Consider the following 55,666-nt stretch of genomic DNA (forward strand, 5'->3'; position numbering starts at 1 on the left):
CCATGGAACTCGGTAGTCGAGCCTTGGCTAGGGAAGAAGCTCGCAGCATCGGCGCGCGGCAGTCAGGTCTCCCTGAAATTGGACCGTCAGTTGGGAACAGCGGTATTGATCAAGGTTGATTGGCGGTTACGACCCCATTGAGCATCGTGCTTTCGCATCGAAACATTGGGTGTTATCCACCACACGAACCGGCGCCACTATGGCAAATTCAACTGGTCACCGCACCAGCTTTCGCCGAGAGTTCGCGTGAAGCATCAAGCAACAACGCCACGATCTGCCGCACGCGCACGTCATCCAAGCGCGCGCTCGGGCCATAGACTGCAAGGGACCCAATCACCTTGCCTGCGGCGGTACTAAACGGCACTGCCATGGCCACCGCGCCCTTGATAAGCTCGTCTCGACTGATGGCGTAGCCAGCCTCTCGGATACGAACCAGTCCTTCAAGGTATGCCGGCTGCTGATCGGGCGGCACTTTACCGTCGAGGTAGCTGGCCGCGTCCTTTACAAAGGCTAGGATCGCTCGCCCGCTCGCACCCAGGATCACACTCTCACTGTGTCCCACTCCACGCTTGAAGCTTAGCGGCTGCGGACTGGGAATTTCCGCCACGCAGACCCGCTCCCGGCCATGGTGAACCAGCAGCGCAACGGTCTCGCCAGTCTGCTCCCACAGGCGGCGCATCATGGGCTGCGACAACTCCGCCAAGTCTAAGCCTGAGGTCCAGACGTGGGCTAGGTGTGCCACCGAGGGTCCGAGTTGGAAGCGCTGCGGCTCGCCCGCAGCCACTATGAAGCCACGCAACTCCAGGGTCTTCAGCAGACGATAAAGGGTGGGCCGGCTCAAGTCGACACGCCGCAAAAGTTCGCTTGCGCTCAGTTGCCGGTCGCCCGCCCGAAAGGCCAGCAGGATGTCAAGCGCGCGATCCACCGAGCGCACCCCCTCCCCCGATTTCTCTGCTGGAGCCCAACTGACGGTGCTTTCGTTACTCATGATCGTCCCGACTACTTTGTGCTGGTAGGTGGTGATTGTACGAAATACGTCCATCAGGCGGACATCTTGTCCGTTTTCTTTGACATGAATCAAACGATCCAGATAATGGACAGGCGTCTCATCTGACGTACACCAATAGGAGACCCCAAATGAACAAGGAAATGTCTGAAACGCTTACCCGCGTCGGTCCCGGCACGCGCATGGGCAACCTGCTGCGCCGCTACTGGGTGCCAGCGCTGATGTCGAACGAGATCGCCGAGTCGGATAGCCCGCAGGTACGCGTGCAACTGCTGGGCGAAAAGCTGCTCGCGTTCCGCAACTCCGACGGCAAGGCCTGCTTGATCAGCGAGTTCTGCTCCCACCGCGGTGTGTCGCTGTACTTCGGCCGCAACGAGGAAAACGGCATTCGCTGCGCCTATCACGGCGTCAAGTTCGATGGCATGGGCCAGTGCGTGGACGTGCCGTCATCGCCCCAGGCTTGCGCCCGGATGCACATCAAGGGCTACCCCTGCATTGAGCGCGGCGGCATCGTTTGGACCTACATGGGTCCGGCCGACCAACAGCCTGCAGCGCCTGAACTTGAGTGGTGCACGTTGCCACCCGAGCATGTGTTTGTGTCCAAACGGCTGCAGTATTCGAACTATCTCCAAGCTATGGAAGGCGGCATCGACACCGCGCACGTGTCATATGTGCACAGCTTCGAGGTGGACGGCGACCCCATGCACCAGGGCGTCAAGGCGCTGGACTACATCAAGGCCGACGGCAATGTGAGCTTCGAGATCGAAAAGCAGCCCTTCGGACTGAGCCTGTTCGGCCGTCGGCTGGGCGAGCCCGACTCCTACTACTGGCGCATCACGCAGTGGTTGTTCCCCTGGTTCACACTGATCGCGCCATTTGGCAACCACGCGCTGGGAGGCCATGTTTGGGTGCCGATCGACGACCACAACTGCTGGGCCTGGAGCATCAACTGGCAGCCTGATCGACCGCTCACGGCCGAGGAGCGCACCGCGATGGAGGCCGGCAAAGGCATCCACGTCGAATACGAGGCACCGGGCAGCTATATCCCGAAATTCAGCCGCGACAACGACTACGGCATGGATCGCCAGGCCCAAAAGGACAAACGTTCCTATAGCGGCATCTTCGGCTTCGCGGCCCAGGACTACTCGTTACAGGAAAGCATGGGCCCCATCCAGGACCATGAAGCGGAAATGCTGTTGCCAACCGACAAGGCCATCGTGATGGCGCGGCGCATGCTGCACGAAGCCGCATTGGGCTTAGAGCAAGGCGACACACCGCCAGCGCTGAACGCCAGCGAGCAACACGTGCGTCCTGCCGGCGTGCTCCTGCCCCGAAACCAGGACCCCGTCGAATGGGCTCGCCAGAACCTAGCCGATGCCACTAGCAAGCCGGTCTTCAGCCTTTGAAGACATCTATTGCCATCCCTACGACAACAAGGAGACAACCCATGACATTCATCCGCAGGATGCTCGCCGCAACACTGATCGCCACTGCGACGACCTCTTCCGCCTGGGCTCAGGGCACGCCAAACTGGCGTCCCAGCAAGCCTGTACGCATCGTCGTACCCATCGTCGGTAGCACCAACGACGTGTTGGCCCGTCTGATCGCCCCGGAGTTGCAGAAGGCTTTCGGTCAACCCTTCGTGGTGGAGAACAAACCCGGCGCGGGCGGCAACATCGGTGCCCTAGAAGTCTCGCGCGCTGCGCCAGATGGCCATACGCTGCTGGTGGGCTACAACGGACCACTGGCGATCAACGTGACGCTGTTTGACAAGATGCCTTACGACCCGACCAAGGACTTGGCACCTATCACGCTGGCAGTCAAATCGCCTCAGTACCTGGTGGCAAATCCTGCGGCAGGCTTCACCAACGTGAAAGACTTCATCGCCAAGGTCAAGGCTGAACCTGCCCGGTTTTCCTACGGCTCCGTGGCCATGGGCAGTGCTTCGCACCTGACCATGGAGATGATGAAGTCTGCGGCCGGCTTCCACATGACGCACATTCCCTATCGCGGCGCTGGTCCTGCTGTCACCGATCTGATCGCAGGCAACGTACAGGCGGGCTTTTTCGTACCCGGCAACGTGCAGGGGTTCGTGAAGGAAGGCCGTCTCAAGCTGCTGGCCTCCACTGGCCAAAAGCGATTCCCGAGCACGCCGGATGTTCCAACGCTCGCCGAGTCGGGACTCAAGGACTTCGAGGCCACTTCATGGATCGGCTTCCTCGCGCCGCCGGCCACGCCACCGGGAATCATCAATCGTTACAACGAAGAGATAGTTCGCATCCTGAAGTCACCCGAAACACAGAAGCGGTTGCATGAGATGGAGTTCGAGATCGTCGCCAGCAGCCCCAAGGAGTTCAGTGACTGGATTGGCACTGAGATTGGGCGCTGGGGCAAAATCATCAAGAGCACGGGCGCCAAAGCGGAGTGAGCTGAGATGAACACTTCCCGACTGGCGGGGCGCACCGCACTGATCACCGGCGCTGGCGCTGGCATCGGTGCGGCCGCCGCCGCGATTTTCAGCCGCGAAGGTGCGGCTGTACTGATGGTGGATGCGAACACGCAAGCGCTGGAGAGCACGCGCGCATTGATCGAAAAAACGCAGCCCGACGCACGACTAGCGTGCGTGGCGGCCGATGTGGCAGACGAGGCCGCAGCCCTCGCGGCGGTAGCTCAGTGCATCGCGCTCTGGGGCGGGCTGGACATCCTGGTCAACAACGCCGCTATGCGCAATTACAGCGCAGCCGCAGATGCCACTCCCGCCGAATGGCAGGCCATGGTCAATGTCAACTTGGTGGGTATGTCCAACTACTGCCGCGCTGCGTTGCCAGCGCTGCGGCACTCCGGCATCGGCAGCATCGTCAACGTCTCCTCGTGCTATGCAGTCACTGGCCGCAAGGGCATGGCGCTGTACGACGCGACCAAGGCAGCGCAGTTGGCCTATACGCGCACGCTGGCCTTCGAAGAGGCACCGTGCGGAGTCCGCGCCAATGCCATCTGCCCCGGTTCGACGTTGACTGACTTCCACCTTGGCCGAGCGAGCAGTGCCGGCAAGAGTGCCGATCAGCTCAGGACCGAGCGCAAAGACACCTCACTGGTCGGCCGCTGGGCCGACCCCGCCGAGATCGCTTGGCCCATCCTCTGGCTCGCGTCCGGCGAGGCCTCGTTCATCACCGGCACCACGCTGATGGTGGATGGCGGCCTGCACATCATGTAAGTCATGGCCACAACTACTCTGCAGGCGCTCGTCTTCCAGATGCGCCACGAAGCCTCGGGCATTATCAGTGTCGAACTACGACCCACCACGCCAGCATCTGCATTTCCCGTTGCCGCCGCCGGCGCGCATGTGGACCTGCACCTAGGCAACGGTCTGATTCGCAGCTATTCCTTAATCAACCCGGGGGACACACATCGCTACGTTGTGGCGGTGCTCAACGACAGACGCAGCCGGGGCGGGTCACGCTTCGTGCACGAACAGCTTCGCGTTGGGCAGGTGATCACCCTCGGCGGGCCGCGCAACCACTTCCGACTGGACGAGGACGCGCGACACAGCGTGCTACTGGCCGGTGGCATTGGCATTACACCGATCTACGCCATGCTGCAACGCCTCGCGACGCTAGGGCGCGAGGCGCACCTCGTCTATTGCGCGCGAAGCCGTTCCGAGGCGGCCTTTCTGGCCGAAATCGAGGCAATTGCCAGTGCAAGTGACACCCGGCTTTCGCTGCGATGCCATTTCGACGGCGAGCAAGGCGGACCGCCAGACCTTGAACGCTTGCTCGCCGGCCATCCACCGGACGCACACTTTTATTGCTGCGGCCCCGGGCCCATGCTCGATGCCTACGAACGCGCTTGCGAGCGTTTGGGACAGCACAACGTCCACCTAGAGCGCTTTGCTGCTACCACGACGGCCCCCCCAGCGACACCTGCAAGTGGCTACACGGTAGAACTGCGCAGGAGTGGCCGCACGGTCCAGGTGCCACCCGGCATACCTCTGCTCGACGCGCTCATCGAGGCCGGACTCAACCCCGACCACAGTTGCCGCGAAGGCGTGTGCGGAGCGTGCGAAACCAGGGTTATCTCTGGTGATGTCGATCACCGCGACCAACTGTTGTCCAAACAGGAACGCGCGGCCAACAAGTCCATGATGATCTGTGTCTCATCTTGCCGCTCGGGCTGCCTGGTACTTGACGCCTGAAGTCCAGCACCTCGTTCACAGCAATTTCTCAGTCTTCAGCTGGTGACGCAATGTCGCTCGCGTGAGGCTCAACCACGCCTTTCCATCAGGTGACTTTGCAAGCCACTCCACGGAGGTCTTTACTGGAAATTCAACTCGACAAGTCACTCCCAAAACAATATTATTAGCAATCTAACTATAATTGGAGACGTACTGTGGCGTTCGCCAGCCAGAAAGATTTTGTGTCCGGACTCATGTTCATGGCCGTGGGCGGCTCGTTCGCCTGGGGTGCTGTGGACTATGAAATCGGCAATGCCGCCCGCATGGGCCCCGGCTACTTTCCCTTCATGCTCGGCCTGATCCTGGTCTTGCTCGGGGTTCTGGTCACCTTCAACGCGTTCAAATCCGGCCCGCCCGGTGGCGACAAGATCGGCGCGCTCGCTTGGCGTCCGCTGGTGTTCATCCTCGGAGCCAACCTGCTGTTCGGTGCACTGCTGGTGGGCATTCCCGCCTTCGGCCTGCCGGCCTTCGGCCTGATCGTGGCGATCTTCGGCCTGGTCATCATGGCCGGCTACGCCCGCGAAGGCGCGAAGTTCAAGGAGTCGCTGATCCTGGCCGCCATCCTGGCCGCGGGCAGCTACCTCGCTTTCGTGAAACTGCTGAACCTGCAGTTTCCGGTCCTGCCCTGGTTCCTCGCGAACTGAACACGAGGAGACAAGCACATGGATCTGATCAACAACCTCGCGCTCGGCTTCGGCGTTGCCTTCACCCTGCAGAACCTCGTCTACGCCTTCATCGGCTGCTTGCTGGGCACGCTGATCGGGGTGCTGCCCGGCATCGGCCCGCTGGCCACCATCGCCATGCTGCTGCCGGCCACCTACGGCCTGCCGCCCGTGGCTGCGCTCATCATGCTGGCCGGCATTTACTACGGGGCCCAGTACGGCGGCTCCACCACCGCCATCCTCGTCAACCTGCCGGGAGAATCCTCGTCGGTCGTGACGGTGATCGACGGCTACCAGATGGCACGCAAGGGCAGGGCAGGCCCCGCCCTGGCTGCCGCTGGTCTGGGTTCGTTCTTCGCGGGTTGCGTCGGCACGCTGATCCTCGCGGGCTTCGCGGCGCCGCTGACCGAACTCGCACTGGAGTTTGGTCCAGCCGAATACTTCTCGTTGATGATTGTCGGCCTGATCGGTGCCGTGGTGTTGGCTTCCGGCTCACTGCTCAAGGCCCTGGCCATGATCGTTCTGGGCCTGCTGCTCGGCCTGGTCGGCACCGACGTGAACTCCGGCGTCGCGCGCTACAGCTTCGACATCCCGGAACTGACCGACGGCATCAGCTTCCTGGCCATCGCCATGGGGGTGTTCGGCTACGGTGAAATCATCCAGAACCTGTCGCACCCGGACGAGAAGCGCGAAGTGTTCACCGGCAAGGTCAACGGCATCATGCCCACCGCTGAAGACTTCAAGAACATGATTCCCGCCGTGCTGCGCGGCACCGCGCTGGGTTCGGCGCTTGGCATCCTGCCCGGCGGCGGTGCGCTGCTGTCAGCCTTCACGGCCTACACCATCGAGAAAAAGACCAAACTCAAGCCGGGCGAAGTGCCCTTCGGTCAGGGCAACATCCGTGGCGTGGCAGCCCCCGAGTCGGCCAACAACGCTGGTTCGCAAACATCCTTCATCCCGCTGCTGACGCTGGGCATCCCGCCCAACGCCGTGATGGCGCTGATGGTCGGTGCCATGACCATCCACAACATCCAGCCCGGTCCGCAGGTCATGACCAGCAACCCCGAGCTGTTCTGGGGCCTGATCGCCTCGATGTGGATCGGCAATGCGATGCTGATCATGCTGAACCTGCCGCTGATCGGCATCTGGATCAAGCTGCTGACCGTGCCCTACAAGTGGCTGTTCCCGGCCATCGTGCTGTTCTGTGCGATCGGCGTGTACTCGACCAACAACAACAGCTTCGACATCTGGATGGTGGCGCTGTTCGGCCTGATCGGTTATGGCTTCATCAAGCTCGGTTGTGAACCTGCGCCGCTGCTGCTGGGCCTGATCCTGGGTCCGATGATGGAAGAGTACCTGCGCCGTGCACTGTTGATCTCGCGTGGCGACTGGTCGGTGTTCGTCACCCGTCCGCTGTCCGCCAGCCTGCTGGTCGTCGCGGCGATCCTGTTGGCGGTGGTGCTGATGCCCTCGGTCAAGAAAAAGCGCGAAGAGGCTTTTGTTGAGGACTGAAAGTGCCGTAGTACTAGAGGCAATATTTGCGTTTCCCGCAATGACTACATGAGGCTATCAATATGACCGAAATCATAAAATCGAACAACGATTCACCCCTTGACAATTTTTCCAACTGTCATGAAGGAATTATTTCACATCTTAATGAATTTGGACAAATCACTGACCTTGTTAAAGCTGCAACAAGTGCTCGCAAGATTGCCGACGATACCGTCACATTTTTCAGAGTCGCTGTATTTGATCATCACGCAGAAGAAGAAAGAGATCTATTTCCTGCAGTCCTTGCCAATGCAAAGCCTGGCGAGGAGCAGTCCGTCGTGCAGATGATGATCGACGGACTTATAGCAGAGCACCGCGAGATCGAATCCCAGTGGAGTCGTATAGAACCGAAGCTTGTGAAACTTGCCAAAGGGCACCTCATCGAAATCGATGACACGGCTGTTCAACGGCTCGTGACTCAATACACGGCACATGCTAGACTGGAAGAGCGCGAATTCTTACCTCTAGCAGAAAAGATCCTTGGTCGGAAAGATCCCGAATTGGCGACGCTTGGACTCGCTCTACACACACGCCACGTCATTCGTGCAGCTCGTCGCGGCTTACGGGGCTCCTGAATGCAGAATGACGAGACCCAAAAACCACGAGGATGGAAAATGCAACAAGCATGTGAAGTCCCCTTGAAAACCTGAACCACCCGGAGGTAGAGAATTCCCTCAGTCCCCCAACCTCTACTTCTGATTGACTCGGGGATTCAAGGGGACTTCAAGCTCCACTCTAGTTGTCCGTGGCTATTGCCGTAAGCTCTGCTGCGCCGGTTTCATTACCTTTTCGTATAACTATTTTCGAAGCCGCCGAGCTCGAACAAACCAGTAGCTCGGATAATTCAGCGAAGCGATTTCGATGCCTATTGCAGCCTGTTTCGCCCATTCCGGGCGCATGTACCCCACGGCTTATGCATGATGCGCGTCCCACCAGCCGCCTATGCTGCCCATGCGCATCGGGTTGTAGGTTGCAAAGCACAGCAATGCCTGGTCCGTGAGCTTGGCCTGACCAATGACTTTGGTCTTTGCTTCAGCTTTATTTGCGCCTGTGCATGGTGGCGGGCGTGTCGCCGAACTGGCAAAACGGGTTGGGTACTTTGCTCACTCGCGCACTCGCCGGCTCAGTCCAGCGCCCTGTCGGCGCTCGGTTCTGAATAAGTCAGGGGCGACCATGTAAGGTTCCCTAGAGGAGGAATACGCCCTTGCCTCCTACGCCTCGGTCGAACAACCGAAATGCCTCTTCGGCTTGGTCAGGCGACCACCGATGCGTATAGACCTGACCGACGTCAATCCCTTTGGAAGCAACAAAACAGGCACACTCTGATTGCCCCGTGATCGAGAAGGTCCAGGAGCCAATGACGGTCATCTGCTTGCGCAGCAGCTCCGGGCTGACGTTGATCTTCACCTCGCCGCCCTCGCCAACGAAACAGGCAGTACCCCAGGTCTTTGTGGCGCGAATGGCAGCGCTACGCGCAGAGGCAGCTCCCGAAGTCTCAAGGCAGCAGTCCACACCAACTCCGGCAATGAGCTCCAGGATGGCCTCCACGGGATCTATATCAGTAGGCGAAAACATAATGTCTGCACCCAGACGCTTGGCCTGCTCCAGCCGCTGGTGATTCACGTCAGCCTCCGTCTGCAGACGCATCAAAGTTTATCTAGGCGCACCGAGACGTCGGCCAAGACAGACGGCGGCGGGCAGGTGCCTTGCTTCAGCCAGCGCTTGGCGACCTTGATGTCCCGGGGCGCATTCACGGCGATGACGCTGCGCAGGCCGTCCTCGGCCACCTGGAACACAGAAAACGCCCCCTGGTCTACCGAACCGCGCACGATGCCCGCGAGGTCGTTGGAGGGAATGCCCAGCACCTGCAGGTTGAGGTCGTACTGGTCGGACCAGAACCAGGGGATCTCGTCGTAGACCACCTCCCCGCCGGCGATCGCCTTACCCACGGCGATGGCTTGGTTCTGGGCGTTGGCCCACGACTCGAAGCGCAGACGCCCCCCCGCCCAGGAATTGGGCTGGTTGGCCACGTCGCCGACCGCGTAGATGTCGGGGTCGGAGCTCCGGCCGCTCGGGTCCACGACGATGCCGTCACGGACCTCCAGTCCGCAAGCCTCGGCCAGGCCGGTATCGAGCACCAGCCCGATCCCGACCACCACCGCATCGAACTCCTGCGCCACGCCGGACAGTTGCACGGCCAGCGCGCGCTCGCGGCCCGCACCAATCGAGGTCACGGTCGTCGAGAGCCGCACGTCTACGCCCTCCTTGCGGTGTTTCGCGAGGAGGAAATCCGACAGCTGCGGCGGCACCGACCGCGCGCACAGGCGCGGCCCTGCCTCGAGCACGGTGACATCTACTTGCTGCTTCCTCGCCGTCGCCGCGATCTCCAGCCCGATCCAGCCGCCCCCGATGACCAGCAGCCGATGGCCGGGCACCAGCTTGCTGGCAATGGCCCGGGAATCTTCGATCGTGCGCAAGACATGGACGCCGGGCAGGTCCACGCCGGGGCACGACAGCATCCGCGGGCGCCCGCCCGTGGCCAGCACGAGCTTGCCGTAGGCAGCCACCGAGCCATCCGCGCACCGGACCTGGCGGCCGGCGCGGTCGATGCCCGTCACCTCGACACCGGGCCGGAAGTCCACGCGCAGCGCTTCGCATTGCTGCGGGGTCAGCAGCACCGGTGGGTGCGCTTCCGCCCCACTAAGCACCCCTTTGGACAAAGGGGGCCGCTCGTACGGCGCGTGTGGCTCCCGGCCCAGGAGCGTGATGCGCCCTTCATGCCCCTCCTGCCGCAGCGACCGCGCGACCCAAGCGCCGGCCTGGCCGGCTCCCACGATGACGACATCCATCACTGTGTTCTCCGTGCCCATGCTCAGTGGACGGGGCGCAGGAAGATAACCCCCTGCTCGACCTTGACCGGATAGCAATGCAGCGGCTCGGTGCAGGGCGCGTCCACCGCACGGCCGCTGCGGATGTCGAACGTCCCCTCGTGCAAAGGGCACTCGATGAGGCAGGAATCGACCACCATGCCCAGCGAAAGGTCAGCGTCTCCGTGCGTGCAGGTTCCATCCGTGGCGAAGATCTCCCCGCCAAGGTTGTAAAGGCACACCTGCTTGCCGTCGATCTCGACCGAATGTGTGTCGTCTTCGTCGATATCGGCGACGTTGCCGACCTTGATCCATTCGTGTTCCATGGTCGCTCCAGACTTTCCTGTGCTCATGCCGCCTCGGACGTCATCACGTCGATGTAGTGGTTCTCCATGTGGTAGAGCGCCTCCTCCAGCGGCGACATAGGCCCGGGTTTGAAGAACTTCGAACCCGCGGTGTTCTGCATGCCCTCCACCATCACCGCGTCCTCGGCGATGATCTGGCGCACGAAGCCCACATACTTCTCCATCTCCTCGTCGTAGTTCGGAATCGAGAAGGCGCCCTCGGGGAACAGCAGGTAGCAGATGACCCGGGTCTCGGTGGGCGAGATGGGCCAGATGTGCCACATGCGCACGCTGTCGGCCCGCATCGACAGGTTCAGGTTGGGGTAGATGCCCGCCTTGCATGCAATGCCGCTGGGCTTGTCCTGCGCCCAGGGCAGCGTCGGGAACACCTGTTCGCCGGACTTCGAGTGCGGTCGCGCTTCGTACTGGGTATGCCAGCCGCCGTTCTCCAGGAGGTTGAAGCGGACCTGTTCGCCCTTGACGAAACCGCCAAAGGTCCCCTTGTGGATGACGCCGACGTGATAGATGTCGATCAGGTTTTCGACCAGGAATTTCCAGTTGCACTTGACGTCGATCTCGACCTTCTGCGCCAACTGGCACCGGTCGGTCTGGAACCACCAGAGCGGCTCTTCGAAAGGCTTGATGTAGTCGTCGAACGACATCGGCTCGTCGCTGAAGTTGACGAAAATCCAGCCGCGCCAGATCTTGACATGCAACTGCCGCAGGCTGCAGTTCTTCAGGTCGACCTCCGAGGCCTTCATGCCGGGCGCGACCGTCAGTTTGCCGCTCACGTCGTACAGCCAGGCGTGGTAGGGGCAGCTGAACTCCTTGGCATTGCCGCGGCCGACGGCCACCTCGACGCCTCGGTGCAGGCACTGGTTCATGTAGGCGACGACCTGATCGGGCGCCGGACGGGATACCACGATCGATTCCTTCATCACCTGGAAGGTGTAGTAGTCGCCGACATTGGGTATCTCTTCGACACGCCCCACGGAGAGCCAGTACTTCATGAAGATTTGCTGCTTCTCCATGTCGTAGATCTCGGGTGAGCTGTACACCTCGCCCGGCAGGTGCCGGGCGCTGAGCAGCTTCTTGCGGGTTTCCTTGAACTTGGGGCGCAGGTCCAGGAGTTGTTGCTCGGCGACTTCCATCGTGGTCATCCTTTCAAGATTGCATTGAAGATTGCGCTGAATGCGTGCCATGATGTTAGGCAATACATTGATCGATGTATAGATCGATGTGAGAATCGACATATCTTCCCGGGAGAACCCTATGTCAGCGCAAAAACTCCACGATGGCGCACGCCCCCAGCGTCAGATCAACGACGTCGGCTACGTCGACAGCGCCGAAGCGATGTCGATCCTCGGCGTGCGCCGGGAAACGCTCTACACCTACGTCAGCCGCGGGCTGATCAAGACGATGCAGCGCGCCGGCGTGAAAGCCAAGCTCTATCGCAAGGCCGATGTCGAGAAACTCAGGAGCCGGTCCGTTGCGCGCTCGGGCGGGCCGAAGGTGTCACACGCCCTGCGCTACGGGGAGCCGATCGCGCAAACGTGGATCAGCGAGATCACCCCTCATGGACCGCGCTACCGGGGCGTGCTCGCGCGCGACCTGGTGCGCGATGGAAGGTCGTTCGAGTTCGCCAGCGAGCTCATCTGGACGGGCCTGCCACGCACGCGTGATGTACCCTGGCCCATTCCGCAGGAAACCCGGCAGCCCGAATCCCTCGTCAGGCTCGCGCTGCATTCGGCCGAACACATCACGCCGCTCAGGCTCCTGTCGATGCTGACCACCTCGCTGTCGGCATTCGAACAGGCAGAAGAGGACATGCAGACCGCCGGCCCGGCAACGTGCCGGCGCCTGCTGCAGACATTGGTCGGCACCGCCGGCGTTTTCGGGCCCGGATCGCGGTATTCGGCGCCTCATGAAGGCGAGTTCCTGGCGCAGTGCATCGCACGGGGTCTCGGTCTGAAGAAAATGCCAGATGCCGTACAGGCCATTGATGCAGCGCTCGTCATGTCCGCCGAGCACGAACTCTCGGCGCCGACATTCGCGGCTCGGATCTGCGCCTCGACGGGGGCGGACCTGCACGCCTGCGTCGCCACGGCCATACTGACCCAGTCCGGAGCGATGCAGGTCGGTGGCGCCGTGGAGGTGGAGGCCCTCATCGACGCCCTGCCATCAAGACTGGAGCCCGAAGATGCCCTGAAGCGGGCAGCGGCCTCGGGGTTCATGAGCAACGAACTGCCTTGCTTCAACCACCCCTTGTACGAGGGAGAGGATCCCCGCTCGGTGGTGCTGCTGGACATCGTGGACCGTCTGACCGCACAGAGCCCGGACACCCCGAAGATGCGCGCACTGGTGGCTGGTGCGCGCCAGGCCGGTCAGCATCCGAACGTGTTTGCATCGCTCGTGATACTTTGCAAGGCGATGGGACTGCCCAACGGAAGCGGCGCCTTGCTGCATACCCTGGCGCGCACCACAGGCTGGATGGCCCATGCCCTGGAGCAGCGACTGACCGGCGCCATGCTGCGGCCTCGGGCCCGGTACATGGGCCAGCGCGCCCCGGGCTGAAGCGGCACGCCGACGCGCTGCGTCTACTCGAACACCTGTTTCGCCAGCATGGCTCGCAGCCACTGGTTCGCGGGGTTCTTGTGCGCGCGCCTGTGCCAGAACTGGCGCACGTCCGCCACGGGGATCTTCAACGGCACCGGCAACACCTGCACACCCGGTGCATTGCGGGCCGCGTTGCGCGGAACGGTCACGACCAGATTGGACCGCGCCACAACTTCTGCCGCGACGTGGTAATGGGTCACGCTCAGGATGACCTTGCGCTTGGCGCGCATCTTCGCGAGCGCGCGCTCCACCCGTTCGTCCGCGTTGCCCGTGGCGACCGAGACGTGCTGCGCCTCCAGAAACTGTTTCAGCGTGAAGTCGCCGCCAATGAAGGGGTGCTTCTTTCTCGCCAGGCAACAGTAGGGATCGCCAAACAGGCGCTGCTGGTAGAACCCCGCCTTCAGGAATGCCAGGTTGCCAATGGCCAGGTCCGCCTCCCCGCTCTGGAGCAACTGCGCATACAGCTCATTGGGGCGCCGCAGCGTTTCGATGCGCACGTTGGGCGCATCCCTTAGCACGGCCGGTATCAGCCGAGGCAAGACGATGCCCTCGCCCGCATCGGACATGAGGATCCTGAACGTCCGCTCGGACTCGCGCGGGTCGAAGCCGTGCGGATGCTCCAGCGACGCCTGGAGGATGGACAGCGCCTGACGGACCGGTCCGATCAGTTCTTCGGCGAGCGCCGTCGGCTCCATGCCCCCCGTGGTCCGGATGAACAGCGTATCGGAACAGGCCTTGCGCAGTCGCATCAGCGCATTGCTCATGGCCGGCTGTGAAAGGCCGATCGCATAGGCGGCCTTCGACACATTGCGCTCGGCGTAGATGGCGGCGAAGACCCGAAGCAGGTTCAGGTCGAAGGTTTTGATATTCATGATTTGAATTCTAGTTCTCTCCAATATCGATTGGACAGAGATTCCACACCAAGTGATCATCTCCGGACTGAACAAGGTCAAACACAGAAAGGTAGAGAACTCATGGAGACAGTGATCAAGACGCCCGTGCTGATCGTGGGTGGAGGCCCGGTGGGCCTTTCCATGGCCATCGAGCTGGGCTGGCGGGGGATCGAATCGATCCTCGTGGATGAGGGCGACGGGACGATCGAGCACCCGCGCACCGGCCTCATCGCGATGCGCACGATGGAGTTGTTCCGACGCTGGGGCTTGGCTCAACGTGTGCGCGACTGCGGCTTCCCGGACGACTATGAACTATCTATGGTCTTCTGCACGTCGCTTAACGGACTCCTGCTCGACCAGGAAAAGTACCCGAGCATGCGGGACGCGCCGACGCCGCCCGAGACACCCGAGAAAAAGCAGCGCTGCCCCCAGTTGTGGTTGCAGCCCATCCTCACCGACGCGGGACGCGCGGAATCGAAGGCCAAGCTGCTGTTCAAGCATCGCTTCGAGTCGCTGCAGCAGGATGACCAGGGCGTCACCGCGGTCGTCACCAACGTGGACACCGGTGAGCAAGTCACCATCCGTGCGGACTATCTGCTGGGTTGCGACGGTGCCACCAGCAGCGTCCGCGAACAGGTCGGCATCAAGATGGAAGGCAAGCTGCTCAGCTACTCCGTCAATGTCCTGATCCACGCCCCTGACCTGGTGGACCAACACAAGATGGGGCCCGCCGAGCGCTATCTCTTCGTCGGCCCCGAGGGGACGTGGGGCAACCTGACGGTCGTCGACGGAAACGAAATCTGGCGCCTGACGGTGCTGGGTTCGGAAGAGAAGATGGATCTCAAAAATTTCGATCCCGCTTTCTGGGTCCGGCGCGCGATCGGCCGCGACGACGTGGCGTTCAAGGTGGACTCCACCATCCCATGGCGGCGCAGCGAGATGCTCGCCGATCACTACTACCGGGGGCGCGTGGTGCTCGTCGGCGACTCCGCGCATACGATGTCGCCCACAGGCGGCATGGGCATGAACACCGGCGCGCAGGAGGTGCTGGACCTTGGTTGGAAGCTCGAAGGGCTCATCAAGGGCTGGGGCGGCCCTGCCCTGCTGCGCAGCTACGAAGAAGAGCGCCGGCCGGTCGCGCGACGCAACATCGGCTTCTCCACGCAGAACTTCAGGGCATGGCAGGACACGCCCAGTCCGGCTGCGGTTTGCGATCTGACGCCCGAGGGGGAGAAGGTGCGCCAGGACCTGGGCCGTCGCCTGCGCGAATCGACCCGCGTCGAATGGGAGTCCCTGGGCCTCCAACTCGGCCACCGCTACGAGGATTCCCCCATCTGCGTACCGGACGGCACGCCGCCGACACCGGACGAGTACTCGACGTACATCCCGACGACGCGGCCTGGCTCGCGCGCGCCGCACGTCTGGCTCGGCGATGGCCGCTCGACGCTCGATCTCTTCGGGCACGCCTTCGTGCTCGTGTGCACCGACCAGCGCCTGCAAGGCGATGCGGACACTCTCGCCCAGGCCTTCGCGGCCAGGAAGGTGCCCTTCCAGATTGAATGCATTGACGAGCCCAGTGTGGCTGCGGCCTATGAAATGCCCCTGGTTCTGGTCCGGCCAGATGGCCACGTCGCATGGCGAGGCAACCAAGTGACCTCTCCAGGTCAACTGGTAGACACCGTTCGCGGCGCTGGATAGTTCGACGCCCCCTTTCCCGTCAAAAAGTACACATGGAGACATCAGCATGAACATTCTCAGATCGCTTTCCCGTGGCACCCAGGTCGCCACGCTCGCCCTCCTGGGCTTGAACTTCACTCTGCCTGCTCACGCCGACGGGTATCCCAACAAGACCGTCACGATCGTGGTGCCCTTCACCGCGGGCGGGAGCAACGACGTTCTGGCTCGAACGGTGGGCCAGAAGCTCAGCGAGTACTGGAAGCAACCCGTCATCGTCGAAAACCGACCAGGCGCCGGCGGCAACCTCGGCACGAAACTGGCCGCGAAGGCGGCGCCTGACGGCTACACGCTGCTCGTCGTCGCCAACAACTTCGTCACCAATCCACACCTCTATCCGGATGGGCGCGCGGGCTATGACCCCGTCAAGGAATTTGTCCCGGTCACCCAATTGGGTCGTGTGCCCTTCGTCCTGGTGGTCAATCCCGGCGTAGCCGCCAAGTCCCCCCAGGAACTCGTCGCCTTGGCCAAAGCCCAGCCCGGCAAACTGTCCTATGGCTCCGCAGGCGTCGGCACACCGCATCACTTGACGGGCGAACTGTTCAAGAGCACGGCAGGCATCGACATGGTTCACGTACCGTACAAAGGCGCACTGCCGGTGGTGACGGATCTGATCGGAGGGCAAATTCAAGCGCTCTTCGGCGTTGCCAACTCGGTACTTCCCCACATCAAATCCGGGTCGCTGCGCGCGCTGGCCGTTACCGGGGATCGCCCGGCGCCCTACCTGCCAGACGTACCTACCATGGCGAGCTCAGGGTTCAAAGACTTCAAGAGCGAAGTCTGGATTGGCCTGGTCGCACCGGCAGGCACCCCGAGTGACGTGGTAGCGAAGATCGAGGAAGCGGCTCGCCGCGCCTTGCGCGATCCAGGGGTCAAAGCCTCGCTGGACGCCCAGGGCCTCGAACCCACCCCGTCCACGCCCGCTGCGTTGAAAGCACTGATGAACGAAGACATGGCGAAGTGGTCAAAGATCATCAAAGAGACTGGAACGCGCGCGGAATAACGCCCACCTGGGCCGGTTGCTGCTCGTCAGATACCGGCCCTTTTGCATTCACAAGGGATCAACATGCTTGACTCGTCACTGGCATACCAAACGGGTATGTGCAACGAATTCGCGACCGAGGCCCTCCCCGGCGCCCTGCCGAAAGGTCGCAACTCGCCGCAGAAGGCTCCATACGGTCTTTACGCCGAGCAGCTCTCAGGCACGGCGTTCACGGCGCCACGCCATGCCAACCGCCGCGCCTGGCTGTACCGCATCCGGCCGTCGACGCTGCACCAGCCTTTCGCCCCCATCAGCTCCGGCAGATGGATCAACCGCTCCGAGGCAGAGCCGGCAACGCCCAATCAACTGCGCTGGGACCCGCTGCCCTTGCCCACGCAGCCGACGGATTTCATCGATGGCATGACCACCATGGCCGTGAATTCGGCCTGTGCCGTCCACGTATACGCCGCCAACCGGTCGATGGAAACGCGGTTCTTCTCCGATGCCGACGCAGAGTTGCTCATCGTGCCCCAGCAGGGACGCCTCGAACTGGCGACGGAAATGGGGTGCCTGCAAATCGAACCGCAGGAGATCGCTGTGATCCCCCGGGGCGTGCGGTTCCAGGTCCGGATCATGGACCCCCAGGCTCGCGGCTACGTTTGCGAGAACTTTGGCGCCGCGTTGAAACTGCCTGACCTGGGGGTCATCGGCTCCAACGGCTTGGCCAACCCGAGAGACTTCTCCACCCCCGTTGCCGCCTACGAGGACCGGGAGGGCGACTTCGAGCTGGTCACCCGCTTCCAGGACAGCCTGTGGAGCGCGCGCATCGGGCACAGCCCGCTGGACGTGGTCGCCTGGCACGGCAACCATGCCCCTTACAAATACGATCTGCGACGCTTCAACACCATCGGATCGATCAGCTACGACCACCCGGACCCGTCCATCTTCCTCGTACTGCAGTCCATCAGCGACACACCCGGCGTTGACACCATCGACTTCGTGATCTTCCCGCCACGCGTCCTCGTGGCCCAGGACACCTTCAGGCCGCCCTGGTACCACCGCAACATCGCCAGTGAGTTCATGGGGCTGATCCACGGCGCCTACGATGCAAAGGCCGACGGCTTCGTGCCAGGCGGAGCATCCTTGCACAACTGCATGAGCGCGCACGGTCCGGACGCTGAAACCTTTGCCAAAGCCAGCACCGCGGACACCACGCGCCCCGACTACCTGACCGAGACCATGGCGTTCATGTTCGAGTCAAACCAGGCGTTCAGGCCGGCCAACTTCGCTATGGAAACAGCCCAGCTGCAGCACGACTATTTCCACTGCTGGCAAGGTTTGAAGAAGCACTTCAACCCGGCACAGGCATGACAGCGGTGAATGAAACCCACGCACTGGGCCTTCGCAGTTGGGTGGCCTCCGCCAACGCCGAGCACACGGACTTCCCCATCCAGAACCTGCCATTCGGGGTCTTTCGTCGGCGCGGTTCCGGCGAGCGTTTCCGCGGTGGTGTGGCGATCGGCGACCAGATCCTTGACTTAGCCGCAACGGTAGCCAGCGGCGTCCTCGACGGCGCGGCCAGAGAGGCCGCCATCGCGGCATCCCGTGAGCAGCTCAACGAGTTCATGGCCATGGGGCCGTCTGCCTGGTCGGCGCTGCGCCTGGCCTTGTCGCGCATCTTGCGCGATGGCGCCGCCGAGCGCGGACGTGTGGAAGGATGTCTGGTCGGGCAACACGCAGTGGAGCATGCACTGCCCGCTGCCATTGGCGACTACACCGATTTCTACATCGGCATCCACCACGCCACCGCCGTGGGACGGCTCTTTCGGCCTGACGCACCATTGCTACCCAACTACAAATGGGTCCCGATCGGATACCACGGCCGCAGTTCCTCCGTGGTCGTCAGCGGAGAACCCATTTACCGCCCGCTCGGACAACGCAAAGGGCTCGCCGAAGTACCCGACTTCGGACCAAGCGAGCGGGTGGACTACGAACTGGAACTCGGTTTCCTGGTCGGGACGGGGAATCCTCGCGGCGAAGGCATCCCCATCGAAAACGCCGAAAGCCATCTGTTCGGGGTGGCGCTCTTCAACGACTGGTCGGCGCGCGACATCCAGCCTTGGGAGTACCAGCCGCTGGGGCCGTTCCTGTCGAAGAACTTCGGCAGCACCCTAGCCCCCTGGGTTGTGACACTGGAAGCACTCGCACCGTTTCGTTCCCCATACCGACGCCCTGCGGGCGATGTTGATCCCCTGCCCTACCTGGACGCCGCAGAAAACAGCGCCAACGGCTTGATCGACATCCAGCTGGAAGTCTTGCTACAGACAAAAAAAATGGCTTACTCCGGTTTGGGGCCCGAACGCCTGTCGCGCTCCAGCTTTGTGGAGGCTGCGTACTGGACCCCGGCCCAACTCGTCGCCCACCACACCATCGGAGGCTGCAATCTGGCCCCGGGCGACCTTCTCGGTTCCGGCACACTGTCCGGCCCAGCGATCACCCAGGCAGGGTCGCTCATCGAGCGCACCTTTGGCGGGCGTGACCCGATCTCACTGCCATCTGACGAGAAGCGAACCTACTTGGAAGACGGGGACACTGTCGTCTTTCGCGCCTGGTGCGAACGCAACGAAGCACGGCGCATCGGGTTTGGGGAATGTGCCGGCACCGTTCTCGCGCCCAAGAGGATTTGATCGCGCCCGGGCCAAGACATCTGACTCAATCGATTCAGAGGGAAGGAGGCTCTGTCACGATAAGGCCTTGCTGGGACAATAGGCTAGGGAAGGTCTGCACAACACCCGCCGCAGCGTGAGTTGATGCACTCGATTTCGGCTGGCGCCGGTTTCCGGCTTGCGAGGTCGGTTTGAGAGGCTATTTGGCCTCGTTTCCGGCCCTCTGGCCACCTGCAGACGCACTCATCCCCGCATTTCCTGCAGCAACGTGCGTCGCACCATCCACAGGTTGGACAGTGCAAACAGCGTGTGCAGCTGCGCCGTGTTCTTGAGCAGCCCGCGGTAGCGAACCTTCACATGCCCGAACTGTCGTTTGACCACCCGAAACGGGTGTTCGACCTTGGCCCGGATGCGGGCCTTGGCCTGCTCCAGCTTGTCCAGGATCGCACCCATCGGCGTGCTCTTGTCCAGCACTTTGCGCTTGCCCGGTCGCATCGCAACGTGCCAGTTGACCCCGATGTCCTGCGCTTCATCGCGCTTGCCGACACCCTGGTAGCCCGCGTCGGCAAAGACGTCTGTTTCTTCTCCATGCACCAGCGCATGCGCCTGCGTCACGTCATTGACGTTGGCCGCCGTACCCACCACCGTGTGCACCAGGCCCGAGTCCGCATCGACCCCAATGTGCGCCTTCATGCCGAAGTGCCACTGGTTGCCCTTCTTGGTCTGGTGCATCTCGGGGTCTCGTTCGCCGCTGCTGTTCTTGGTCGAACTCGGCGCTGCGATCAGCGTGGCATCGACCACTGTCCCGCTCTTCAAGAGCAGGCCTTTGGCCGCCAGCGTGGCGTTGACGGTGGCCAGGATCTGAAGGCTCAGGTTGTGGGCTTCGAGCTGGTGGCGGAACCGAAGGATGGTGCTCTCGTCGGGCAGGTTGTCTTCGCCGACATCCAGGCCTGCAAACTCGCGAAACATCGGCGTGTCGTACAGGGCTTCCTCCATCGCCGGGTCCGAGAGGTTGAACCACTGCTGCAGAAAGTGAATGCGCAGCATGGTCTGGACGGCAAACGGCGGGCGTCCGCCCTTGGTGCCGACTGCCGGGGCGTGCGGAGAGATCAGAGAAACCAGCTCGGCCCAGGGCACCACCAGGTTCATCTCGTCGAGGAACTCGCGCTTGCGCGTCCGCTTGGTCTTGCGCTCGAATCCGCTCTCGCCCAAGCTCATTTGCTTCATACCGTCACTGTCTCACATCGAGCCAGGAGTACCGGAGTTGTGCAGACCTTCCCTAACTCACCCGACCATTTCAGAAAAAGGCAGCCTACGGGTAAAGAGATCGAAGATGAAATCAAGACCTATGATCACTTGCCTGCAAACCCACTTGCAGCGCAAAATTCCGCTCAACCTCTGTGACGCCATCGACCAACCTATGAACCTGAGAGAAAAGCCTGCTTCCATGATTGGTCAGAAAAACCCCCCTCGCGCTACGCGTCATAAGCTCAGCCCCGATTCGAAGCTCCAATCTCTTAAGACGTCTGCTCAAAGCCGGTTGTGCAATCTCAAGGTACTCGGCCGCCTTGGAAAGGCTGCCAAGTTTTGCTGCCACAACAAAAACCCGAAGATCATCGAACACCAAAACAGTTTTCATTCCAGCCATATCGATGGAAGCTCTTACGAAGAAGACTCGACTACAATTAAATTAATTACCAAATGGTCTTTTTCAGCACTCAAAATCCGTCAATCACGAAAAGCCGCCAAACATGCCAATAGAAAATCAAAAATGGAACCACAATAAAATCACTCGACAGGCCTCTCTTGAAATCTCATTGAAAAATCAACGGCCTTAACATCCTTAATCAATGCTCCAACAGAAATCCGGTCCACGCCTGTTTCAGCATAATCACGCAAATTTTCATACGTGACCCCTCCTGAAACTTCAAGGCTGCAACGACCTCCGGCCACCTTCACCGCCGCCCTGATATCAGGCAGGGACATGTTGTCCAACAACACCATCGTCACTCCTGCGGCCAGAGCCTCCTCCAATTGACGGATGGTCTCCACCTCGACCTGGATGAATGCGATAGGGGACTTTGTTTCCTGTGCGGCCTTGAAGGCAGCGGTCAGGCTTCCTGCTGCTGCAATATGGTTTTCCTTGATCAAGATCGCATCAAAGAGGCCCATCCTGTGGTTTTTTCCTCCGCCACAGCGCACGGCGTACTTTTCCGCGGCACGCAGACCAGGAATGGTTTTCCTCGTATCCAGAACGCACGCTGCAGTTCCCTCGACCGCCTTGACATAGGCCGCTGTCTTCGTCGCCACAGCGCTGAGTGTTTGCATCCAGTTGAGGCATGTGCGCTCAGCCGTCAGCAACTCGCGCGCCTTACCTTCGATTTCGACAATTTTCTGGCCAGCCTCACAGCGATCACCGTCGCTCAGGAACCACGTCGCCCGTGAATCTGGCGCAATCTGTCTCAAGACCTCGGTAACCCAAGGGCGCCCGCAGATCACAGCGGACTCTCGGCAAATGATGGTGGCTTGGGCGTGGCGATCTGCGGGCACCAAAGCGGCCGTCAGGTCACCCGTACCCACGTCTTCCCTCAATGCGCGCTCGACATCTTCGCGAACTTGTTCTTCAAAGGTATTCATCAGAAAATAAATCCAGTTAACTCAAACAGAATCGATGGGAAGCTCGGTGCTTTTGATGTTGCGCCGCAAGATGACGGGTTTTCCACCCAAGGTTCGCTTGCACATCCAATGCGCCAAGGCGGAGTCCAGGTAATCTGCGTGCCCTGGAAACCATGCAGCAAGCTCATTCCCCAATTGCCGACAAACGGCCACATTGCCGATGGCCAACTGCTGCTTGACCTCATGAATGGACTTCAGGACGGCTGCATGTTCGTTAATATGGCACTCACTGGCAGGAAAATCGCTTTCAAGCATCCAGCGATCTTCCTGTTCAAAGTGCGCCTGGCAGTGTTGAAGCAAAACCCCCAACACTCTCTCCAAGTCAGAATCTGCGGCTTGCTGCAAAGCGGCCACAAATTCAACAAACTCTTGGTGTACTTGGTCCATCGGATTGAATCCGAGAAGATAGCCATCACTCCAACTGATTGATGCATCCATTGAGCTCTCCTGTCGCCTGGTTTCTTCTTCAGCCTTACGTGGTACTGCCGCACACATTGCGGCTTATTTCATCAGGAGCAGCAAAGACAGCGCCACCAACAAACTCAGCAATAGATGCCGAAATACTTTGTCGCTCAGTCGATGACGGATCGTCCTACCGATTTGCAAACCGACAAACATGGGGATCAACGCAAGACAAGACAGTCCGACCTCCGAAAAACCGAACCGCCCATACAACAGCATGGCGCCATACATTGGTACTGCACCAATCAGGTAGATGATGCTGATGGAACCAACAAACTCTTCCCGACGAAGCCTGAGAGCCAGGAGATAAGTGATCAGTATCGGACCGGTGAGGGAGGAAACGCCGGCCATCGCGCCGGCAATCACACCTACCAACGGCCCCATCCAGCGCTCCTTCTGACGATCAATGTTGAATGATGTCCCGAGCAGCATCATTCCCACCGCCGCCATCACGACCAGCGCCAACAACATGTTGAAACCCTGCACAGAGAGGTTCCTGGTGAAGTGGATCGCAGCAATCGTCGCGACAAACTGACCAACCAGCAACCCACCGAAGCGCTGAAATCCCTCACGCAGTTTCTGTCCCTCTATGGACTGCCATAGGTTGGAGAGCAGAACTGGCATGACGAGCAGCCCCATCGCTTTGGGCGCTGGCAGAAGTAGCGACAGCAAGGGAACCACGACGAGCGGCAAACCCACCCCAAGGGTTCCCTTGACCACGCCCCCGAGCACCACGGCGCCAAAGCAAGCGATCCAAAGTGCCATAGAAGGCATGGCATCTTGAAACATCACTCGGCTTTGAGTTCCGCGTGTTTGCCCGCCTTTGCCATGGCTTGGTTCTCCAGCTCAATGACTTTGCGGTAGGCGTCGCCATTGGCACCGACGGACTCGATACCGGCGGTCTGGAACTTCTCGACGACGTCCGGCAATTTCACGATCTGAGCGATTTCATCGGAGATCCTCTTGGAAATCTCTGACGGCGTGCCGGTGCGGGCAAGCACCCCTACGCTGACCGAAAAGTCAAAGCCTGGGATCGTTTCATTGATCGATGGCACATCGGGCACGGACGCCGAGCGCTTGGCCGCGTTGCTGGCCAGCAAAACAACTTGACCGCTTTTCACAAAGCCCTGCATGGACGGCAACGCGGCAAACAAGACGTCCACCTGTCCACCGACCAATGCCGGCACAGACTGACTCGAACCGCGGAAGGGGACGTGAACCAGAGACAAACCGAGATCCGCCTTCATAGCTTCCATCGTGAGGTGGTGCGTGCTTCCGATCCCCGACGACCCATAGGTGAAGGCACCAGGCTCCTTTTTAACGCGCGCGACGAACTCCTGGAAAGTCTTGACGCCGGTCTTGGGGTGCGCCACCAGGAACAAGGGCGAGCGTGCAATCAGCGATACGGCCTGAAGGTCCTGTCCGACCGCGTACTTGGCGGCCTTGTTGATCTGCGGTGTGATCGAAAGCATGGAGCCATCGGAAACGATGAAGCTGTAACCATCGGCAGGCAACGCGTTCAGGGTCTGAACCGAGACGATACCGTTGCCCCCCGGCTTGTTCTCGACCACGAAGCCCTGCTTCATGCGCTCGGAAAGCTTTTGGGCAATGACACGCGCCACCGTGTCTGGCAGGCCGCCCGGTGCATAAGGCACGATGAACTTGACTGGACGGTTGGGGTAATCGCCAGCCTGTGCCAGCACGGCACCAGATGCAAGGAGCGCGCTCATGGCAAGTGCTGCAAGGATTCGTCGTTTCATGGTTTGTCTCCGTAAGTGAGGTTGATGAGATGAAGAAAGCAGAACAGCATCTGTGCACCCCTTTTTAGGGGAGATGCGCGACTGCTTGTTTTTTCTTAGAAATCTAAGATAATTGATTTTTCCCACTTGCTTGATCTTTGTCAAGAGTAGGTACCCATCAACTTCGCTGCGTAGAAACACTTACACCATGACTGCAAACGAGACAATGCACCCCCTCCTCATCACTCGAAAGGAGGTCATCGCCAAGGACGTCTTTCTCTTCGAGTTGAAGTCTCTGGACGCGTCACCGCTGCCCAGCTTCACGGCCGGGGCTCACATCGCGGTCCAGGTGCCCAATGGCTCTATGCGCCACTACTCGCTGTGCAGCGACCCTGGCCGAACAGACCTCTATCAACTCGCGGTCAAACGCGAAGATGACGGCAGGGGGGGATCCAAGAGCTTGATCGACGGGGCGAACGTCGGCGACACGCTTTTGACCGGCACCCCTAGCAATCTGTTCGAGCTCAGCGAAAAGGCCAAGAGCTTCATCCTCGTGGCCGGTGGCATCGGCATCACACCCATGCGAGCGATGATTCACACCCTCGAAGCCGAAGGCATAAGGAGCTTCAAGCTCTACTACCTTGCACGCACGCCAGAATCGGCCGCCTTCCTGGACGAACTGAGTGCCCCCGAAATGAAGGGGAAGGTCGCCATCCACCACACTTACGGCGACCCGTCGAAAACCTTCGATCTCTGGTCTGTCTTCGAGAAACCCGTCGCTGGCACGCATGTCTATTGCTGCGGCTCCAAGCGACTGATGGATGAAGTCAAGGATATGACGGGTCACTGGGCCAGCAGTGCCGTGCACTTCGAGAGCTTCGGAGCTGATACGAAACCGCACCCCGACGACAAACCCTTCGAAGTCGAATTGGCCAGAACGGGCATGAAGGTCGTCGTGCCAGCCAACCGAAGCATCCTGGATACCCTGCGCGAGCATTCCATTCGAGTGCCCAGTTCTTGTGAGAGCGGAACGTGCGGCTCTTGCAAGGTGCGGCTGCTCAAAGGCGAAGCTGACCATCGGGACCTGGCCCTGCTCCCTGAGGAGCAGGAGGACCACATCATGGTGTGCGTCTCCAGAGCGAAGTCGAACACCTTGGTGCTTGACCTGTGAGCCCCTCAGTGAATCCCCACAAGCAGCCCATCAGGCTCGGTGTCCTGGGTCTTGGCCGTGCCTTCACCCTGATGATCCCGACGCTCAGCAAGGATCCGCGCGTCGCGCTGGCCGCCTGCTTCGATCCGAATGCTGGCGCCACCGCAGCCTTTGCCAAAGCGTTCGGCGGAGTGGCGCACACATCGGCCGAAGCGCTTTGCGCCGATCCGAACGTTGAATGGATCTACGTCGCCACACCGCATCAGTTGCATGAGGAGCATGTGCGACTCGCGGCGAGCCAAGGCAAGCACGTGCTGGTCGAGAAGCCCATGGCTTTGTCGCTTGCAGCATGCGCCCGCATGCAGGCGGCTTGCGAACAGGCGGGCACGCAAATGATTGTTGGCCACAGCCACAGCTTCAACGCGCCCGTATCGCATGCCAAGGCACTCATCGAGTCAGGTCAATGGGGCCGTGTCTGCATGATTCACGCCATGAACTTCACGGATTTTCTCTACCGTCCCAGGCGTCCGGAAGAATTGGATACAGCGAAGGGCGGTGGCGTCGTCTTCAGTCAGGCCGCGCACCAAGTCGATATTGTCCGGCTGCTGGCGGGCGGTGACGTCAGTTCCGTTTATGCAAGAACCGGATCATGGGACCCGACACGGCCCACCGAAGGTGCGTACACCGCGATACTGAACTTCCGCTCAGGCGCGTTTGCCAACGTGACCTACAACGGCTACGGCTTCTTTGACAGTGACCCGTGGATGGCGGGCATCGGGGAAATGGGCTGGCCCAAAGACGTCAACACCCATCGGCTAACCCGGGAAAAGCACCTGGCGACGAAGGACGAGGCGGCCGAGGCCCGCCGGAAGGCGAATCGGAATTTTGGTGGTCAGGACTATGTGCCGGACGTTCGGCCATCGCCCGCCGCCTTTCAACACTTCGGCCCGGTCATCGTCAGCTGCGAGCATGCCGATCTGCGTTTGACTCCTTACGGCGTGGAGATTCACGACACGCATGGCGTGTGCCTGGAGGCCCCGCAGCGCGGACCGGTGCCTCGCTTTGAGGTTGTGGACGAGTTGTGGTCGGTGGCCCGAGATGGGACCCCTCCAGTCCACTCAGGGGCGTGGTCCGCAGCAACGATGGAGGTCTGTCTGGCGATTCTCGAATCGGGCAAGAAAAGAGAAGCTATCATTCTGGAGCATCAAGTCCCAGTCCCGCCGCTTCGGCTTTGACGCCTCCAATGAGCGAAAAATCCATAGACACCCGGAAACTACTTAGCCACTGGCGAGAATCCGTCCCCAATGATCGCCTTGCCCATTTGGTGCGAGACGTCGCACGTGCGCAGATGCGAGCGCTCCAGCATCGATTGACCCCGTTTGGCGTCTCATTCGGTCACTGGTCGTTTCTGAGGATTCTGTGGAGCCGTGACGGGCTCACCCAGAAGGAGTTGAGCGACCTGGCGGGTGTGATGGAACCCACGACGTTCACGGCCGTCAAGGCCATGGAGAAGATGGGCTTCATTGAGCGAAGGCATTTGCCTGGCAACAGGAAGAACATGCATGTGTACCTGACAGAATCAGGCCGCTCATTGGAAAAGGTACTTGTCCCCTTGGCCGAGGAAGTCAACCATATCAGCGCGAAGGGGCTACCGGATCGCACGATTTCAGTTGTTAGAAATGCACTCGTCCAGATGATCGAGAATCTTGCCCAAGAAGAAGCCCGCGTCGATGCGAGCATCAACGCGGGCTGTTAGTAGGCGCCTTCCAAACCGATCTCCGGCAGGGTTTGCCGGAGGAAAGCAACCTCAAATACTGTAGCTTTCGTAGGTCGACGGGTCGAAGAGCTCGTCTAACCCCACCCTCCTGCATGACAGCCCCTGCGCATGATGGTGATGCAGGAACGCCTCGAGAGTCTTTCGATTCGGCCCTACGCCATAGGACCAGAAGTCCTGTCCCAGCGTTTCACGCGCTGCCTTGAGCTGTTCCTCCACAAACGGCAGGGTCACCTTGGTGGCCGAGGTGTCCGCCAGCAGCTCCAGGGCTTTCGCCTTGGATTCGCTGAATGCCTTGAACACAGCGCCCGGCAGCCAGCGGTTCTGTTCTGCCAACTCCTTGCGGATACCCACCACGTGCATGATCGGAAAGATGCCCGTCCGCTTGTAGTAGTCCTTGGCCACCGCCGTCGGGTCGTCGAAAAGCCAGGCCACATCCGGGTTGGTCAGCGCAGCACCACTGGGTGGCCTTGGCGCAATGAATGCGTCAATTTCGCCCGTGTTCAGCATGTCCGAGATGGTCCGCATCTCCGGGGCCGCTTCAACCTTCACACCTGCAGGCAACTCCAGCTTGATCTTCTCCGGGCGCCCGGGCGTGTCAATCCCGCCCCTGACCCAGGTCACATCCTCCGGTCGTATCCCGTAGTCATCCTGCAGGATCGAGCGCGCCCACACGATCGCCGTCAGCTGGTACTCCGGCACCCCGATTCGGCAACCCTTGAGGTCCTCCGGCTTGCTGATGCGATCTTTTCGCACATAGATGGAAGTGTGGCGAAAAGCACGCGAAAGGAAAACGGGAACCGCGATGTAAGGGCTTTCACCCTGGGCGTGTTTAACCAGGTAGCTGGAGAAGGAAAGCTCCGTGATGTCGAAGTCCCGGCTTCGCATGGCGCGAAAGAACATCTCCTCAGGGTTCAACAGCATGTATACCGGGTCGCATCCATCAATTTGGACGCGCCCGTCGTACAAGGCCCGATTGCGGTCGTAGTCGCCCATGGCGACTGATAGTCGTAGCTTGGTCATCAAGTCAGCTCAGGCAGTGACAACATAAGAACGGTCCATCTCTGGATTGTCCTGACCCTCAAGCCAGACATAGCTCGTCTCGAAAGCGCGCCAGTCCACGGTCTTTGGAATGACACCCTGGAACGAGCACACTTCATTCGGTATACGGTTCACACCACCACCGATGACTTCGCCGGTTTTCTGGAAGGCCTGAACTGCCTCGACCATCTGCTTGCGGAACTCGACGATGGCCATGTCGCTGGCGCCCAGGCGGTCGTGACTTCTGTCCGCGATCTTGCCCATGGTGATCCACATGGCCATGTCCTGATTCGGAATGCCGGAAATACCGGTGAAGTTGCCACTCTTCATCGCTTGGCGGTCCTGCCAGTACCTGTTCTCGTAGTTGCGCAGCGGGCGATATTGCTCATCCAGATCGACGCCAACCGTCTGGCCCAAGAACTTGCGCCAAGTGGCTGTTTCCGGGGTCTGCGAGGGATGCCCCCAGCCGATGAAGTAGAAGCACGTGTTGGTGTCGTCTACCGGCACGTTCACGTTCGCCACGTTGTAAAGGTTGTTCGGTGGAATCAGCACCGTCCAGGGCGCAACGAAAACCGTCGTGCGAACGTAGTCGTGCGTCTGGGCATTGAAGATGGGGCGCCGCACGGCGGCGTAACGGAAGCCGAACTTCGCGCGCTGCACTTGCATCCTCGGTGCCTTGTCGGTGGACGGACGCAGCCAGTTCTTGTCGGTGGCTTTCGCACCGTCGACGCGTGCAGGAACCATGTCCGAACTGTGCAGGCTCGAGCTGTGCGCGGAATCAATAGCACCTTCAAGAATCTGCGCCCAGTTCACGGGGATGATCACCTTGGCGACGCTCACCCGTGTTTCCGCAGTGGGCGCCCACCGGGGTGGCTCAAACTCCGGCATGGTTTCAGCCGCACCCATGTAGGCCCAGACAAAGCCACCCCATTCCTTGGTGGGGTATGCCTTGTGTTTGACTTTTTCCAGCATGCCACTGGCTTCCGGCTCGGAGGACATCTCGGTGACATTGCCCGCCACGTCCATCTTCCAGCCGTGATAGAGGCAGCGCAACCCACCCTCCTCGTTCCGGCCGAACACAAGGGATGCTCTACGGTGCGGGCAGTACTCGTCCATAACGCCCACTTGCCCTTCGGTGTTTCTGAACACCACGAGGTCTTCACCGAGGATGCGTGCTTTGACAGGGGTTCCGTCAGGCTCCGACACCTCTTCAATCAGACAGATCGGAACCCAGTGTCGACGCATCAGTTGCCCCATCGGGGCACCGTTTTCAACGCGGCACAGCAGATCGTTTTCTTCATGCGTAATCATGGAACTCTCCTGTAAGGATGGGTAAGTGCAAGAAGGCACTGCGCCGCAGTATACTTCGATATCTAAGTATTTTTTTAAGGGTTATCCCTTGCCACCTCCTCTGCACTGTCTCTTCGTCTCGCAAACCACCTAGGGTGAAGGCCCTCTACAGCATGAGAAAGCTTCCATACAAATTTAGTTCTCTCGCATTTGCGTTCTACATGGCAACCATCATCGCCTTCATGATGTGTCTGCTCCTGACGGCAATCAACACCGGAATCGACGCTCGGTTCATTCAACGGGTACTGGGAACCTATGTGATAGCAATGCCAGTGGCCTTCGCATGCGTCATCTTGGTACGTCCGCTTGTCCTCTATCTCGTATCAAAGACCGTGGCCACGAAAACAGGTGACATCTGATAGGACTCGGACATCATCTGAACACTGCAAAATTCAGACGCAGTCACCATCAGAAGGTACAGCCGGCAACAGCGATGACTGCGCGTTCAGTGCTGTTGTAGTCCGCTCAGCTTGGCCAAAGGACTCCAAGATCGCGGTCTTCCGCGAGGCTACTGCGTACTCAAACCTGAGGTGTTTGGTGTAGTGCTTTGATTGGCCACATCACTGTCGGTGCAACTGAAATTTGAGAAAAAATGAAAACAATCAGGGAAAACCATGGAATTGAGGCACCTTCGGTGCTTTTTGGCGGTCGCTCAGGAACTGCACTTCGCTAGAGCCGCTGAGAAGCTTCACATTGAGCAGTCGCCACTTTCGAGGGCGATAAAGGAACTGGAAGGAGAACTGGGGGTCCGCCTCTTCGACCGCAACACGCGCAGCACGCGTCTGACCCGTGCGGGTCAGGTCTTCATGGATCACGTGCCACGTGTGTTCGCCGCTCTGACCAAGGCGCGCGACAGTGTTCGGGCCGTGTCGGCCGGGTTTCAGGGGCAGTTGCGGATCGCGTTGTCCGAAGGTATCTCGCAGGCCCGGCTCACGGCATTGCTATCGTGTTGCCGTGTGGAAGAACCAGATACGGAAATCCGGCTTTACGAGGTTCCACTGTCACAGCAGATCAGAGGCCTCGAAGCCGATTTGTACGACGCTGGGTTCTCCCACTCATCGGAAGTTGGTGAAACGCTGCTAGCCGTATCAGCGTGGAACGACCCGATGGTCGTTGCCGTGCCATCGCGCCACCCGTTGTTGGCCCACAAAAAGCTGCCACTGGATGAAGTGCTGCGCTATCCCTTGGTGCTTTCCGACCCCGAGATGTGCGAGGGATGCAGCCGCCAGGTGGCGCGCGTACTGCGCTCAACGGATCGCGAACCTATCGTGGCCGAACAGGTGGCCAGCCAAGATCTGATGGTGACATTGGTTGCAGCGGGCTACGGTCTGGGCTTCTCAACAGAGGCACACGTTTCGACCTGCGGCCATCCCGAGATCGTCACAAGGCCGCTGGCTGGCCTCACGCCGGTGCTGACCACCTACCTGATCCGCCGCATCGGTGACCCGTCGGAAACCTTGCAACGATTCATGAAAAGAGCCCTTGTCGCTGCGCCAAGTCGAGCAACTGACGAAGCGTTGGACACATCACCAGGGAGTAGCACATGAGAAAGCTTCAAAACTTGGCTGCGGCGTTGGCGGTCACCTCCGCAGCCTTGCTGCTGTCGTCCTGCGGCAAACCACAGTCAGCTGAAACTGTGGAATCGCTGATGGCCGATCCTGGACGGTTGAAACACTTGCGAGAGCAGTGCAAGACCGACCGCGCCAAGCTGGGCGACGAACTTTGTGACCGCATGGCCGAGGCCACAAAGCGGCGATTTTTCGGGGACGGCAAGGTACCGTACAACCCACCCAAAGAATCACCCAAATTCTGAACGTGCGCTCGTCGCCACACTAGGTGACGCCTGTTTTCTACATGGGAGCTGTACTACTTAAAGCGCTGCAAGGTGCCATGACACGCGCTAGCACGCTATCACTTGCATTCTTGCAGGCCGAGCTGCGAGCCTGCCGATTTCGGACTTTGACCCACCGATAGCCAGCCTTGATCCTCATGCGTGCGACACACCTTCGTGCCGCACGCACGGCCCCCGCGTGACGGGCCACTGGATCGGAGGTCAAGGTGCAGGCTCAGGGCGCAAGCCACCAGGGGATTCTCTACGGGCAGATCGCGGTGGTGCTCGGCGTCGTCGTGGTTGGCGTGTGGGGCGCGACCCAGTGGACAGCCGCTGCGCTGGGTCACCAGGCACGCCTTGGGGCGCCATGGTTCGAAGCCCTCGGCTCGCCGGTGTACCACCCCTGGCGCCTGTTCGAGTGGTGGTTCGTCTTCGATGCCTACGCACCGGATGTCTTCGACATGGGTGGTGCGATTGCGGGTGGTAGTGGCATCGCCTCGGTGGGCGTGGCGGTGGGAATGTCAGTATGGCGTTCTCGGCAGTCGCGGCTGGTCACCACCTACGGCACGGCACGCTGGGCCACGGCTGACGATGTTCGCCAAGCGGGCCTGAATCGGCCATCCGGCGTCTTCCTCGGCCGGCATGGTGAGCGGTACCTGCGCCACGACGGCCCAGAGCACGTACTTGCGTTTGCGCCCACCCGCTCGGGCAAGGGCGTGGGTCTGGTTGTACCCACGCTGCTTTCGTGGCCCGGTTCAGCCGTCATCCATGACATCAAGGGCGAAAACTGGCAGCTGACGGCCGGCTGGCGCGCATGCTTCTCGCACTGCCTGCTGTTCAACCCCACCGATGCGCGCTCAGCCGCCTACAACCCGTTGCTGGAGGTGCGGCGCGGCGTGCACGAGGTGCGCGACGTGCAGAACATCGCCGACATCCTGGTGGACCCGGAGGGCGCGCTGGAACGGCGCAATCATTGGGAGAAGACATCGCACGCACTGCTGGTGGGGGCCATCCTTCACGTGCTCTATGCAGGCGAAGACAAGACGCTGCGCGGCGTCGCCAATTTTCTGTCCGATCCGGCCTGCCCCTTCGAGGTGACGCTGCACCGGATGATGAGCACCCCGCATCTGGCGCGCGAGCACGGCGGCGGCCCGCACCCCGTCGTTGCATCCGCCGCTCGTGAGGTGCTCAACAAGAGCGAGAACGAGCGCTCGGGCGTGCTGTCCACGGCCATGAGCTTTCTGGGCCTGTACCGCGACCCGACGGTGGCCGAGGTGACCTCTCGTTGCGACTGGCGCATCGCCGACCTGATCTCGACCGAGCACCCGGTGTCGCTGTACCTGGTGGTGCCGCCATCGGACATCAGCCGCACAAAGCCGCTGATCCGACTGATCCTGAATCAGGTAGGGCGGCGCCTGACCGAGTCGCTCGATGGCTCGGACGGCATCGCACGGCGGCACAAGCTGCTGCTGATGCTCGACGAGTTCCCGGCGCTGGGCCGGCTGGACTTCTTCGAGACCGCACTGGCTTTCATGGCGGGCTACGGCATCCGCAGCTTTCTGATTGCGCAAAGCCTGAACCAGATCGACAAGGCCTACGGCCAGAACCACTCGATCCTGGACAACTGTCACGTGCGCGTGACCTTCGCCACCAACGACGAACGCACGGCCAAGCGCATCAGCGAGACGCTGGGCACCGCCACCGAGTTGCGCGCGCAGCGCAACTATGCCGGCCACCGGCTGGCGCCGTGGCTGGGGCACCTGATGGTCTCGCGCCAGGAGACAGCGCGCCCGCTGCTGACCCCTGGCGAGGTGATGCAGTTGCCGCCCGACGAAGCGGTGGTGATGGTCTCCAGCACACCACCAGTCAAAGCCCGCAAGCTGCGGTACTACGCCGACGAGAACTTCAAACGCCGCGTCTTGCCGCCGCCCGTCCTGATTGCTGGCCCCTACCCCGATGCGCCACCGGTGCGGGCGGACGACTGGAGCGAGCTGCCCGCGCCGTTGGCAACCACTGCATCCAACCCAACCTTCATGGCCGGCATGGATGCCGACGAAGGTGGTCCCCGCCTACAGCCGGAACTGACGGAGATTGCGACGCACAGCCCAACGCTCGACACGCTGACCACTGACCTGGCGCTGCTCGATGACGACGACGCCCCCCTGCCCCTTCCCCGCCAGCACGACCCGGCCATGCAGCGCGCAGCACGTTTGGCCGCACTCGACCCCGACGACGGAATCACGCTATGAGCCAGTACCGCCTGAACCTGTTCATTCCGCCCGAGCACGCGCGACGCCTCGAAGAAGTGGCGGCCAAGAAGGGCGTGTCCAAGTCGTCCATCGTTGCGGCGGCACTGGCCTCGTGGCTGTCGCCAGATTCGGGCGACCAACGCGAGGCGGCCATCGCCAAGCGATTGGATCGGCTATCGCGCCAGTTCGAGCGGCTGGAGCGCGACCAGAACATCGAGATCGAGACGCTGGCGCTGTTCATCCGCTATTACCTGACCGTGAGCACGCCGGTGCCCGAGGGACACCAGGAGGCGGCCCGCGCGCAAGGCAAGGCCCGCTTCGAGCAATTCGTCGAACAACTGGGCCGCCACCTGCTGCGCGGCCGCAGCCTGGTGCGCAATGTGATCGAGGAGATTCACCCGCAGGAACAGGGCCTGAACCGGCAGCTGGATGAAGCGGCAGGCATGGTGGTGGACCCGGAGGATTCCGAGCACCACGACGAAGGGCCGACGGCATGACGGCCCCACCACCCAGCCCAGAAAGGACCACGCTCGACCGCCGTGTCCGCATGCTGCGCACGGCCATGGGGCCGATGATCGCGGCTGCTCTGGAAGATCCGGACATAGTCGAGGTGCTGCTCAACCCCGATGGCTCGCTGTGGCTGGACCGGCTCTCCACAGGACGGGCACCGACGGGCGTCACGCTGTCGGCCGCTGATGGGGAACGCATCATCCGTCTGGTCGCGGCCCATGTCGGTGCCGAGGTACACAGGGGCCAGCCACTGCTGACGGCCGAGCTGCCCGAGACGGGCGAGCGCTTCGAAGGGGTTCTGCCCCCGGCTGCGCCGGGCCCTGCCTTCGCTCTGCGCAAGCGCGCCGTGGGCGTGATCCCGCTCGAACGTTACGTGGCCGACGGGATGATGACGGCGGAGCAGGCCGGGTTCCTGCGCCAGGCCGTGCACGAGCGGCAGAACATCCTGATCGCCGGCGGCACCAGCACCGGCAAGACCACGCTGGCCAACGCTCTGCTGGCCGAGATCGCCACGACGGGCGACCGCGTGTTGGTGCTCGAAGACACCATCGAGCTGCAGTGTGCGGCGCGTGACCACGTGCCGCTGCGCACGCGTGCAGGCGCCGTGTCCATGGCCGAGCTGGTGCGCGCCACGATGCGGCTGCGCCCCGACCGCGTGGTGGTGGGCGAGGTGCGTGGCGGCGAAGCGCTGGACCTGGTCAAGGTCTGGGGCACCGGCCACCCCGGTGGCATTGCCACCATCCATGCCGGGTCGGCGCTCGGTGCGCTGCTACGGCTGGAGCAGCTGATCCTGGAGGTGGCGGTGAACCCGCCGCGTGCGCTGATCGCCGAAGCGGTCAACGTGGTGATCTACATCGCCGGTCGTGGCCGCAAGCGCCACATCGAAACGATTGCCCGCGTCACCGGACACGACAGCACGGGCTACCACCTCGGGGCGCTCGATGCGCCCTTCCCGGAGCTGCCAGCGCCATCGCCACGTGCGCCGTTTCCCTCCTCGCCTCCCGTGGCGGATTCCCCTTCCTCAACCCTGCCTGGAGAACTTCCATGAGCCCTTCGCTTTCCCTGCGCGCCCTTGCCGTACTGCTGTCCCTACCCATCTCGCGGTGCGTCCCACCCGCAGGTGCAGCCATCCTGCAGCGCATCCATCGGCTGATCCAGCCCGTCCGCCACGGACTGCTCACCGCCGCCGTCATTTTGAGCCTGGCGGGCACTGCCAAGGCGGCCGGCTCCAGCATGCCCTGGGAGGGGCCATTGCAGTCCATCCTGGACTCGATCCAGGGCCCGGTGGCGCGCATCGTGGCGGTGATCATCATCATTGCCACCGGCCTGGCACTGGCCTTTGGCGACACCTCCGGGGGCTTTCGCAAGCTGATTCAGATCGTCTTCGGTCTGTCGATCGCCTTTGCGGCTTCGTCCTTCTTCCTGAGCTTCTTCAGCTTCTCAGGCGGAGCACTGGTATGAGCGGCGCTGCCGAGCACACCAGCCTCGCCAGCGGCTTCGAGATCCCGCTGCACCGGTCGCTCACCGAGCCCATCCTGATGGGCGGCGCACCGCGCACAGTGGCCATTGCCAATGGCACGTTGGCCGCCGCCGTGGGCCTGGGCCTTCAGTTGTGGATTCCGGGCACCGTGCTGTGGATCGTGGGCCACTCGCTGGCGGTCTGGGGCGCACGCCTTGATCCGCAATTCATGGCGGTGTTTGCCCGGCACATCAAGCACAAGCCGCTACTGGACGTGTGAGGAAGACACCATGCTCAACCTCACCGAGTACCGGCAACGCCCTGCCCTGCTGGCCGACTGGCTGCCATGGGCCGGACTGGTGGCACCCGGCGTGGTGCTGAACAAGGACGGCTCGTTCCAGCGCACCGCGCGCTTTCGGGGGCCGGACCTGGACAGCGCCACGCAAGGCGAACTGGTGGCCACCACCGCGCGCCTGAACAACGCATTGCGCCGCTTGGGCTCGGGCTGGGCGCTGTACGTGGACGCCGAGCGCCGGCCGGCCGCCGACTACCCGCGCTCGGATTTCCCTGAAGCCTTGTCATGGCTGGTGGACGAAGAACGGCGCGCAGCCTTCGAGGAATCGGCCAGCCACTTCGAGAGCCGCTACCACTTCACGCTGCAGTACCTGCCGCCCGAGGAGTCGCGCGCGCGAGCCGCCAGCCTGCTCTACGAAAACCGGGCCAGCACGGGTGTGGACTGGCGCGAACGGCTGGGTGCCTTCATCGCCGAAACCGACCGGGTGTTCGACCTGCTCGATGGCGTGATGCCCGAGATCGCCTGGCTGCAGGACGCCGACACGCTGAGCTACCTGCACGCCACCGTGTCGCCACGCGCCTACCCGGTGGCCGTGCCCGAGGTGCCGTTCCACCTCGACGCGCTGCTGGCCGATGCCCCGCTGCTGGGCGGCCTGGCGCCGATGCTGGGGGATGCGCATCTGCGCGTGACCACGGTGCGGGGGTTTCCCACGTCCACCTGGCCCGGCGTGCTGGACGACCTGAACCGCCTCGGCTTTGCCTACCGCTGGTCCACGCGCTTTCTGTGCATGGACAAGGCTGATGCGGAGAAGGAACTGAGCCGCTTGCGCCGCCAGTGGTTTGCCAAGCGCAAGAACGTGATCGCCCTGCTGCGCGAGACGCTGTTCCAGCAGGAGTCGCCCCTGGTGGACACCGACGCGGGCAATAAGGCTGCCGATGCCGACGCGGCCCTGCAAGAGCTGGGCAGCGACCAGGTGGCTTTTGGCTACGTGACCGCCACGCTCACCGTGCTCGATAGCGACGCAACCGCCGCCGATGAAAAGCTGCGCATGGCCGAGCGCGTGATCCAGGGCCGTGGCTTCGTCACCATCCCCGAGACGCTGAACGCCGTGGAAGCCTGGCTGTCGTCGATTCCCGGCAATGCCTATGCCAACGTGCGCCAGCCCATCGTCTCGACGCTGAACCTGGCGCACCTGATGCCAGTCTCGGCCGTATGGGCGGGGCCAGAAGGCAACCGGCACCTGGACGGCCCGCCACTGGTCGTGACCCGCACCGAGGGCTCGACGCCCTTCCGGCTGGTGACCCACGTGGGCGACGTTGGCCACACCCTGGTGGTGGGGCCAACGGGCATGGGCAAGTCGGTGCTGTTGGCCTTGCTGGCCCTGCAGTTCCGGCGCTACCCCGGCTCGCGCATCTTCGCGTTTGACATGGGCCGCTCGATGCGCGCCACGGTACTGGGCCTGGGCGGAGAGCACTATGACCTGGGCCACGACGGCGACATCGCCTTCCAGCCGCTGGCGGGTATCGACCAGGAGGGCTACCGCAGTTGGGCCGCCGAGTGGGTCGAAGGCCGGCTGGCGCACGAAGGCGTGGCCGTGGGACCGGACGAGAAGGCAGCGATCTGGTCCGCGCTGGGCAGCCTGGCCGGCGCACCGCGCGAGCAGCGCACGCTCACCGGTCTGTCGGTACTGCTGCAGTCCAACGCACTGCGCCAGGCGCTCGCGCCGTATGTGCTGGGCGGCGCCCACGGCAAGCTGCTGGACTCCGACCACGACCGACTGGGCGCAGCCGACGTGCAGTGCTTCGAAATGGAGGAGCTGATGGGCAGCCGCGCGGCGGTGATGGCCGTGCTGGGCTACCTGTTCGCACGCTTCGAGGCCCGTTTCGACGGTGCGCCCACCCTGCTGATGCTGGACGAGTCCTGGCTGTTCCTGGACGACCCGGTGTTCGCGGCCCGTATCCGCCAGTGGCTCAAGACGCTGCGCAAGAAGAACGTATCGGTGCTGTTCGCCACACAGAGCCTGGCCGACATCCAGGGTTCGAGTATTGCGCCAGCCATCGTGGAGAGCTGCGCGAGCCGCATCTTCCTGCCCAACCCGCAGGCCACCGAGCCGCAGGTGCGCTCAATCTACGAGGCCTTCGGCCTGAACCGGCGGCAGATCGAGATCGTGGCCACCGCTGTGCCCAAGCGCGACTACTACTACCAATCCCGACTGGGCAATCGCCTGTTCGATCTGGACCTGCGCGCCGTGGCCCTGGCCTTTGCCGGAGCCTCCTCGCCGCAAGACCAGCGGCTGATCGACGAGGTGGTCGCCACCTGCCCGCCCGAGGGCTTCGCCCCGGCCTGGCTGCGCCACCGTGGCCTGGACTGGGCCGTCGATCTCTTCCACCAACACACCCATCACAACCCCGGGCATGCCCGACCTTCAGGAGAAACGCCATGAGCCTTCGTGCACCTCTTCGCTCTTTCAAACCCCGACTCATCGCGCTGGCCACCGCTACCGCGCTGACCTTGGGCGCCACCCAACCCGCGCACGCGCTGTTCGGCGTGGGTGACATCGTGCTGGATCCGGTCAACCTGGTGCAAAACACCATGACGGCCGCGCGCACGCTGGAGCAGATCAACAACCAGATCCGCCAGCTGCAGAACGAGGCGCAGATGCTGATCAACCAGGCGCGCAACCTGGCGAGTCTGCCGTTCAACGTGGTCAACCGCCTGCGTTCGACGCTGGACACGACCCGGCAGCTGATCGCTCAAGCCCAGGGCCTGGCCTACCAGGTGTCGCACCTCAACACCGAATTCGCCCGCCTCTACCCTGAGCAGTACGCCGCCACCGTGAGCGGCAATCAGATGTTCCAGGACGCGCACCAGCGCTGGAAGAACACGCTCAATGGCCTGCAGACCGCCATGCAGATGCAGGCCCAGGTGTCGCAGAACCTGAGCCTGGACGAAGGCGTGCTGGCCGACCTGGTGAGCCAGAGCCAGTCGGCCACCGGCGCGCTGCAGGCCATGCAGGCGACCAACCAGCTGCTGGCCCTGCAGGCCAAGCAGTCCATCCAGTCGCAGCAGCTGATGTTGACGCAGGACCGCGCCGCCTCGCTGGAGCTGGCCCGGCAGGCCGCGGCCATCGAGCGTGGCCGCGAGGTGACGCGCCGCTTCATCGGCAGCGGCACGGGCTACACGCCGCAGGGCGTGAGCTTCTACGGCCACTGAAGCACCGGAGGCCCTGCCATGGACGACGTCGCCGTCATCGACCGCTTCCTGAACACCTTCTCCACCTACATCGACTCGGGTTTCGGGTTGCTGAACGGCGAGGTCGCCTTCCTCACGGCCACGCTGGTGGCCATCGACATGACCCTGGCCGGCCTGTTCTGGGCCATGGGCCACGCCACCGGCCAGGGAGAGGATGTGCTGGCCCGGCTGCTTCGCAAGGTGCTCTACGTGGGTGCCTTCGCCTACATCATCGGCAACTTCAACAGTCTGTCGGGCATTGTGTTCCGCTCTTTCGCCGGGCTGGGCCTGCAAGCCAGTGGATCGGGCATGAGCCTGGCCACCTTCCTTCAGCCCGGTCACCTGGCCAAGGCCGGTATCGACGCAGCAGCCCCCATCCTGCAGCAGATCAGCGACCTCTCCGGGTTTCCGGAGGTGTTCATCAACATCGCGCCCATCGTGGTGCTGTTCCTGGCCTGGCTCACGGTCATCGTGAGCTTCTTCGTGCTGGCCGTGCAGCTCTTCGTGACGCTGCTGGAGTTCAAGCTCACCACGCTGGCGGCCTTCGTGCTGGTGCCCTTTGCCTTGTGGAACAAGACCACCTTCCTGGCCGAGAAGGTGCTGGGCAACGTGGTGTCCTCGGGCATCAAGGTGCTGGTGCTCGCAGTGATCGTGGGCATCGGAACGGGTCTGTTCTCGCAGTTCCAGACCGCACCGACCGAGCCCTCCATCGACCACGCGCTGGTGGTCATGCTGGCCTCGCTGTCCCTGCTCGGGCTCGGCATCTTCGGACCCGGCATCGCGACCGGCCTGGTGTCCGGCGCGCCGCAACTGGGCGCGGGTGCGGCGGCCGGCACGGCGCTGGGTGCCACGGGTCTGGCTGTTGCAGGAGGCGCTGTCGTGGCAGGTGCTGGTGCGGCCGTGGCCGCCGGTGCACGCATGGCACCGGGCACGGCGCGCGCTGCGATTGGCGGTGGTGCATCGGCGTCGCGATCGGCCAGCGGCCTTGCGGCAGGTGCGAGGTCGGCCTACGAGGCAGGCGCTGCCGCATCCTCGGGCGGGCCGCTGCGCGCCGCTGGCGCAGGCGTGGCCAATGTGGCTCGCACGGGTGCCAGCGCTGTGGGTCATAAACTGGCTGATGGCGCCCAGTCCGTGAAGGACAAGGTGTCGGGTTTTGTGTCGGAAGCCGCTGCGCCTGCTGCTGCATCGGGCGCCGAATCGGTCATGTCGAGCTCAACCACATCGGTACCCGCCAACGAGCCGGCCTGGGCGCATCGCATGCGCCGGCGCCAACAGATCGGCCATGCCGCCACGACGGCCGCACACACCCTGCGCGGTGGCGATGGCGGTGGCTCGGGCAGTGGTCCAAGCCTTCGTGATTCGGATTCCTGAGGAGAACCCCGCATGCGATTCAAACGACCGCAGGTGCGCTACGCCGACACGCCGCAGCCTGCCACCCCCTTCCAATCGGCCGCACAGGCCTGGGACGAGCGCATCGGCTCGGCCCGCGTGCAGGCCCGCAACTGGCGACTCATGGCGTTTGGCTGCCTGTCACTGGCGCTGCTGATGGCCGGCGGCTTGGTCTGGCGCTCTGCGCAGTCCATCGTGACACCCTACGTCGTGGAGGTGGACCAGGCCGGCCAGGTGCGAACCGTGGGCGAAGCCGCCTCACCCTACCGCCCCGGCGATGCGCAGATCGCGCACCACCTGGCCCGCTTCGTGACGCTGGTGCGTTCGTTGTCCATCGACCCGATCGTCGTGCGGCAGAACTGGCTGGACGCCTACGACTACACGACCGACCGTGGGGCCGCCGTGCTCAACGAGTACGCCCGCACCAATGACCCGTTCGTGCGGGTGGGCAAGGAATCGGTGACGGTGCAGATCACCAGCGTGGTCCGCGCCAGCGACGCCTCGTTCAACGTGCGCTGGACCGAGCAGCGCTACGTCAACGGCGCACCGACCGGCACAGAGCGGTGGACGGCCGTGGTCTCGACCGTGCTGCAGACGCCGCGCACCGAGCAGCGCCTGCGCAAGAACCCCCTGGGCATCTACGTCAACGGCCTGTCCTGGAGCCGCGAGCTGGATGCGAACGAAGGAACCAAGCCATGAAAACCCATAACCTCACCCTTGGCCATGTTGTCGTCTTGTTTGCCCTTGAGGCCACCCTGGCTGGCTGCGCATCGCAGGGCGTGCCACCGCCGACGATCCCGCTCGACGAACCAGTGATGGCCCAGCCACTGCCCGAGCCACCCCAGCCCGTGGAGGTGGTCGCCGTGCCGCAGGTACTGCCCATGCCTGCCCAGATGAAGCCGCTGCCGGAGGCTCAGGACAAGCCGTCAACACCAGAGCCCACCGACGAGCGACTTCGCGTGTCGCGCGCCAACGCAGAAGCCCGAGTGGCGCCCACGCGGGAAGGGTACGTCAACGCAATCCAGGTCTGGCCCTACACCGACGGTGCGCTGTACCAGGTCTATGCCGCGCCGGGTCGCGTGACGGTGATCTCGCTGCAGGCGGGCGAAGAGCTGGTGACTGTGGCTGCGGGCGACACAGTGCGCTGGGTCGTGGGCGACACGTCCAGCGGCTCAGGAGACGCGCTGCGCGTGAACGTGCTGGTCAAGCCGGTTCGTACGGGTCTGAAGACCAACCTGGTCGTCACCACCAATCGGCGCACTTACCTGATCGAGCTGACCTCTACCGAAAAGGCTTGGATGGCATCGGTGTCCTGGGACTACCCCAAGGACCGCATGCTAGCTTTGCAGCGGCAGGCCCAGGCCGCCCAGTCCGGAGCGCCGGTGGACGCCGGTCTGTCCCTGGAGCGCATCCGCTTCCGCTACGCGATCAGCGGCAGCACGCCACCTTGGAAGCCTCTGCGCGCCTTTGACGATGGCGAGAAGGTCTACATCCAGTTCCCGGTCGGCATCGCACAGGGCGAGTTGCCACCGCTGTTCGTCATCGGTACGCAGGGCGACGGACAGTTGGTGAACTACCGCTTCCGCTCGCCCTACTACATCGTCGATCGCCTGTTCGGCGCGGCCGAGTTGCGGCTGGGCGCAGACAAGGGCGACGTGGTCCGCATTGAGCGCACGGACGGTGTGCCGCCCATCGCTCGAAAGGACTGAGCATGACCACGAACGATTCCGCCCCTTCAGGCGCCAGCGACCGCCCCACAGCAGCCAAGGTGTCGCCGGAGTCGGTTGCCTTGCGGGCGCAGCCGCAACCGGTGACCCGCCTGAATCGCCGCAGCCTCGCGCTGATGGCGGGTCTGCTGGGCTTGGGGGTGCTGGGAGCGACGGTGTGGTCGCTGCAACCGAACGCGCGCCGCGAAGCGAACGATCCCGCCGAACTGTTCAACGTGGATCGGGTATCGCGTTCGGAAGGACTTGGGAAGTTGCCCGCCGACTATTCGAAACTGCCACCACCGCTACCCGCGGCCGTGCCCGAACTCGGACCGCCCTTGCCTGGCGATCTGGGGCCAGCCATCGTCAAGTCGCAGCAGCCAGTGGTGCCGAGCTATTCGCCATCGGGACGTGATCCGGCTGCGTCGGAGCGCGATGCCCAGCGCAAGGAGGCCGAGCAGGCCGCTGCGGCGTCGGTGTTCTTTCGCAGTGGTGGGCAGCGCGGTGCCGCTGCTTCGTCTCCCGCTGCAGCGCCTGCCGCTACCAGCACTACACCGAGCAACCTGGCCGGCTTCGACCCGATGGCGGCTGGCCCGATTTCCACATCAGCGCAGGCCGGCAGTGCCGACGCTACGACTGCACAAAACCGACAAGACCAGAAAGAGGCTTTCCAGAAGTCCGGCTCTACGGAAACACGCAATTCCGGATCTCTGCAATTGCCCGCTTCGCCGTACCAGGTCATGGCTGGCACCGTGATCTCCGGGGCCTTGGTTACCGGCATCCAGTCCGACCTGCCAGGCGATGTGATCGCCACGGTCACCGAGCCGGTCTACGACACCGCCACTGGCAGGTACCTGCTGATTCCCCAGGGCTCGCGCATCCTCGGCCGCTACAACAATCAGGTCAGCTTTGGCCAGAGCCGTGTGCAAGTGGCGTGGAACCGGGTCATCCTGCCCGACACATCGTCGTTGACGCTGGACAACCTGGTGGGCTCCGACCCTGCTGGTCGAGCCGGCCTCGAAGATGGCGTGGACTGGCACTGGGATCGGGTGTTCGCGGGAGCTGCGCTGACTTCGCTGCTGGGCATCGGCGCAGAGCTGGCCGCACCCGAGAACCGGCAAGACGGCAACCGCATCGTGATCGCCGGCCGCGACAGCCTGCAGGACAGCGTGAACCAGATCGGCCAGGAGGTGACCCGCCGCAACCTGAACATCCAGCCGACGTTGACCGCTCGACCGGGCTTGCCCATGCGCGTCATCGTCAACCGCGACCTGGTCCTGCGGCCCTACCAGCCGCTGTTTTTCGTCCGAGGGGTGCCGCGATGAGCACGAACCGTCAACTTCGCCTGGGGCCACTGCCCAAGACTGAGAGCGTCAAGCTGACCTTCTCATGCTCTGCCACCTTGAAGGCGGAGCTGGATCGCTACGCCGCGCTGCACGCGCAGACCTACGGCGAGGCTACCGATGCCCTGGCGCTGATCCCGCACATGCTGGAGGCCTTCATGGCGCGGGATCGGGGCTTCAAGAAGGGCTTGGCTGAATACCGTCGCCATGCGGCTCCACCAGCCCCGCCAGTACCAACGGCGACCTCTACCTAGGTCCAGCCGACCAACTCCTCCCGTGGAGTATTGATGGACCGTGCAACGACCACCCTCCTATGACACCTTGGTGCTACGCCCTGCTACGCCGTGGCGAGTTTTCTTCTACGACTTCACTTTTGACAATGGCATCAGGCGCTCGATGACCGCGCGCAGGAGCCATGCCATGAAAAACGAAAGGTCGGAACCGTCGTACAGACCCATCACGAGCTACCCGCCAGGTGCACTGGTGCGCAGTTCGGACATCTGCCGCGATCCCAGACGCGGCTATGCCGGCATCCTGCCGATCGACCGAAGCACCTGGCACCGGTGGGTGAAGTCGGGCAAAGCGCCGGCAGGCCGCTCACTCGCCGGAACCTCCACGCGGGTCTGGGAGATCGAGGCGGTCCGCAGCCTGGGAACATCTACGTCGTAATTTTGTCGATCCGGTCCGCCAGCCACTGCAAGGCTCTGCGACGCTCTTCAGCGTATTCAGCGTGGGTGTAGGCCGCCACGACGGAACTGCGCTCCTGGTGGGCAAGCAGCCTTTCCACCACATCACGGGAGAACCCGTTTTCCCGCAACAAAGTGGCTGCTGTCCCCCGCATTCCATGCGGTGAAAACTCAGGCACCCCAAAATCCAAACGCTTGATGAAATGGTTGAGCGTGGCGTCCGAGATTGGCTTGCCTTGCCCTCCCAGGAATCGCATCGGGAACACATATTCGCCATGCCCTGACATCTTCTTCAACTCCTGCAGCAGGTTGACTGTCTGCTCCGACAAGTAGACCCGGTGCGGGCTACGCATCTTCATGCGCGCGGCGGGAATGTCCCATATGCGTGCCCCCAGGTCGAACTCGCCCCACTTTGCCAGCCGCAATTCGGACTTGCGCACCATGGTCAGCATGAGCAACTTGACCCCATAGACGGTCACGGCACTGGCCGTATGCTGCATTCCGACCTTCTTCCAAAAAGCGGCCAGTTCCTTCTCCGACAAGTGCCGATGGTGGGTTTTGGGCGGCACCTTGATGACGCCCCGAATCGCCACGGCCGGGTTGCTGTCTACCAGCAGCTTTCGGATCGCGTGGTTGAAGATCTGCTGAATCAGTGCCCTGCAGCGATCAGCTGTTGTCGGCACATGCTTGAGCGTCTCCACGATGGTCAGCACGTGCACCGGCTTCACCTCTGCCAAGGCCGTTTCCCCAATCGTGGGATTGATGTGAGCATCCAGCAGACGGATCGTCTGGCTTCTGTAGCTCTCGGACCGATAGAACAGGGTATCGGCGATCCACTGCTTGGCGAACGAGGCAAACGTGATGCGTGCACGGTCCTCCGCTTCCCGCTGAGCCGTTGTCTCCCGGGTGTACCGGATCGGGTCTACCCCCTTGGCCACCAACGCGCGCAACTCTGCATGCTTGTCGCGCGCATCGGCAATGCCGATCTCGGGATATGGGCCGATCGTCAACTTCGGCCGGCTACCGCCGAGCCGGTAGCTGTAACGCCAAACCTTCGATCCCGTGGCCAGTACCTCGACATAAAGACCCCCACCATCCGTCAGGACGTAGGGTTTGGCCTTGGGTTTGGCCGCGTTGATGACCGTCGCACGAAGGGCGTAGTTGACACTGCGAGCTGCCATGGATGGCTCCATGAAACCGGCGAGAGGTCGCTGGCATGGCTCCATATTCTGCACCATGGAGCAATTCATGGAGCCGTGGAGCCGCAATGCAGACCAACCCCACGCAACGCCGGGCAACAAAAAAGCCCCGATCCTAGGGGAAACGAGGCCTTCTTGCGACCAGGAACACCTGGTGGAAACGAGATTACATGTTATCGATCATCACCTGACCGAAACCCGAGCAGCTGACCTGGGTGGCGCCTTCCATCAACCGGGCAAAGTCGTAGGTCACCTTCTTGGACAGGATGGACTTTTCCATGCTGGAGATGATCAAGTCGGCCGCTTCCTTCCAACCCATGTGGCGCAGCATCATCTCGGCCGACAGGATTTCGGAACCGGGGTTCACGTAGTCCTTGCCGGCGTACTTGGGCGCGGTGCCGTGGGTGGCCTCGAAGCAGGCCACGGTGTCGGACAGGTTGGCGCCAGGCGCGATGCCGATGCCGCCGACCTGCGCCGCCAGCGCGTCCGAGATGTAGTCGCCATTCAGGTTGAGCGTGGCCACCACCGAGTACTCGGCCGGGCGCAGCAGGATCTGCTGCAGGAAGGCGTCGGCGATCACGTCCTTGATCACGATGTCCTTGCCGGTCTTCGGGTTCTTGAACTTGCACCACGGGCCGCCGTCGATCAGCTCGGCACCGAACTCGCTTTGCGCCAGGCCATAGCCCCAGTCGCGGAAGCCGCCTTCGGTGTACTTCATGATGTTGCCCTTGTGCACGATGGTCACGCTGGGCTTGTCGTTGTCGATGGCGTACTGGATGGCCTTGCGCATCAGCCGCTCGGTGCCTTCGCTCGACACCGGCTTGATGCCGATGCCCGAGGTGTTGGGGAAGCGGATCTTGGTCACGCCCATCTCGTCGATCAGGAACTTGATGAGCTTCCTGGCCTTGTCGGACTGGGCTTCGTATTCAATGCCGGCGTAGATGTCTTCCGAGTTCTCGCGGAAGATGACCATGTTGGTCTTCTCGGGCTCTTTCACCGGGGAAGGCACGCCCTTGAAATACTGCACCGGGCGCAGGCACACGTAGAGGTCGAGTTCCTGGCGCAACGCCACGTTCAGCGAACGGATGCCGCCGCCCACGGGCGTGGTCAGCGGACCCTTGATCGACACCACGTACTCCCGCAAGACCTTCAGGGTTTCTTCGGGCAGCCACACGTCCGGGCCATAGACCTGGGTCGACTTTTCACCCGCGTACACCTCCATCCAGTGGATCTTCCGCTGGCCGCCATAGGCCTTGGCGACCGCGGCATCGACCACCTTGAGCATCACGGGCGTGATGTCCAGACCGGTGCCGTCGCCCTCGATGTAGGGAATGATCGGCTCGTCCGGCACCTTCAGCGACATGTCGGCGTTGACGGTGATCTTCTGGCCCTGGGCGGGCACCTTGATGTGCTGGTACATGAGAGCGGGACTCCGGTTGGAAGAAATGGCAAGAGGCGTGTGAACCTTGCGATGACAGCGTCATCTGAGGATCAGACCGCCAAATTCTAGTGCTCATTTTTTGGCCGCATGACCCTCATTTCAAGGGAAAACCCGTCTGCTGAATGAAGCACAATGCCCCCAACTCCGTGACCATCACCCGTTCCCCATGAACAGACTGCTCGCCCTTCTCTCCGCCCTGCTCGTGACCGTGTCGGGGCCAGCGTGGTCCCGTGACGGGCCGCAAACCAACCTGCCGCGCGTGACCCTGACCGCCGGCATGCACCTGATCCAGGCCCAGGTGGCCGCCACCCCCGAGCAGCGGTCGATCGGGCTGATGTTCCGCCAGGACATGCCCGCCAACGAGGGCATGGTCTTCGTCTTCGAGGAACCCGCCGGGCAGTGCTTCTGGATGAAGAACACCCTGCTGCCGCTCACCGCGGCCTTTGTGGCCGACGACGGCACCATCGTCAATCTGGCCGACATGAAGCCGCAGACCGAGGACTCGCACTGTTCGGCCAAGCCCGTGCGCTACGTGCTGGAAATGAACCAGGGCTGGTTCACCAAACGGGGATTGAAAGCGGGCGCCAAGCTCAGCGGGCCGCTGTTCGAGCCCCGCCGCTGACTTCGCGTTCATGAACAAAAACAGCCCGGACCGCTGACGCGAATCCGGGCTGTTTTCTGTCGGGTGCTCCACCCACTGGGCTGGGCACCCAGTGGCCGAACCCGTGGCCGATCAGGCCTTGGCCGCAGCTTCCAGCGCTGCGTTCAGCGTCTGGCTGGGGCGCATCACCTTCGCGAGCTTGTCGAAGTCCGGCTTGTAGTAACCGCCGATGTCCACCGGAGCGCCCTGAACGGCCGCGAGCTCGGCCACGATGGTCTGCTCGTTGTCGGCCAGTTGCTGGGCCAACGGCGCAAACCGGGCCGCCAGGGCCGCATCGTCGGTCTGCTCCGCCAGGGCCTGGGCCCAGTACAGGGCCAGGTAAAACTGGCTGCCGCGGTTGTCGAGCTGGCCGGTCTTGGGCGACGGGTTCTTGTTGTTGTCCAGCAGCTGTCCGGTGGCGCTGTCCAGCGTCTTCGCCAGGATCTTGGCCTGGTTGTTGCTGGTCTTGATGCCGAGGTCTTCGAGCGACACGGCGAGCGCGAGGAATTCACCCAGCGAGTCCCAGCGCAGGTGGTTTTCCTCCACCAGCTGCTGCACGTGCTTGGGCGCCGAGCCGCCCGCACCGGTTTCGTACATGCCGCCACCGGCCATCAGGGGCACGATGGACAGCATCTTGGCCGAGGTGCCCAGTTCCATGATGGGGAACAGGTCGGTCAGGTAGTCGCGCAGGATGTTGCCGGTGGCGCTGATGGTGTCCAGACCGCGGATGACGCGCTCCAGCGTGTAGCGCATGGCACGCACCTGGCTCATGATCTGGATTTCCAGCCCGGCGGTGTTGTGCTCGTGCAGGTACATCTTGACCTTGGTGATCAGCTGCGCCTCGTGCGGACGGTACTGGTCCAGCCAGAACACCACGGGCATGCCCGAATTCCGCGCACGGTTCACGGCCAGCTTCACCCAGTCGCGGATGGCGGCGTCCTTGACCTGGCACATGCGCCAGATGTCGCCTTGCTCCACGTTCTGGCTCAGCAGCACTTCGCCCGTGGCGAGGTCGGTGATGTTGGCCACGCCGTCTTCGGAGATCTCAAAGGTCTTGTCGTGTGAGCCGTATTCCTCGGCCTGCTGGGCCATCAAGCCGACATTGGGCACCGTGCCCATGGTCTTGGGGTCGAACGCGCCGTGCCACTTGCAGAAGTTGATGATCTCCTGGTAGATGCGGGCAAAGGTCGACTCGGGCATCACAGCCTTCACGTCCTTCAGGCGGCCGTCGGCGCCCCACATCTTGCCGCCATTGCGGATCATGGCGGGCATCGAGGCGTCCACGATGATGTCGTTGGGCGAATGGAAGTTGGTGATGCCCTTGGCCGAATCCACCATGGCCAGTTCGGGGCGGTGCTCGTGGCAGGCATGCAGGTCGCGCTTGATCTCGTCCTGCTTGCTTTGCGGCAGCGTGGAGATCTTGTCGTACAGGTTGGCCATGCCGTTGTTCACGTTCACGCCCAGTTCTTCAAACAGCTTGGCGTGCTTCTCGAACGCTTCCTTGTAGAAGATCTTGACGCAGTGACCGAACACGATCGGGTGCGAGACCTTCATCATGGTGGCCTTGACGTGCAGCGAGAACATCACGCCGGTCTTGTAGGCGTCTTCGATCTCTTTCTCATAGAACTCCATGAGCGCCTTCTTGCTCATGAACATGCTGTCGATGACCTCCCGGTCCAGCAGGGACACCTTGGGCTTGAGCACGATGGTCTTGCCACTGGTGGTGATCAGTTCCATCTTGACGTCACGGGCCTTGTCCAGCGTGATCGACTTTTCACCGTGATAGAAGTCGCCGTGGTGCATGTGCGAAACGTGCGACCGCGAAGCCTGGCTCCAGTCGGCCATGCTGTGCGGGTTCTTGCGCGCAAACTCTTTCACGGCGCGCGGCGCGCGGCGGTCGGAATTGCCCTCACGCAGCACGGGGTTCACGGCGCTGCCGATGCAGCGGGCATAGCGCGCGCGAATGGCCTTCTCTTCTTCCGTCTTGGCCACTTCCGGGTAATCGGGCACGGCATAGCCCTTCTCCTGCAATTCCTTGATCGCAGCGATCAGCTGGCCCTGAGAGGCGCTGATGTTGGGCAGTTTGATGATGTTGGCGCTGGACTGCAGCGTCAGCTTGCCAAGCTCAGCCAGGTAGTCGGGCACCCGCTGCTCCTCGGTGAGGTAGTCCGGGAACGTGCCCAGGATGCGCGCAGCCACCGAGATGTCACTGGTTTCCACATGGACACCGGCCGGCTCGGTGAACGTGCGAACGATGGGCAGGAAAGCGCTGGTGGCCAACAGCGGTGCTTCGTCGGTCAGCGTGTAGATGATGGTGGAGGGCTGGGTGCTCATGAGATGGCTCCTGATGTCGTTGTTGGAATCCCGCTGATCCGCACGAGGATCGGCCGAACCTGAAGATGGTGTGAGATTTTGCTTTCAGTCCTCTGACCTCAAACCTGAAATTTGAATCGTTATCCCATATAGCGAAAATAACGGGAAAATAGTCCGACTTTTTTTCACCGTCAAAAGAAAAGGGCCCGAAGGCATGGCCTTCGAGCCCTTTGTGCGACCAGAAAATCCGATCAGGCGAAGTTGGCTTCGGCGAAGGACCAGTTGACCAGTTTGTCGAGGAAGGTTTCGACGAACTTGGGACGCATGTTGCGGTAGTCGATGTAGTAGGCGTGTTCCCACACGTCCACGGTCAGCAGGGCCTTGTCGGCGGTGGTCAGCGGGGTGCCGGCGGCGCCCATGTTGACGATGTCCACCGATCCGTCGGCCTTCTTCACCAGCCAGGTCCAGCCCGAACCGAAGTTGCCCACGGCGCTCTTGACGAAGGCCTCCTTGAAGGCGGCATAGCTGCCGAACTTGGCGTTGATGGCCGCGGCCAGTGCGCCGGAAGGCTCGCCGCCGCCATTGGGCTTCATGCAGTTCCAGAAGAAGGTGTGGTTCCAGATCTGGGCCGAGTTGTTGTACACGCCGCCGCTGGACTTTTTGATGATGGACTCCAGGTCCATGGCTTCAAACTCGGTGCCCTTCTGGAGGTTGTTGAGGTTGACCACATAGGCGTTGTGGTGCTTGCCGTGGTGAAACTCCAGCGTTTCCTGTGAGTAGTGCGGCGCGAGGGCGTCGATCGCGTAAGGCAGTGCGGGCAGGGTGTGTTCCATGTGGGGTCCTCTTGTATGGAAAGTGAAAAAGGGTCGGTCGGCGAGACGTCCGGCCGAAGGGCGCTGAGGCATTGTAGGCAAGACGGGGCCGGGCTGCAGGCGGCGCGCCGAAGCCCACGAAGCGGTCTCAACGATCGACCGTGACACCCAGTTCACCATCGGCCAACGAGGCACGCAGCGGTTGTCCGGGGCGGGCCTGGCTCTTGCGCGTGATGGCCAACCCCTGCGCATCGGTCAAGAACGCATAACCGCGCTCCAGCACCAGCCGCGGATCGAGCAGCGCCAGGGCGGCCCCGCAGTGCTCGATCCGCCGCGCGTGAACCTCCAGCGCCCGGTGCGCGCTCAAGGGCAGAGACCGCTCCAACACGTCCAGCTCGTGGTTCTGGCGCTGTCGGAACAGCAGCATGGCGCTCTGCATGCGGTGCTGCGCACCGGCGAGCTGCTGGCGGCTGTAGTGCAAGCGGCCCGAGGGCCTGCCCAGCCGTTGCGCCAACCGGTCCAGGCGCTGGGCGCGCTGATCGATGGCGCTGTAAACGGCTTCGCCGATGCGCTCCTGAAGGTAGGCCAGTTCGCCAAGCCGGGTCTCACGCGAGGGCGCGCACAGCTCGGCCGCCGCGGTTGGCGTGGGCGCACGCAGGTCGGCCACGAAATCGGCGAGGGTGAAATCGGTTTCATGGCCGACACCACACACCACCGGCATCGGTGCACGCGCCAGGGTACGCACCAGCGCCTCGTCGTTGAACGACCAAAGGTCCTCCAGCGATCCACCGCCCCGCACCACCAGCAGCACTTCGCTCTCCCCTTGCGCCTGGTGGCGTTGGTACGCGGTTTCCAGGGCGCTGCACAGCTCGGCAGGTGCCTGCGCGCCCTGCACCGCGGCGGGAAAGATCAACACCGGGATGTGAGGCACGCGACGCCGCAAGGCCGTGACCACGTCCCTGAGCGCTGCGGCCCCGAGTGAAGTGACCACACCAATGCTGCGCGGCTGGGGGGGCAGCGGGCGCTTGCGCGCCGCGTCGAACAACCCCTCGGCCTCCAGCTTGGCCTTGAGGCGAAGGAATTGTTCGAACAGCGCGCCCTGCCCCGCGGGCTTGAGGCTGTCCACGATCAGCTGGAGATCACCCCGCGGGCCATACACATCCAGTTTGCCTTGCGCCTCGACAAGCAGGCCATCACGAGGGACGAAATTCAGCTGCTCGGCCGCACGCCGGAACATGGCGCACCGCACCTGGCCACTGTCGTCCTTCAGCGAAAAGTAACAATGGCCACTCGCCGCTCGTGAAAAGCCAGAAACCTCGCCGCGCACCGCCACGGGATTGAATCTCGCCGCCAAGGTGTCTGCAATGGCGCGCATCAGGGGCCCAACCGCCCAGACACGCCGCGTCAATGAAGCCTCTGCGGCCGGAAACGGCTCAGACACAGGCGTCTCCGGGCTGATTGTGTCCACAGACGGCGCAAACACTGGGGTTGAGGCGTCCAGCACGGCATTCATCCAAGGCGCGCGAGCAAGCCATTGATTTCAAAGGAGTTTGCGCTGCCTGTTTTGTCATCGAAGTGTAGAAGTCCAGTCGGGCTGCGGGACCGGAGCGGGTCGGGTGGGGGTTCTGCACAAAGTTATCCACAGAATCTGTGCATGGCGAGGGTCTTCCTGGAACATGCGATTCACCGAGGTAACCGGGCCCGCCGCCGAACGGACAGGGCCGGGGCCTGAGACATAATCCCAGCGATTGCACTGGGGCCGCGACAGCGCGGCTTTTTGTCTGGAGCCCTGATTTGTTTTCCATCATACAAGCCGCTGGCTGGCCGATCTGGCCACTCATTTTCTGTTCCGTGGTCGGCCTGGCCCTCGTCATCGAACGGTTCATCAGTCTCAAAGCCGACAAGATCCTGCCGCCCAAATTGCTGGACGAAGCGATCATGGTGTCGCGCAACGGCATTCCCGGGCCCGATGTGGTGACCCAGCTGGAACAGAACTCCGCCTTCGGCGAGGTGCTGGCCAGCGGTTTCCGTGCCCTCAACAGCAACCCCCGCGCCAGCGAGGACGATCTGCGCTCCAGCCTGGAAGGCGCGGGGCGCATGGCGGCCGCCAAACTGCAGCGTTACCTGGGCGCACTCGCGACCATCGCCTCGGCCGCGCCGTTGCTCGGTTTGCTGGGCACGGTGATCGGCATGATCGAGATCTTCGGCTCCCAGGGCGGCGACGGTGGCATGGGCGCGGTGCCCGGCGGCGGCAATCCGGCCCAACTGGCCAACGGCATTTCGATCGCGCTGTACAACACCGCCTTTGGCCTCATGGTGGCCATCCCGGCCTTGATCTTCTGGCGCTACTTCCGCGCGCGGGTGGACGACTACCTGCTGGGCATGGAACTGGCCTCCGAGCGCTTTGCGCGCCACCTCGTCACGCTGCGCAAATGATCTGCGCCCATCCGCGCCTGGAGACGACCAACCCGCCCACACCAAGGACGCCAGCATGAATTTCCGCCCGGGCACCCGCGATGAACCCGAGATCAACCTGATCCCGTTCATCGACATCCTGTTGGTCGTGTTGATCTTTCTGATGCTCACCACGACCTACAGCAAGTTCACCCAGCTGCAGGTGAACCTGCCCGTGGCCGACGCCCAGGCCCAGCGCAACACGCCCAAGGAAGTGATCGTCTCGGTGAGCAGCGACGGTCGCTATGCGCTCAATCAGGAGGTTCTGGACGGCGCCAGTGTCGAGGTGCTCACCCGCGCCTTGCAGCAGGCCGCCCAGGACGCGCGCGATGTCGTGATCATCATCAGCGCCGATGCCGCGGCCACCCACCAGTCGGTCATCAACGTGATGGACGCCGCACGCCGCGCCGGGTTGGTACAGATCACCTTTGCCACCCAGCAGTCGGGCTCAGCCCCCTCGCGCGGCAAGTCCTGATCCTTTCCGCCGCCCTCCACATGAGTCGCGCAGATGCGCAAGCCCGCTGGCACTCGATCTGGGCACGGCGCGGCTGGCAGGCGGCGCTCCTGTGGCCGCTGTCACTCGTGTACCGGGCGCTGTCCAGCGGCCGGCGATGGCTCTACAGCCTCGGCATCTTGCGCACGGAGCGGTTGCCCGTGCCGGTCATCGTCGTGGGCAACGTGGTGGTCGGAGGCGCTGGCAAGACCCCCACGGTGCTGGCCTTGCTTGAACACCTCAAGGCGCGCGGCTGGACACCTGGCGTCGTCTCCCGGGGCCATGGTCGCCAAGGCCATGAAACAAGGGAGGTGCTGGCCGACACCCCGGCCGCCGAAGGCGGCGATGAGCCCACCCTGATCCGACGTTCCAGCGGCGCTCCGGTGTTCGTGGCCCGTCAGCGGGTGCTGGCCGCTCGTGCACTGCTGGCGGCACACCCCGAGGTGAATGTGTTGCTCTGCGACGATGGGCTGCAGCACCTCGCGATGGGACGTGACATCGCCGTGGCCGTGTTTGACGACCGGCGCACCGGCAATGGCTGGCTGCTTCCCGCTGGCCTGTTGCGCGAACCCTGGCCGCCGAAATCGGGTCAGTCCTACGGGCCTGACCTGGTGTTGCGCCAGCGGCGCGAGGGCACCGGAGAACCCGGTCCATTGACGCTGCCCGACGGTGTTCCCGCGTACTGGGCACCCCGGCGACTGGCCGACGAGGCGCTGGGTGCCCATGGTGAACGGTGCGCCTTGACGGCCTTGCAAGGCCAAACCCTGACGGCGGTGGCGGGCATTGCGCGACCCGAGGTGTTTTTCGAGATGCTGCGTGAACGCGGCTTGACCCTGAACCGCACGGTGGCCCTGCCCGACCACGCCGGGCCAGCGCACTTCCTTGACCTGCTGTCCACGTTGACGGGCACCCTGCTCTGCACGGAAAAGGACGCTGTCAAGCTGTTCGCCTTCCTGCCCGACGCGGGCGAACACAGGGCAGTCGCCTGCTGGGCCGTGCCCCTGCAACTACACCCCGAACCGGCCTTCTTCGACGCGCTCGATCAGCGGCTCGCGGCGCTCCCGCACGCGCGACTATCATCGGCGCATGGACACCAAATTGCTTGAACTGCTGGTCTGCCCGGTCACCAAGGGCCCGCTGGTTTTCGACCGTGAGAAACAGGAACTGATCTCGCGCAGCGCACGTCTGGCCTATCCCTTGCGCGATGGCATTCCCATCCTCCTGGAACACGAAGCGCGCACCCTGACCGACGAGGAGGCTGCGCGCCCCCCCGCACCCGCTGCATGAACCGGAGCGCCACGGAGAGCGCAGGCTTTTGCGTGCTGATCCCGGCACGCATGGGCTCCAGCCGACTGCCCGACAAGCCACTGGCCGACATCGGCGGCGTGCCGATGGTGGTTAGGGTGGCCCGGCAAGCCGGTCAGAGCGGGGCGTCGAGCGTGGTGGTCGCGGCCGACGACGAACGCATCGTGCAGGCCTGTGCCGCACACGGTGTCGCTGCGCTGCTCACGCGGACCGATCACGCCTCCGGCAGCGACCGCTTGGCCGAGGCCTGCGAGTTGCTGTCTCTCGGTGATGAAGCGGTGGTGATCAATGTGCAGGGCGACGAACCGCTGATCGATCCGCAGCTGATTCGGGCGGTGGCAGACGAACTCGAACGGCGGCCTGACTGCGTGATGAGCACCGCTGCCCACGCGATCGACCGGGTGGCCGACTTCATCAACCCGAACGTGGTCAAGGTCGTGACCGACCGGCACGGCACGGCGCTCTATTTCAGCCGCGCGCCCATTGCCTGGTGGCGCGATGGCATGTCCGGCGGAACGCCGACAGGACTCCCCTCCCCCGCCCCCTTGCGCCACATCGGCGTGTAC

At 62.6% G+C, this 55,666-nt stretch carries 56 protein-coding genes and 1 pseudogene (2 of these 57 cut by a window edge); 37 read left to right on the top strand and 20 right to left on the bottom strand.

The features are described 5' to 3' along the window. On the top strand, positions 1 to 16 hold the end of the coding sequence (locus tag IV088_RS01530; RefSeq protein ID WP_291096921.1) for a 2Fe-2S iron-sulfur cluster-binding protein. Its footprint begins 1,013 nt before the window's first position; 16 of the gene's 1,029 nt are visible here — the last part of the coding sequence; its start codon lies beyond the left edge, outside the window; the stop codon is at positions 14 to 16. 192 nt (positions 17 to 208) lie between these two features. Here the strand turns inward: IV088_RS01530 and IV088_RS01535 are convergent, their stop codons facing one another. Continuing rightward, positions 209 to 1,081, bottom strand: a complete 873-nt coding sequence (locus IV088_RS01535; RefSeq protein WP_291096923.1) for an IclR family transcriptional regulator — start codon at positions 1,079 to 1,081, stop codon at positions 209 to 211. Between the two features lie 56 nt (positions 1,082 to 1,137). Between IV088_RS01535 and IV088_RS01540 the strand changes: the two genes are divergently transcribed. From IV088_RS01540 to IV088_RS01570, 7 genes are all read left to right on the top strand, one after another. Continuing rightward, a complete protein-coding gene (locus IV088_RS01540; protein ID WP_291096925.1) occupies positions 1,138 to 2,412 on the top strand; it encodes an aromatic ring-hydroxylating dioxygenase subunit alpha in 1,275 nt (424 codons plus the stop codon). A 41-nt stretch (positions 2,413 to 2,453) separates the two neighbouring features. Then, the gene (locus tag IV088_RS01545) at positions 2,454 to 3,434 is read left to right on the top strand and encodes a tripartite tricarboxylate transporter substrate binding protein (protein WP_291096927.1); all 981 of its coding nucleotides are present in this window, start codon (positions 2,454 to 2,456) and stop codon (positions 3,432 to 3,434) included. Positions 3,435 to 3,440: 6 nt separating this feature from the next. Continuing rightward, complete coding sequence (locus tag IV088_RS01550) at positions 3,441 to 4,220, top strand: SDR family oxidoreductase (protein ID WP_291096929.1); 780 nt, start codon at positions 3,441 to 3,443, stop codon at positions 4,218 to 4,220. A 3-nt stretch (positions 4,221 to 4,223) separates the two neighbouring features. After that, positions 4,224 to 5,198 carry a PDR/VanB family oxidoreductase gene (locus tag IV088_RS01555; protein ID WP_291096932.1) on the top strand — a complete coding sequence of 325 codons (975 nt, stop codon included), beginning with the start codon at positions 4,224 to 4,226 and terminating at the stop codon, positions 5,196 to 5,198. 194 nt (positions 5,199 to 5,392) lie between these two features. Then, complete coding sequence (locus IV088_RS01560) at positions 5,393 to 5,881, top strand: tripartite tricarboxylate transporter TctB family protein (RefSeq protein ID WP_291096934.1); 489 nt, start codon at positions 5,393 to 5,395, stop codon at positions 5,879 to 5,881. 18 nt (positions 5,882 to 5,899) lie between these two features. Then, positions 5,900 to 7,411 carry a tripartite tricarboxylate transporter permease gene (locus IV088_RS01565; RefSeq protein ID WP_291096936.1) on the top strand — a complete coding sequence of 504 codons (1,512 nt, stop codon included), beginning with the start codon at positions 5,900 to 5,902 and terminating at the stop codon, positions 7,409 to 7,411. Between the two features lie 62 nt (positions 7,412 to 7,473). Beyond that, entirely contained in the window at positions 7,474 to 8,025 is a 552-nt protein-coding gene (locus tag IV088_RS01570; RefSeq protein WP_291096938.1) for a hemerythrin domain-containing protein, read from the top strand. Between the two features lie 336 nt (positions 8,026 to 8,361). Here IV088_RS01570 and IV088_RS01575 read toward each other — a convergent pair. From IV088_RS01575 to IV088_RS01595, 5 genes and pseudogenes are all read right to left on the bottom strand, one after another. Beyond that, a pseudogene (locus IV088_RS01575) lies at positions 8,362 to 8,481 on the bottom strand (IS5/IS1182 family transposase); the annotation flags it as partial. 154 nt (positions 8,482 to 8,635) lie between these two features. Next, positions 8,636 to 9,097, bottom strand: coding sequence for a zinc-binding dehydrogenase (locus IV088_RS01580; RefSeq protein ID WP_291096940.1), 462 nt, complete (start codon positions 9,095 to 9,097; stop codon positions 8,636 to 8,638). Continuing rightward, positions 9,097 to 10,299 (bottom strand): FAD-dependent oxidoreductase, encoded by a 1,203-nt coding sequence (locus IV088_RS01585; protein ID WP_291096942.1) that lies wholly within the window; start codon positions 10,297 to 10,299, stop codon positions 9,097 to 9,099. Before IV088_RS01585 ends, IV088_RS01580 begins: the two co-directional genes overlap by 1 nt. A 23-nt stretch (positions 10,300 to 10,322) precedes the next feature. After that, positions 10,323 to 10,643, bottom strand: a complete 321-nt coding sequence (locus IV088_RS01590; protein WP_291096944.1) for a non-heme iron oxygenase ferredoxin subunit — start codon at positions 10,641 to 10,643, stop codon at positions 10,323 to 10,325. A gap of 23 nt (positions 10,644 to 10,666) precedes the next feature. Continuing rightward, positions 10,667 to 11,821: an aromatic ring-hydroxylating dioxygenase subunit alpha gene (locus IV088_RS01595; protein ID WP_291096946.1), complete on the bottom strand. Its 1,155-nt coding sequence runs from the start codon at positions 11,819 to 11,821 to the stop codon at positions 10,667 to 10,669. A 112-nt stretch (positions 11,822 to 11,933) separates the two neighbouring features. Here IV088_RS01595 and IV088_RS01600 point away from each other — a divergent pair, with 112 nt between their 5' ends. After that, positions 11,934 to 13,235, top strand: coding sequence for a citrate synthase (locus IV088_RS01600; protein WP_291096949.1), 1,302 nt, complete (start codon positions 11,934 to 11,936; stop codon positions 13,233 to 13,235). Between the two features lie 23 nt (positions 13,236 to 13,258). On the opposite strand, the gene IV088_RS01605 is transcribed toward IV088_RS01600, so the two are convergent. Further along, positions 13,259 to 14,149, bottom strand: a complete 891-nt coding sequence (locus tag IV088_RS01605) for a LysR family transcriptional regulator (RefSeq protein WP_291096951.1) — start codon at positions 14,147 to 14,149, stop codon at positions 13,259 to 13,261. Between the two features lie 102 nt (positions 14,150 to 14,251). Between IV088_RS01605 and IV088_RS01610 the strand changes: the two genes are divergently transcribed. From IV088_RS01610 to fahA, 4 genes are all read left to right on the top strand, one after another. Then, positions 14,252 to 15,868 carry an FAD-dependent oxidoreductase gene (locus tag IV088_RS01610; protein ID WP_291096953.1) on the top strand — a complete coding sequence of 539 codons (1,617 nt, stop codon included), beginning with the start codon at positions 14,252 to 14,254 and terminating at the stop codon, positions 15,866 to 15,868. Between the two features lie 46 nt (positions 15,869 to 15,914). Continuing rightward, positions 15,915 to 16,907: a tripartite tricarboxylate transporter substrate binding protein gene (locus IV088_RS01615; RefSeq protein WP_291096955.1), complete on the top strand. Its 993-nt coding sequence runs from the start codon at positions 15,915 to 15,917 to the stop codon at positions 16,905 to 16,907. A gap of 63 nt (positions 16,908 to 16,970) precedes the next feature. Then, a complete protein-coding gene (gene hmgA / locus IV088_RS01620) occupies positions 16,971 to 18,257 on the top strand; it encodes a homogentisate 1,2-dioxygenase (RefSeq protein ID WP_291096957.1) in 1,287 nt (428 codons plus the stop codon). Next, positions 18,254 to 19,573 carry a fumarylacetoacetase gene (gene fahA / locus IV088_RS01625; protein WP_291096959.1) on the top strand — a complete coding sequence of 440 codons (1,320 nt, stop codon included), beginning with the start codon at positions 18,254 to 18,256 and terminating at the stop codon, positions 19,571 to 19,573. The genes hmgA and fahA overlap by 4 nt, the downstream gene beginning before the upstream one ends. Positions 19,574 to 19,795: 222 nt before the next feature. Here the strand turns inward: fahA and IV088_RS01630 are convergent, their stop codons facing one another. The 6 genes from IV088_RS01630 to IV088_RS01655 form a co-directional block, all read right to left on the bottom strand. Then, positions 19,796 to 20,779: an IS5 family transposase gene (locus IV088_RS01630; protein WP_291096961.1), complete on the bottom strand. Its 984-nt coding sequence runs from the start codon at positions 20,777 to 20,779 to the stop codon at positions 19,796 to 19,798. A 112-nt stretch (positions 20,780 to 20,891) separates the two neighbouring features. Then, positions 20,892 to 21,200, bottom strand: a complete 309-nt coding sequence (locus IV088_RS26305) for a LysR family transcriptional regulator (RefSeq protein WP_367171554.1) — start codon at positions 21,198 to 21,200, stop codon at positions 20,892 to 20,894. Between the two features lie 140 nt (positions 21,201 to 21,340). After that, complete coding sequence (nadC, locus tag IV088_RS01640) at positions 21,341 to 22,189, bottom strand: carboxylating nicotinate-nucleotide diphosphorylase (RefSeq protein ID WP_291096965.1); 849 nt, start codon at positions 22,187 to 22,189, stop codon at positions 21,341 to 21,343. A 21-nt stretch (positions 22,190 to 22,210) separates the two neighbouring features. Next, the gene (locus IV088_RS01645) at positions 22,211 to 22,666 is read right to left on the bottom strand and encodes a hemerythrin domain-containing protein (protein WP_291096967.1); all 456 of its coding nucleotides are present in this window, start codon (positions 22,664 to 22,666) and stop codon (positions 22,211 to 22,213) included. Positions 22,667 to 22,729: 63 nt separating this feature from the next. After that, the gene (locus IV088_RS01650) at positions 22,730 to 23,479 is read right to left on the bottom strand and encodes a TSUP family transporter (protein ID WP_291096969.1); all 750 of its coding nucleotides are present in this window, start codon (positions 23,477 to 23,479) and stop codon (positions 22,730 to 22,732) included. Then, a complete protein-coding gene (locus IV088_RS01655) occupies positions 23,479 to 24,450 on the bottom strand; it encodes a tripartite tricarboxylate transporter substrate binding protein (protein WP_291096971.1) in 972 nt (323 codons plus the stop codon). Before IV088_RS01655 ends, IV088_RS01650 begins: the two co-directional genes overlap by 1 nt. Before the next feature lie 187 nt (positions 24,451 to 24,637). On the opposite strand from IV088_RS01655, the gene IV088_RS01660 reads away from it, so the two are divergent. The 3 genes from IV088_RS01660 to IV088_RS01670 are packed head-to-tail and all read left to right on the top strand — an operon-like array spanning position 24,638 to position 27,335. Continuing rightward, entirely contained in the window at positions 24,638 to 25,600 is a 963-nt protein-coding gene (locus IV088_RS01660; RefSeq protein ID WP_291096973.1) for a PDR/VanB family oxidoreductase, read from the top strand. 8 nt (positions 25,601 to 25,608) lie between these two features. Next, a complete protein-coding gene (locus tag IV088_RS01665) occupies positions 25,609 to 26,814 on the top strand; it encodes a Gfo/Idh/MocA family oxidoreductase (RefSeq protein WP_291096975.1) in 1,206 nt (401 codons plus the stop codon). Between the two features lie 8 nt (positions 26,815 to 26,822). Then, entirely contained in the window at positions 26,823 to 27,335 is a 513-nt protein-coding gene (locus tag IV088_RS01670) for a MarR family winged helix-turn-helix transcriptional regulator (protein ID WP_291096977.1), read from the top strand. 51 nt (positions 27,336 to 27,386) lie between these two features. On the opposite strand, the gene IV088_RS01675 is transcribed toward IV088_RS01670, so the two are convergent. Beyond that, complete coding sequence (locus tag IV088_RS01675; RefSeq protein WP_291096979.1) at positions 27,387 to 28,376, bottom strand: ABC transporter substrate-binding protein; 990 nt, start codon at positions 28,374 to 28,376, stop codon at positions 27,387 to 27,389. Between the two features lie 9 nt (positions 28,377 to 28,385). Continuing rightward, positions 28,386 to 29,705, bottom strand: a complete 1,320-nt coding sequence (locus IV088_RS01680) for a Rieske 2Fe-2S domain-containing protein (protein WP_291096981.1) — start codon at positions 29,703 to 29,705, stop codon at positions 28,386 to 28,388. A gap of 200 nt (positions 29,706 to 29,905) precedes the next feature. Between IV088_RS01680 and IV088_RS01685 the strand changes: the two genes are divergently transcribed. The 15 genes from IV088_RS01685 to IV088_RS01755 all read left to right on the top strand — a co-directional run bounded on the left by IV088_RS01685 (position 29,906) and on the right by IV088_RS01755 (position 44,011). Next, on the top strand, positions 29,906 to 30,103 hold the full coding sequence (locus IV088_RS01685) for a DUF2798 domain-containing protein (protein ID WP_367171556.1): 198 nt from the start codon (positions 29,906 to 29,908) through the stop codon (positions 30,101 to 30,103). Between the two features lie 255 nt (positions 30,104 to 30,358). Then, positions 30,359 to 31,291 (top strand): LysR family transcriptional regulator, encoded by a 933-nt coding sequence (locus IV088_RS01690; protein ID WP_291096983.1) that lies wholly within the window; start codon positions 30,359 to 30,361, stop codon positions 31,289 to 31,291. Next, on the top strand, positions 31,288 to 31,557 hold the full coding sequence (locus IV088_RS01695) for an EexN family lipoprotein (protein ID WP_291096985.1): 270 nt from the start codon (positions 31,288 to 31,290) through the stop codon (positions 31,555 to 31,557). Before IV088_RS01690 ends, IV088_RS01695 begins: the two co-directional genes overlap by 4 nt. Positions 31,558 to 31,802: 245 nt before the next feature. Further along, positions 31,803 to 33,824 carry a conjugal transfer protein TraG gene (locus IV088_RS01700; protein WP_291096988.1) on the top strand — a complete coding sequence of 674 codons (2,022 nt, stop codon included), beginning with the start codon at positions 31,803 to 31,805 and terminating at the stop codon, positions 33,822 to 33,824. After that, the gene (locus IV088_RS01705) at positions 33,821 to 34,321 is read left to right on the top strand and encodes a CopG family transcriptional regulator (protein ID WP_291096990.1); all 501 of its coding nucleotides are present in this window, start codon (positions 33,821 to 33,823) and stop codon (positions 34,319 to 34,321) included. The genes IV088_RS01700 and IV088_RS01705 overlap by 4 nt, the downstream gene beginning before the upstream one ends. Then, on the top strand, positions 34,318 to 35,382 hold the full coding sequence (gene trbB / locus IV088_RS01710) for a P-type conjugative transfer ATPase TrbB (protein WP_291096992.1): 1,065 nt from the start codon (positions 34,318 to 34,320) through the stop codon (positions 35,380 to 35,382). The genes IV088_RS01705 and trbB overlap by 4 nt, the downstream gene beginning before the upstream one ends. 80 nt (positions 35,383 to 35,462) lie before the next feature. After that, positions 35,463 to 35,795: a TrbC/VirB2 family protein gene (locus tag IV088_RS01715; RefSeq protein ID WP_367171558.1), complete on the top strand. Its 333-nt coding sequence runs from the start codon at positions 35,463 to 35,465 to the stop codon at positions 35,793 to 35,795. Further along, a complete protein-coding gene (locus IV088_RS01720; protein ID WP_291096997.1) occupies positions 35,792 to 36,073 on the top strand; it encodes a VirB3 family type IV secretion system protein in 282 nt (93 codons plus the stop codon). The genes IV088_RS01715 and IV088_RS01720 overlap by 4 nt, the downstream gene beginning before the upstream one ends. Positions 36,074 to 36,083: 10 nt before the next feature. Continuing rightward, on the top strand, positions 36,084 to 38,531 hold the full coding sequence (trbE, locus tag IV088_RS01725) for a conjugal transfer protein TrbE (protein WP_291096999.1): 2,448 nt from the start codon (positions 36,084 to 36,086) through the stop codon (positions 38,529 to 38,531). After that, positions 38,528 to 39,301, top strand: coding sequence for a P-type conjugative transfer protein TrbJ (trbJ, locus tag IV088_RS01730; RefSeq protein WP_291097001.1), 774 nt, complete (start codon positions 38,528 to 38,530; stop codon positions 39,299 to 39,301). The genes trbE and trbJ overlap by 4 nt, the downstream gene beginning before the upstream one ends. An 18-nt stretch (positions 39,302 to 39,319) precedes the next feature. Next, positions 39,320 to 40,690: a P-type conjugative transfer protein TrbL gene (gene trbL, locus IV088_RS01735; protein WP_291097003.1), complete on the top strand. Its 1,371-nt coding sequence runs from the start codon at positions 39,320 to 39,322 to the stop codon at positions 40,688 to 40,690. 12 nt (positions 40,691 to 40,702) lie between these two features. Next, entirely contained in the window at positions 40,703 to 41,407 is a 705-nt protein-coding gene (trbF, locus tag IV088_RS01740; protein WP_291097005.1) for a conjugal transfer protein TrbF, read from the top strand. After that, complete coding sequence (gene trbG, locus IV088_RS01745; RefSeq protein ID WP_291097007.1) at positions 41,404 to 42,417, top strand: P-type conjugative transfer protein TrbG; 1,014 nt, start codon at positions 41,404 to 41,406, stop codon at positions 42,415 to 42,417. The genes trbF and trbG overlap by 4 nt, the downstream gene beginning before the upstream one ends. A gap of 2 nt (positions 42,418 to 42,419) precedes the next feature. After that, positions 42,420 to 43,739, top strand: coding sequence for a TrbI/VirB10 family protein (locus IV088_RS01750; protein ID WP_291097009.1), 1,320 nt, complete (start codon positions 42,420 to 42,422; stop codon positions 43,737 to 43,739). Further along, the gene (locus tag IV088_RS01755) at positions 43,736 to 44,011 is read left to right on the top strand and encodes a DUF2274 domain-containing protein (protein ID WP_291097011.1); all 276 of its coding nucleotides are present in this window, start codon (positions 43,736 to 43,738) and stop codon (positions 44,009 to 44,011) included. The genes IV088_RS01750 and IV088_RS01755 overlap by 4 nt, the downstream gene beginning before the upstream one ends. Positions 44,012 to 44,415: 404 nt before the next feature. Here IV088_RS01755 and IV088_RS01760 read toward each other — a convergent pair whose 3' ends face one another. Then, positions 44,416 to 45,624 (bottom strand): integrase arm-type DNA-binding domain-containing protein, encoded by a 1,209-nt coding sequence (locus IV088_RS01760; RefSeq protein WP_291097014.1) that lies wholly within the window; start codon positions 45,622 to 45,624, stop codon positions 44,416 to 44,418. Positions 45,625 to 45,808: 184 nt separating this feature from the next. Beyond that, positions 45,809 to 47,062 (bottom strand): NADP-dependent isocitrate dehydrogenase, encoded by a 1,254-nt coding sequence (gene icd / locus IV088_RS01765; RefSeq protein ID WP_291097016.1) that lies wholly within the window; start codon positions 47,060 to 47,062, stop codon positions 45,809 to 45,811. Between the two features lie 187 nt (positions 47,063 to 47,249). Here icd and IV088_RS01770 point away from each other — a divergent pair, with 187 nt between their 5' ends. Then, positions 47,250 to 47,705, top strand: a complete 456-nt coding sequence (locus IV088_RS01770) for a DUF192 domain-containing protein (protein WP_291097018.1) — start codon at positions 47,250 to 47,252, stop codon at positions 47,703 to 47,705. A 111-nt stretch (positions 47,706 to 47,816) separates the two neighbouring features. Here the strand turns inward: IV088_RS01770 and IV088_RS01775 are convergent, their stop codons facing one another. The 3 genes from IV088_RS01775 to xseA all read right to left on the bottom strand — a co-directional run bounded on the left by IV088_RS01775 (position 47,817) and on the right by xseA (position 52,223). Next, the gene (locus IV088_RS01775) at positions 47,817 to 50,057 is read right to left on the bottom strand and encodes an NADP-dependent isocitrate dehydrogenase (RefSeq protein WP_291097021.1); all 2,241 of its coding nucleotides are present in this window, start codon (positions 50,055 to 50,057) and stop codon (positions 47,817 to 47,819) included. Between the two features lie 230 nt (positions 50,058 to 50,287). Beyond that, positions 50,288 to 50,869, bottom strand: a complete 582-nt coding sequence (locus tag IV088_RS01780) for a Fe-Mn family superoxide dismutase (RefSeq protein ID WP_236965491.1) — start codon at positions 50,867 to 50,869, stop codon at positions 50,288 to 50,290. Between the two features lie 127 nt (positions 50,870 to 50,996). Beyond that, positions 50,997 to 52,223 (bottom strand): exodeoxyribonuclease VII large subunit, encoded by a 1,227-nt coding sequence (xseA, locus tag IV088_RS01785; RefSeq protein WP_367171557.1) that lies wholly within the window; start codon positions 52,221 to 52,223, stop codon positions 50,997 to 50,999. A gap of 419 nt (positions 52,224 to 52,642) precedes the next feature. Between xseA and IV088_RS01790 the strand changes: the two genes are divergently transcribed. The 5 genes in view from IV088_RS01790 to kdsB are tightly spaced (at most 55 nt apart) and all read left to right on the top strand, a layout consistent with a single transcriptional unit that may run on beyond the window. After that, positions 52,643 to 53,284 (top strand): MotA/TolQ/ExbB proton channel family protein, encoded by a 642-nt coding sequence (locus tag IV088_RS01790; RefSeq protein ID WP_291097033.1) that lies wholly within the window; start codon positions 52,643 to 52,645, stop codon positions 53,282 to 53,284. Positions 53,285 to 53,339: 55 nt separating this feature from the next. Further along, positions 53,340 to 53,777: a biopolymer transporter ExbD gene (locus IV088_RS01795; RefSeq protein WP_291097035.1), complete on the top strand. Its 438-nt coding sequence runs from the start codon at positions 53,340 to 53,342 to the stop codon at positions 53,775 to 53,777. 20 nt (positions 53,778 to 53,797) lie between these two features. Next, positions 53,798 to 54,901, top strand: coding sequence for a tetraacyldisaccharide 4'-kinase (gene lpxK, locus IV088_RS01800; protein ID WP_291097037.1), 1,104 nt, complete (start codon positions 53,798 to 53,800; stop codon positions 54,899 to 54,901). Then, positions 54,882 to 55,082, top strand: a complete 201-nt coding sequence (locus tag IV088_RS01805) for a Trm112 family protein (RefSeq protein WP_291097039.1) — start codon at positions 54,882 to 54,884, stop codon at positions 55,080 to 55,082. Before lpxK ends, IV088_RS01805 begins: the two co-directional genes overlap by 20 nt. Next, positions 55,079 to 55,666, top strand: the 5' portion of a protein-coding gene (gene kdsB, locus IV088_RS01810) for a 3-deoxy-manno-octulosonate cytidylyltransferase (protein WP_291097042.1). Its footprint extends 198 nt past the window's final position; only the first 588 of its 786 coding nucleotides appear in the window; the start codon lies at positions 55,079 to 55,081; the stop codon falls past the right edge of the window. The genes IV088_RS01805 and kdsB overlap by 4 nt, the downstream gene beginning before the upstream one ends.

Source organism: Hydrogenophaga sp. (assembly GCF_018780075.1).
GTDB lineage: Bacteria > Pseudomonadota > Gammaproteobacteria > Burkholderiales > Burkholderiaceae_C > Hydrogenophaga.

What these genes read in the sequence shown, in the direction of transcription:
- IV088_RS01540 (WP_291096925.1), top strand. Translation starts at nt 1,138, where the DNA reads ATGAACAAGGAAATGTCTGAAACGCTTACCCGCGTCGGTCCCGGCACG.
- IV088_RS01545 (WP_291096927.1), top strand. Translation starts at nt 2,454, where the DNA reads ATGACATTCATCCGCAGGATGCTCGCCGCAACACTGATCGCCACTGCG.
- IV088_RS01550 (WP_291096929.1), top strand. Translation starts at nt 3,441, where the DNA reads ATGAACACTTCCCGACTGGCGGGGCGCACCGCACTGATCACCGGCGCT.
- IV088_RS01555 (WP_291096932.1), top strand. Translation starts at nt 4,224, where the DNA reads ATGGCCACAACTACTCTGCAGGCGCTCGTCTTCCAGATGCGCCACGAA.
- IV088_RS01565 (WP_291096936.1), top strand. Translation starts at nt 5,900, where the DNA reads ATGGATCTGATCAACAACCTCGCGCTCGGCTTCGGCGTTGCCTTCACC.
- IV088_RS01570 (WP_291096938.1), top strand. Translation starts at nt 7,474, where the DNA reads ATGACCGAAATCATAAAATCGAACAACGATTCACCCCTTGACAATTTT.
- IV088_RS01580 (WP_291096940.1), bottom strand. Translation starts at nt 9,097, where the DNA reads ATGCGTCTGCAGACGGAGGCTGACGTGAATCACCAGCGGCTGGAGCAG.
- IV088_RS01585 (WP_291096942.1), bottom strand. Translation starts at nt 10,299, where the DNA reads ATGGATGTCGTCATCGTGGGAGCCGGCCAGGCCGGCGCTTGGGTCGCG.
- IV088_RS01590 (WP_291096944.1), bottom strand. Translation starts at nt 10,643, where the DNA reads ATGGAACACGAATGGATCAAGGTCGGCAACGTCGCCGATATCGACGAA.
- IV088_RS01595 (WP_291096946.1), bottom strand. Translation starts at nt 11,821, where the DNA reads ATGACCACGATGGAAGTCGCCGAGCAACAACTCCTGGACCTGCGCCCC.
- IV088_RS01600 (WP_291096949.1), top strand. Translation starts at nt 11,934, where the DNA reads ATGTCAGCGCAAAAACTCCACGATGGCGCACGCCCCCAGCGTCAGATC.
- IV088_RS01605 (WP_291096951.1), bottom strand. Translation starts at nt 14,149, where the DNA reads ATGAATATCAAAACCTTCGACCTGAACCTGCTTCGGGTCTTCGCCGCC.
- IV088_RS01610 (WP_291096953.1), top strand. Translation starts at nt 14,252, where the DNA reads ATGGAGACAGTGATCAAGACGCCCGTGCTGATCGTGGGTGGAGGCCCG.
- IV088_RS01615 (WP_291096955.1), top strand. Translation starts at nt 15,915, where the DNA reads ATGAACATTCTCAGATCGCTTTCCCGTGGCACCCAGGTCGCCACGCTC.
- hmgA (WP_291096957.1), top strand. Translation starts at nt 16,971, where the DNA reads ATGCTTGACTCGTCACTGGCATACCAAACGGGTATGTGCAACGAATTC.
- fahA (WP_291096959.1), top strand. Translation starts at nt 18,254, where the DNA reads ATGACAGCGGTGAATGAAACCCACGCACTGGGCCTTCGCAGTTGGGTG.
- IV088_RS01630 (WP_291096961.1), bottom strand. Translation starts at nt 20,779, where the DNA reads ATGAAGCAAATGAGCTTGGGCGAGAGCGGATTCGAGCGCAAGACCAAG.
- IV088_RS26305 (WP_367171554.1), bottom strand. Translation starts at nt 21,200, where the DNA reads ATGGCTGGAATGAAAACTGTTTTGGTGTTCGATGATCTTCGGGTTTTT.
- nadC (WP_291096965.1), bottom strand. Translation starts at nt 22,189, where the DNA reads ATGAATACCTTTGAAGAACAAGTTCGCGAAGATGTCGAGCGCGCATTG.
- IV088_RS01645 (WP_291096967.1), bottom strand. Translation starts at nt 22,666, where the DNA reads ATGGATGCATCAATCAGTTGGAGTGATGGCTATCTTCTCGGATTCAAT.
- IV088_RS01650 (WP_291096969.1), bottom strand. Translation starts at nt 23,479, where the DNA reads ATGTTTCAAGATGCCATGCCTTCTATGGCACTTTGGATCGCTTGCTTT.
- IV088_RS01655 (WP_291096971.1), bottom strand. Translation starts at nt 24,450, where the DNA reads ATGAAACGACGAATCCTTGCAGCACTTGCCATGAGCGCGCTCCTTGCA.
- IV088_RS01660 (WP_291096973.1), top strand. Translation starts at nt 24,638, where the DNA reads ATGACTGCAAACGAGACAATGCACCCCCTCCTCATCACTCGAAAGGAG.
- IV088_RS01670 (WP_291096977.1), top strand. Translation starts at nt 26,823, where the DNA reads ATGAGCGAAAAATCCATAGACACCCGGAAACTACTTAGCCACTGGCGA.
- IV088_RS01675 (WP_291096979.1), bottom strand. Translation starts at nt 28,376, where the DNA reads ATGACCAAGCTACGACTATCAGTCGCCATGGGCGACTACGACCGCAAT.
- IV088_RS01680 (WP_291096981.1), bottom strand. Translation starts at nt 29,705, where the DNA reads ATGATTACGCATGAAGAAAACGATCTGCTGTGCCGCGTTGAAAACGGT.
- IV088_RS01685 (WP_367171556.1), top strand. Translation starts at nt 29,906, where the DNA reads ATGGCAACCATCATCGCCTTCATGATGTGTCTGCTCCTGACGGCAATC.
- IV088_RS01690 (WP_291096983.1), top strand. Translation starts at nt 30,359, where the DNA reads ATGGAATTGAGGCACCTTCGGTGCTTTTTGGCGGTCGCTCAGGAACTG.
- IV088_RS01695 (WP_291096985.1), top strand. Translation starts at nt 31,288, where the DNA reads ATGAGAAAGCTTCAAAACTTGGCTGCGGCGTTGGCGGTCACCTCCGCA.
- IV088_RS01705 (WP_291096990.1), top strand. Translation starts at nt 33,821, where the DNA reads ATGAGCCAGTACCGCCTGAACCTGTTCATTCCGCCCGAGCACGCGCGA.
- trbB (WP_291096992.1), top strand. Translation starts at nt 34,318, where the DNA reads ATGACGGCCCCACCACCCAGCCCAGAAAGGACCACGCTCGACCGCCGT.
- IV088_RS01720 (WP_291096997.1), top strand. Translation starts at nt 35,792, where the DNA reads ATGAGCGGCGCTGCCGAGCACACCAGCCTCGCCAGCGGCTTCGAGATC.
- trbE (WP_291096999.1), top strand. Translation starts at nt 36,084, where the DNA reads ATGCTCAACCTCACCGAGTACCGGCAACGCCCTGCCCTGCTGGCCGAC.
- trbJ (WP_291097001.1), top strand. Translation starts at nt 38,528, where the DNA reads ATGAGCCTTCGTGCACCTCTTCGCTCTTTCAAACCCCGACTCATCGCG.
- trbL (WP_291097003.1), top strand. Translation starts at nt 39,320, where the DNA reads ATGGACGACGTCGCCGTCATCGACCGCTTCCTGAACACCTTCTCCACC.
- trbF (WP_291097005.1), top strand. Translation starts at nt 40,703, where the DNA reads ATGCGATTCAAACGACCGCAGGTGCGCTACGCCGACACGCCGCAGCCT.
- trbG (WP_291097007.1), top strand. Translation starts at nt 41,404, where the DNA reads ATGAAAACCCATAACCTCACCCTTGGCCATGTTGTCGTCTTGTTTGCC.
- IV088_RS01750 (WP_291097009.1), top strand. Translation starts at nt 42,420, where the DNA reads ATGACCACGAACGATTCCGCCCCTTCAGGCGCCAGCGACCGCCCCACA.
- IV088_RS01755 (WP_291097011.1), top strand. Translation starts at nt 43,736, where the DNA reads ATGAGCACGAACCGTCAACTTCGCCTGGGGCCACTGCCCAAGACTGAG.
- IV088_RS01760 (WP_291097014.1), bottom strand. Translation starts at nt 45,624, where the DNA reads ATGGCAGCTCGCAGTGTCAACTACGCCCTTCGTGCGACGGTCATCAAC.
- icd (WP_291097016.1), bottom strand. Translation starts at nt 47,062, where the DNA reads ATGTACCAGCACATCAAGGTGCCCGCCCAGGGCCAGAAGATCACCGTC.
- IV088_RS01770 (WP_291097018.1), top strand. Translation starts at nt 47,250, where the DNA reads ATGAACAGACTGCTCGCCCTTCTCTCCGCCCTGCTCGTGACCGTGTCG.
- IV088_RS01775 (WP_291097021.1), bottom strand. Translation starts at nt 50,057, where the DNA reads ATGAGCACCCAGCCCTCCACCATCATCTACACGCTGACCGACGAAGCA.
- IV088_RS01780 (WP_236965491.1), bottom strand. Translation starts at nt 50,869, where the DNA reads ATGGAACACACCCTGCCCGCACTGCCTTACGCGATCGACGCCCTCGCG.
- xseA (WP_367171557.1), bottom strand. Translation starts at nt 52,223, where the DNA reads ATGCGCGCCATTGCAGACACCTTGGCGGCGAGATTCAATCCCGTGGCG.
- IV088_RS01795 (WP_291097035.1), top strand. Translation starts at nt 53,340, where the DNA reads ATGAATTTCCGCCCGGGCACCCGCGATGAACCCGAGATCAACCTGATC.
- lpxK (WP_291097037.1), top strand. Translation starts at nt 53,798, where the DNA reads ATGAGTCGCGCAGATGCGCAAGCCCGCTGGCACTCGATCTGGGCACGG.
- IV088_RS01805 (WP_291097039.1), top strand. Translation starts at nt 54,882, where the DNA reads ATGGACACCAAATTGCTTGAACTGCTGGTCTGCCCGGTCACCAAGGGC.